The organism is Solibacillus merdavium (assembly GCF_014836935.1).
Taxonomy (GTDB): domain Bacteria; phylum Bacillota; class Bacilli; order Bacillales_A; family Planococcaceae; genus Solibacillus; species Solibacillus ferritrahens.
Genome location: NZ_JACSPW010000001.1, coordinates 57,672 through 115,342 on the forward strand (window position 1 = coordinate 57,672; position 57,671 = coordinate 115,342).

The 57,671-nt window shown below is 37.6% G+C and carries 51 protein-coding genes (2 of these 51 cut by a window edge); 47 read left to right on the forward strand and 4 right to left on the reverse strand.

The genetic code is table 11. The annotated features are described in order from the left end of the window. From flgL to H9632_RS00310, 24 genes are all read left to right on the forward strand, one after another. On the forward strand, nt 1-14 hold the 3' portion of the coding sequence (gene flgL / locus H9632_RS00195; protein WP_191702120.1) for a flagellar hook-associated protein FlgL. The gene continues 946 nt to the left of window position 1, outside the view; the window shows 14 of its 960 coding nt (coding positions 947-960); its start codon lies off the left edge, out of view; it ends in the stop codon at nt 12-14. A 161-nt stretch (nt 15-175) separates the two neighbouring features. Further along, nucleotides 176-742 (forward strand): DUF6470 family protein, encoded by a 567-nt coding sequence (locus H9632_RS00200; protein WP_191702121.1) that lies wholly within the window; start codon nt 176-178, stop codon nt 740-742. A 14-nt stretch (nt 743-756) separates the two neighbouring features. Next, nucleotides 757-1,200, forward strand: coding sequence for a flagellar assembly protein FliW (gene fliW, locus H9632_RS00205; protein WP_191702122.1), 444 nt, complete (start codon nt 757-759; stop codon nt 1,198-1,200). Then, nucleotides 1,201-1,422 carry a carbon storage regulator CsrA gene (gene csrA / locus H9632_RS00210; RefSeq protein WP_191702123.1) on the forward strand — a complete coding sequence of 74 codons (222 nt, stop codon included), beginning with the start codon at nt 1,201-1,203 and terminating at the stop codon, nt 1,420-1,422. Nucleotides 1,423-1,667: 245 nt separating this feature from the next. Beyond that, nucleotides 1,668-2,480: a flagellin N-terminal helical domain-containing protein gene (locus tag H9632_RS00215; protein ID WP_191702124.1), complete on the forward strand. Its 813-nt coding sequence runs from the start codon at nt 1,668-1,670 to the stop codon at nt 2,478-2,480. Between the two features lie 199 nt (nt 2,481-2,679). After that, nucleotides 2,680-4,356, forward strand: coding sequence for a motility associated factor glycosyltransferase family protein (locus H9632_RS00220; RefSeq protein WP_191702125.1), 1,677 nt, complete (start codon nt 2,680-2,682; stop codon nt 4,354-4,356). Further along, the gene (locus tag H9632_RS00225) at nt 4,353-4,703 is read left to right on the forward strand and encodes a hypothetical protein (RefSeq protein WP_191702126.1); all 351 of its coding nucleotides are present in this window, start codon (nt 4,353-4,355) and stop codon (nt 4,701-4,703) included. Before H9632_RS00220 ends, H9632_RS00225 begins: the two co-directional genes overlap by 4 nt. 13 nt (nt 4,704-4,716) lie before the next feature. Further along, nucleotides 4,717-5,679 (forward strand): UDP-N-acetylglucosamine 4,6-dehydratase (inverting), encoded by a 963-nt coding sequence (gene pseB, locus H9632_RS00230; protein WP_191702127.1) that lies wholly within the window; start codon nt 4,717-4,719, stop codon nt 5,677-5,679. Between the two features lie 45 nt (nt 5,680-5,724). After that, nucleotides 5,725-6,267, forward strand: coding sequence for a UDP-4-amino-4,6-dideoxy-N-acetyl-beta-L-altrosamine N-acetyltransferase (pseH, locus tag H9632_RS00235; RefSeq protein ID WP_191702128.1), 543 nt, complete (start codon nt 5,725-5,727; stop codon nt 6,265-6,267). 16 nt (nt 6,268-6,283) lie between these two features. Then, on the forward strand, nt 6,284-7,006 hold the full coding sequence (locus tag H9632_RS00240; protein ID WP_191702129.1) for a cytidylyltransferase domain-containing protein: 723 nt from the start codon (nt 6,284-6,286) through the stop codon (nt 7,004-7,006). A 2-nt stretch (nt 7,007-7,008) separates the two neighbouring features. After that, nucleotides 7,009-7,965, forward strand: a complete 957-nt coding sequence (pseG, locus tag H9632_RS00245; RefSeq protein ID WP_191702130.1) for a UDP-2,4-diacetamido-2,4,6-trideoxy-beta-L-altropyranose hydrolase — start codon at nt 7,009-7,011, stop codon at nt 7,963-7,965. Then, nucleotides 7,962-9,008, forward strand: a complete 1,047-nt coding sequence (gene pseI / locus H9632_RS00250) for a pseudaminic acid synthase (RefSeq protein ID WP_191702131.1) — start codon at nt 7,962-7,964, stop codon at nt 9,006-9,008. Before pseG ends, pseI begins: the two co-directional genes overlap by 4 nt. Before the next feature lie 321 nt (nt 9,009-9,329). Next, the gene (gene pseC, locus H9632_RS00255; protein WP_191702132.1) at nt 9,330-10,463 is read left to right on the forward strand and encodes a UDP-4-amino-4,6-dideoxy-N-acetyl-beta-L-altrosamine transaminase; all 1,134 of its coding nucleotides are present in this window, start codon (nt 9,330-9,332) and stop codon (nt 10,461-10,463) included. A gap of 417 nt (nt 10,464-10,880) precedes the next feature. After that, nucleotides 10,881-11,264, forward strand: coding sequence for a flagellar protein FlaG (locus H9632_RS00260; RefSeq protein WP_191702133.1), 384 nt, complete (start codon nt 10,881-10,883; stop codon nt 11,262-11,264). A 25-nt stretch (nt 11,265-11,289) separates the two neighbouring features. Then, nucleotides 11,290-13,821 carry a flagellar filament capping protein FliD gene (gene fliD / locus H9632_RS00265; protein ID WP_191702134.1) on the forward strand — a complete coding sequence of 844 codons (2,532 nt, stop codon included), beginning with the start codon at nt 11,290-11,292 and terminating at the stop codon, nt 13,819-13,821. A 20-nt stretch (nt 13,822-13,841) separates the two neighbouring features. After that, a complete protein-coding gene (locus H9632_RS00270; protein ID WP_191702135.1) occupies nt 13,842-14,201 on the forward strand; it encodes a flagellar protein FliT in 360 nt (119 codons plus the stop codon). 29 nt (nt 14,202-14,230) lie between these two features. Continuing rightward, entirely contained in the window at nt 14,231-14,635 is a 405-nt protein-coding gene (gene fliS / locus H9632_RS00275) for a flagellar export chaperone FliS (protein WP_191702136.1), read from the forward strand. Nucleotides 14,636-15,194: 559 nt separating this feature from the next. Next, a complete protein-coding gene (locus tag H9632_RS00280) occupies nt 15,195-15,740 on the forward strand; it encodes a competence protein ComK (RefSeq protein WP_191702137.1) in 546 nt (181 codons plus the stop codon). Nucleotides 15,741-15,780: 40 nt separating this feature from the next. Further along, nucleotides 15,781-16,047 carry a competence protein ComK gene (locus H9632_RS00285; RefSeq protein ID WP_191702138.1) on the forward strand — a complete coding sequence of 89 codons (267 nt, stop codon included), beginning with the start codon at nt 15,781-15,783 and terminating at the stop codon, nt 16,045-16,047. A gap of 195 nt (nt 16,048-16,242) precedes the next feature. Continuing rightward, nucleotides 16,243-16,620 carry a PilZ domain-containing protein gene (locus H9632_RS00290; RefSeq protein WP_191702139.1) on the forward strand — a complete coding sequence of 126 codons (378 nt, stop codon included), beginning with the start codon at nt 16,243-16,245 and terminating at the stop codon, nt 16,618-16,620. Between the two features lie 158 nt (nt 16,621-16,778). After that, nucleotides 16,779-17,336, forward strand: coding sequence for a ribosome hibernation-promoting factor, HPF/YfiA family (hpf, locus tag H9632_RS00295; protein ID WP_191702140.1), 558 nt, complete (start codon nt 16,779-16,781; stop codon nt 17,334-17,336). Nucleotides 17,337-17,611: 275 nt separating this feature from the next. Beyond that, nucleotides 17,612-20,122 carry a preprotein translocase subunit SecA gene (gene secA, locus H9632_RS00300; RefSeq protein ID WP_191702141.1) on the forward strand — a complete coding sequence of 837 codons (2,511 nt, stop codon included), beginning with the start codon at nt 17,612-17,614 and terminating at the stop codon, nt 20,120-20,122. A 371-nt stretch (nt 20,123-20,493) separates the two neighbouring features. Next, nucleotides 20,494-21,598, forward strand: a protein-coding gene (gene prfB / locus H9632_RS00305) for a peptide chain release factor 2 (protein ID WP_191702619.1) whose coding sequence is annotated in 2 segments (ribosomal slippage) — nt 20,494-20,565 and nt 20,567-21,598 — 1,104 coding nt in all. Because the reading frame shifts where the segments join, the coding sequence is not laid out codon by codon here. A 194-nt stretch (nt 21,599-21,792) separates the two neighbouring features. Beyond that, on the forward strand, nt 21,793-22,146 hold the full coding sequence (locus H9632_RS00310) for a hypothetical protein (RefSeq protein WP_191702142.1): 354 nt from the start codon (nt 21,793-21,795) through the stop codon (nt 22,144-22,146). Between the two features lie 3 nt (nt 22,147-22,149). On the opposite strand, the gene H9632_RS00315 is transcribed toward H9632_RS00310, so the two are convergent. Further along, nucleotides 22,150-22,641, reverse strand: a complete 492-nt coding sequence (locus H9632_RS00315; protein WP_191702143.1) for a competence protein ComK — start codon at nt 22,639-22,641, stop codon at nt 22,150-22,152. A gap of 186 nt (nt 22,642-22,827) precedes the next feature. Between H9632_RS00315 and H9632_RS00320 the strand changes: the two genes are divergently transcribed. The 17 genes from H9632_RS00320 (at nt 22,828) to H9632_RS00400 (ending at nt 49,233) form a co-directional block, all read left to right on the forward strand. Then, nucleotides 22,828-23,070 (forward strand): IDEAL domain-containing protein, encoded by a 243-nt coding sequence (locus H9632_RS00320; RefSeq protein WP_191702144.1) that lies wholly within the window; start codon nt 22,828-22,830, stop codon nt 23,068-23,070. 275 nt (nt 23,071-23,345) lie between these two features. Beyond that, nucleotides 23,346-25,328, forward strand: coding sequence for an excinuclease ABC subunit UvrB (uvrB, locus tag H9632_RS00325; RefSeq protein ID WP_191702145.1), 1,983 nt, complete (start codon nt 23,346-23,348; stop codon nt 25,326-25,328). Between the two features lie 5 nt (nt 25,329-25,333). Next, on the forward strand, nt 25,334-28,201 hold the full coding sequence (uvrA, locus tag H9632_RS00330; protein ID WP_191702146.1) for an excinuclease ABC subunit UvrA: 2,868 nt from the start codon (nt 25,334-25,336) through the stop codon (nt 28,199-28,201). A gap of 86 nt (nt 28,202-28,287) precedes the next feature. Beyond that, complete coding sequence (locus H9632_RS00335; protein WP_191702147.1) at nt 28,288-29,493, forward strand: DUF4097 family beta strand repeat-containing protein; 1,206 nt, start codon at nt 28,288-28,290, stop codon at nt 29,491-29,493. Between the two features lie 614 nt (nt 29,494-30,107). Then, nucleotides 30,108-30,794, forward strand: a complete 687-nt coding sequence (gene ftsE / locus H9632_RS00340) for a cell division ATP-binding protein FtsE (protein WP_191702148.1) — start codon at nt 30,108-30,110, stop codon at nt 30,792-30,794. Further along, nucleotides 30,784-31,680, forward strand: a complete 897-nt coding sequence (ftsX, locus tag H9632_RS00345) for a permease-like cell division protein FtsX (RefSeq protein WP_191702149.1) — start codon at nt 30,784-30,786, stop codon at nt 31,678-31,680. Before ftsE ends, ftsX begins: the two co-directional genes overlap by 11 nt. A 91-nt stretch (nt 31,681-31,771) precedes the next feature. Next, nucleotides 31,772-33,055 (forward strand): murein hydrolase activator EnvC family protein, encoded by a 1,284-nt coding sequence (locus H9632_RS00350; protein ID WP_191702150.1) that lies wholly within the window; start codon nt 31,772-31,774, stop codon nt 33,053-33,055. Between the two features lie 108 nt (nt 33,056-33,163). Continuing rightward, the gene (locus H9632_RS00355) at nt 33,164-33,736 is read left to right on the forward strand and encodes a peroxiredoxin family protein (RefSeq protein ID WP_191702151.1); all 573 of its coding nucleotides are present in this window, start codon (nt 33,164-33,166) and stop codon (nt 33,734-33,736) included. 74 nt (nt 33,737-33,810) lie between these two features. Beyond that, nucleotides 33,811-35,244, forward strand: coding sequence for a S41 family peptidase (locus H9632_RS00360; RefSeq protein WP_191702152.1), 1,434 nt, complete (start codon nt 33,811-33,813; stop codon nt 35,242-35,244). A gap of 141 nt (nt 35,245-35,385) precedes the next feature. Beyond that, nucleotides 35,386-36,555 (forward strand): PDZ domain-containing protein, encoded by a 1,170-nt coding sequence (locus H9632_RS00365; protein WP_191702153.1) that lies wholly within the window; start codon nt 35,386-35,388, stop codon nt 36,553-36,555. A 148-nt stretch (nt 36,556-36,703) separates the two neighbouring features. After that, nucleotides 36,704-37,327, forward strand: a complete 624-nt coding sequence (locus H9632_RS00370; protein WP_191702154.1) for a TVP38/TMEM64 family protein — start codon at nt 36,704-36,706, stop codon at nt 37,325-37,327. A gap of 129 nt (nt 37,328-37,456) precedes the next feature. Next, nucleotides 37,457-41,098: a helicase-exonuclease AddAB subunit AddB gene (gene addB / locus H9632_RS00375; protein WP_191702155.1), complete on the forward strand. Its 3,642-nt coding sequence runs from the start codon at nt 37,457-37,459 to the stop codon at nt 41,096-41,098. Beyond that, on the forward strand, nt 41,073-44,792 hold the full coding sequence (gene addA / locus H9632_RS00380; RefSeq protein WP_191702156.1) for a helicase-exonuclease AddAB subunit AddA: 3,720 nt from the start codon (nt 41,073-41,075) through the stop codon (nt 44,790-44,792). Before addB ends, addA begins: the two co-directional genes overlap by 26 nt. Before the next feature lie 11 nt (nt 44,793-44,803). After that, nucleotides 44,804-45,979, forward strand: a complete 1,176-nt coding sequence (locus H9632_RS00385; RefSeq protein WP_191702157.1) for a DUF418 domain-containing protein — start codon at nt 44,804-44,806, stop codon at nt 45,977-45,979. 130 nt (nt 45,980-46,109) lie between these two features. Then, nucleotides 46,110-47,012, forward strand: coding sequence for a fumarylacetoacetate hydrolase family protein (locus H9632_RS00390; protein WP_191702158.1), 903 nt, complete (start codon nt 46,110-46,112; stop codon nt 47,010-47,012). Between the two features lie 116 nt (nt 47,013-47,128). Continuing rightward, the gene (locus tag H9632_RS00395; RefSeq protein WP_191702159.1) at nt 47,129-47,497 is read left to right on the forward strand and encodes a YisL family protein; all 369 of its coding nucleotides are present in this window, start codon (nt 47,129-47,131) and stop codon (nt 47,495-47,497) included. 284 nt (nt 47,498-47,781) lie between these two features. Beyond that, on the forward strand, nt 47,782-49,233 hold the full coding sequence (locus H9632_RS00400) for an alpha-amylase family glycosyl hydrolase (RefSeq protein WP_191702160.1): 1,452 nt from the start codon (nt 47,782-47,784) through the stop codon (nt 49,231-49,233). Nucleotides 49,234-49,311: 78 nt separating this feature from the next. Here H9632_RS00400 and H9632_RS00405 read toward each other — a convergent pair whose 3' ends face one another. Further along, complete coding sequence (locus H9632_RS00405) at nt 49,312-50,118, reverse strand: Cof-type HAD-IIB family hydrolase (protein WP_191702161.1); 807 nt, start codon at nt 50,116-50,118, stop codon at nt 49,312-49,314. Nucleotides 50,119-50,228: 110 nt separating this feature from the next. On the opposite strand from H9632_RS00405, the gene H9632_RS00410 reads away from it, so the two are divergent. From H9632_RS00410 to H9632_RS00420, 3 genes are all read left to right on the forward strand, one after another. Then, a complete protein-coding gene (locus tag H9632_RS00410; RefSeq protein ID WP_191702162.1) occupies nt 50,229-50,984 on the forward strand; it encodes a prolyl oligopeptidase family serine peptidase in 756 nt (251 codons plus the stop codon). A 61-nt stretch (nt 50,985-51,045) separates the two neighbouring features. Then, entirely contained in the window at nt 51,046-51,354 is a 309-nt protein-coding gene (locus H9632_RS00415; protein WP_191702620.1) for a metal-sulfur cluster assembly factor, read from the forward strand. Nucleotides 51,355-51,709: 355 nt separating this feature from the next. Next, nucleotides 51,710-53,833, forward strand: a complete 2,124-nt coding sequence (locus tag H9632_RS00420) for an ATP-dependent Clp protease ATP-binding subunit (RefSeq protein ID WP_191702163.1) — start codon at nt 51,710-51,712, stop codon at nt 53,831-53,833. A 110-nt stretch (nt 53,834-53,943) separates the two neighbouring features. Here the strand turns inward: H9632_RS00420 and H9632_RS00425 are convergent, their stop codons facing one another. Then, the gene (locus H9632_RS00425; protein ID WP_191702164.1) at nt 53,944-54,141 is read right to left on the reverse strand and encodes a YjzD family protein; all 198 of its coding nucleotides are present in this window, start codon (nt 54,139-54,141) and stop codon (nt 53,944-53,946) included. Between the two features lie 290 nt (nt 54,142-54,431). Between H9632_RS00425 and H9632_RS00430 the strand changes: the two genes are divergently transcribed. From H9632_RS00430 to H9632_RS18755, 3 genes are all read left to right on the forward strand, one after another. Continuing rightward, nucleotides 54,432-55,367, forward strand: coding sequence for a beta-ketoacyl-ACP synthase III (locus H9632_RS00430; protein ID WP_191702165.1), 936 nt, complete (start codon nt 54,432-54,434; stop codon nt 55,365-55,367). Nucleotides 55,368-55,389: 22 nt separating this feature from the next. Further along, nucleotides 55,390-56,634, forward strand: coding sequence for a beta-ketoacyl-ACP synthase II (fabF, locus tag H9632_RS00435; RefSeq protein WP_191702166.1), 1,245 nt, complete (start codon nt 55,390-55,392; stop codon nt 56,632-56,634). 70 nt (nt 56,635-56,704) lie between these two features. Then, nucleotides 56,705-56,923: a hypothetical protein gene (locus H9632_RS18755; protein ID WP_225223607.1), complete on the forward strand. Its 219-nt coding sequence runs from the start codon at nt 56,705-56,707 to the stop codon at nt 56,921-56,923. On the opposite strand, the gene trpS is transcribed toward H9632_RS18755, so the two are convergent. Further along, nucleotides 56,877-57,671 carry the 3' portion of a tryptophan--tRNA ligase gene (gene trpS / locus H9632_RS00440; protein ID WP_191702167.1) on the reverse strand. 195 nt of this gene lie beyond the right edge of the window, so only the last 795 of its 990 coding nucleotides appear in the window; its start codon lies beyond the right edge, outside the window — the gene reads right to left on this strand; the stop codon is at nt 56,877-56,879. The two genes, H9632_RS18755 and trpS, sit on opposite strands and share 47 nt — an antisense overlap.

Genomic DNA, 57,671 nt, shown 5'->3' on the forward strand with positions numbered 1-57,671 from the left:
ATTTCATCCGTTAATGAAATCTACTAAAGTTCTGTGCCGAAAGCAAAGCGACAGGCACAAACGGTTTTAGATAAGAAAGTAGATTTTATCCGTTAAACGTTTTAACTCATATTACATTAAAAGCGTTTGGACATGCTCCAAGCGCTTTTATTGAACAGAAGGGAGACCTCAAAATATGCGATTCCCACAAATTCAAATTTCAACGACTGATATACAAATGGATTATAGAATAACAAAGCCATTTCAACAAATTCGACAGCGACCAGCAGATTTAAAAATTTCCCAACCTGCTGCAACGGTCCAAATTAATACAACAAACGCCAAGCTAGATATTAACATGGATCAAATGTGGCGAGATTTAGGGTCAAAGCCAGTTGGTGAGTTTATAAGAGAATATGCACAAATGGGAAGGCAAGAAATGTTGAAGGGAATGTCCAGACGAATGGGTGAAGGCCGTCAAATCATGATGAGTGCTGGAAAGAATCAAGGCCGTGCTACAATCCAAAATATCTCCAAGCAAAATCATGGACCAGAACGTCCAGGTCCTTACAATATTAAATTTATTCCGTCGATTGGCTCAGTGAAAGTAAATATTACACCGGGAACAACAAACGTAAATATCGAACGCAATGCACCGAAAATTGACGTAAAAGTGAACAAGCCACAAATTGACTTCACTTATGGAAAAGTAAGTGGCAAAATGATGGTTAGACCAGATGTGCAAATTGACGTTATCGGCTAAAAGGAGCGGAACCAATGAACATTCAAACAAAATTTTTAGGCGAAGTAGAAATAGAGCAATCAGAAATACTTACATTCGAACAAGGCTTACCTGGGTTTCAACAATATACGAAATACATCCTTTTAGGGTTAGATGCTGATTTACCTATTGCCTTATTACAATCGACTGAAGATGAGCAAATTGGTTTTGTTGTAGGGTATCCATTTGCCTTTAAATCCGATTATACCTTTGATTTAAGCGAGGAAGACAAAGAACAGTTACAGCTAATGGAAGAAAGTGAAGTCGCAACATATACGGTCATCACATTAAAAGAAAATTTCACGGATTCTACAATTAACTTACTTGCGCCAATTATCATCAATACGAAACAAAAGCTAGGCAAACAAATTGTCCTACAGGATAGCGAGAAATACCCATTACGTTATCAAATCGCCATTTCTGAAGGAAGTGAAAAATAAATGCTAGTCTTAACACGAAAAAAAGGCGAAACAATTATGATTGGCGACCAAATTGAAGTGAAAGTTATTTCTGTTGATGGAGACCAAGTAAAGTTGGGGATTGTGGCTCCAAAGTCTGTTAAGGTTCATCGTTCTGAAGTATTTGAAGCGATTCAGCAGCAAAATAAAGAGGCTATGGCTAGTTCAATTGATATGTTGAAGCAATTTAAAATGAAAAAGTAAATGTAGAAGTCTTATGGTGGAAAATGATATTTTTCTACGATGAGGCTTTTTTAATTTATATTTTTTCCATTTATAATTTTGTCCGAATGGTCATTTTAAAAAAAATATTAAATAATTTATTTAAAAACTATTAAACATTTCAAACTAGTTACGATATATATAATGTAAGGCAGAGGTACTAGCCAATGCCAAGCTTTCCCACAAGGATGTGGGTCATATAAAAACAATTCAAGGAGGAATTCCAAATGAGAATTCAACATAACATTTCAGCTTTAAACACACACCGTAACCTTTCTTTCAACAACACAGAGGCTTCTAAAAACTTAGAGAAGTTATCTTCAGGTTACAAAATCAACCGTGCTGGCGATGACGCTGCAGGTCTTTCAATCTCTGAAAAAATGCGTGGACAAATTCGCGGTCTTGATATGGCGACTAAAAACGCTCAAGATTCAATCTCTTTAATCCAAACTGCTGAGGGTGCGTTAAACGAAACTCACTCAATCTTACAACGTATGCGTGAATTAGCGGTACAATCTGCAAACGATACAAACGTTGATGCTGACCGTGGCGCATTACAAAAAGAAGTAACAGCACTTTTAAGTGAAGTTACTCGTATCGCAGAAGATACAGAGTTCAATACTCAAACATTATTAGCAGGTGCATTCACGGATAAAGTATTCCACATCGGTGCTAATGCTGATCAATCGATTGAATTAAGCATTGAGAGCATGAAAGCTGCTGACTTAGGCATTGATGGTGTTGATATTGCAACTCAAGCTGGTGCTAACACTGCGATTACAACGGTTAATAATGCATTATCTACAGTTTCAACTCAACGTTCTGCACTAGGTGCTGTTCAAAACCGTTTAGAGCACACTATCAACAACTTAGGTGCTACATCTGAAAACTTAACAGCTGCTGAGTCTCGTATCCGTGACACAGATATGGCTAAAGAAATGATGGGCTTCACTAAAAACAACATCTTAATGCAAGCAGCTCAATCTATGTTAGCTCAAGCTAACCAACAACCACAAGGCGTATTACAATTATTAGGTTAATTTTAATACCGTTAAACGGCCTCCTTTTTGGAGGCCGTTTTTCTTTTGCTTATAATAAGCAATGGATATACAAAAGAACCATATGGTATTCACACATCCTCCATATTTAAAAACTATAACCAGTATAGTTTGTTATCCTTTTAATAACAGTTAATTTACTATTCATTTTGTCGATACTATATATGAAAGAGGTGGCAACATGACTTTGGCAATTGAGAAAGAAATTTCGAAAGTTGGAACTGAAACTGTAAAAGTGAATGGATTTTACTTACATAGCAAATATAACCCTTTAAGAGAAGCAGAACAAATAGCAAAACAAGAATATAAACCACATCATTTACATATTGTTTTTGGTTATGGCTTAGGTTATATAGTGGATGCACTAATAAAAGAATTTCATTTTAATGAACCGATTTTATTAATCGATCCCTTAATGGACCATAATTATATAGATGTTTTTAATCCTACTTATAATAGATTTTATTCAGCAAAAGCGAATGATATAGCAAAAATCATTGATATGGTAGATAAATTATCTACTTATTCGACAAATGTCCATATCATTACTTCGATAAATTACGATAAATTATTTCCTCTAGAATTAAAAAATGTGCTGGAAATTGTGAAAAATAACCATTATAAACAAGGTTCAAATATTGCCACAGCTAAACATTTCGCAGTAGCATGGCAAAAAAACTTGTTGCTTAATACTAATAATATTTTAAGCGATTTTACTTTAGGAAAGTTAGAAAAAGAATATACAGCTCCAGTAGTAATTGCTGCAGGAGGCCCTTCTTTAACAAAGCAGTTAAGTTTATTAAAAGAATATCGAAATAAAATAATCTTAATTTGTGCGGGCTCGACAATTAATGCGTTAATAGCCAATAATATTATGCCCGATTATATCGTTTCCGTTGATGGTGGTGAACCGAATGCAAGACATTTTGAAAGCTTATCATTTAAAAAAGAAGTAAGTTTAATATATGGTCCAACAAATCATTATAAAGTAAGAGACTCTTTTGAAGGAAAGGGTTATGCTTTTATTCCTTCCGTAAAACCGAAGTATAAGGATTATTTCGAAAATCGTTTTTCTAAAAAGTTACCTTTAATACACGGTGGTGGTTCTGTTGCTCATTATGCTTTGTCAATTGCAAAATATATAACTACAGGCCCTATTGCTTTAATTGGGCAAGATTTAGCATTAACGAATGATCAATCCCATGCAACAGGAGTGAAATGCAATAAAAGTGCGAAGGATTTGCCTACAAGTAAAAAGGTTCTAGTAGAAGGGTATTATGGAGAAATGGTAACTACTACCCAAACCTTGAAAATCATGATGAACTCATTCAATGAGCCCCCTCTATTAGATACTGAAAGAAAAAATGTTTGGAATTGTACTGAAGGTGGAGCAAAAATTCATAGCATTGATCAATTACCTTTTGGAGAATTTTTAGAGAAATTTACGAATGAAGAGGCTCCTAAAATTGTTGGAGAAGTTCTAGATCAATCTACACATATAGAAGAAGAGTTTTTTAATACAGAAATTAATAATTATAATAAAATATTAAAATTATTAAAAGAAGGTAGTCAAGTAATCAATAATTCTATAGGATTAAAGCTAACAAGTTATGAGGTAAATAAAATTGGTAAAATAGAAAAAGAACTAAATAACCTATATAAGAAATATAGTTTAGAGACGTTACTTGAACCAATTTTTGATCGTTGTAGTCATGAATATTTACCAAAAGTCAATGAAACGAGCGTAGAGTCAAATCTTAGAGCCAAAAACTATGCACTAGATTTATATACATCTTGTTATCAACAAATTGAGTATTTTATAGAACAGCTCATGTCAAAGGAGAATAAAACAATATGACGGAAAACATTGAAATCGATGAACTAATTGAAGAGTTTAATCAATATATTAAACTGGTTGCAACAGGCTCTATGACGATAGCTGAGAGCTTTAGAAATAAACAAGTTCAAATTGCATTGAAAGAAGTAACAAATTTTGTTGAAGGAATGAATTGGTTAATTACGGCAAATAATTATTTCAAAACACAAAATGTGATTTCAATGTTTAATGAACAAAAAATTGTAAACTTTTTTGAAGAAATTAATGAAGGTTTAACTATGCAAGATTACTTTTTAGTTGCGGATTTATTTGAATATGAAATAGCGCAGTATTTTGCAGACATACCAGTTGTAACAGTAAAAAATTAAAAGAGGTATAGACATGAAAGATAAAGTTGTATTAGTTACAGGTGGCACAGGTTCTTTCGGGAAAAAGTTTACTAAAAAAGCTTTGGAGCTAGGTGTAAAGAAATTAATTATTTTTAGTCGAGATGAGTTAAAACAATATGAAATGAAACAGGAGTTCCAAGATGATAGAATTCGATTCTTCATTGGTGACGTTCGTGATAAAGAGCGTTTATACCGTGCATTTGATGGAGTAGATATTGTCATCCATGCTGCTGCAATGAAGCACGTAGATGCTTGTGAATATAATCCATTTGAAGCAATTAAAACTAATATACATGGAGCACAAAATATTGTAGAAGCAGCAATTGATCGTGGAGTAGAGAAGGTAATTGCATTATCTACTGATAAAGCATGTTCACCTGTAAACTTGTATGGTGCAACAAAATTAGCATCGGATAAGTTATTCGTAGCTGCCAACGCGTATGTTGGGGAAAAGAAAACACAGTTCTCGGTAGTTAGGTATGGTAACGTGGTGGGGAGTAGAGGTAGTGTAGTACCATTCTTCCAAAAAATTAAGCATACTGGTCGAGTGCCAATAACTGATGAGCGTATGACTCGCTTCTGGATTACGCTAGATCAAGGAGTTCAGTTTGTGCTCGATAATTTAGAACGTATGAAGGGTGGCGAAATTTTCGTCCCTAAAATTCCAAGTATGAATATTATGGATTTAGCAAAAGCTATTGCGCCTGAATGTGATATTGACTTTATTGGTATTCGTCCGGGTGAAAAATTACATGAGGCAATGATTATGGAAGATGATGCGCGTCATACGGTTGAATATGATACGTATTATGCAATTTTACCAGAGTTGTCTTGGTGGGAAGAAGAAAACAATGGTGAAGGTAAATCATTACCAGAAGGCTTTGCGTATACTAGTGATAATAATACGGAATGGCTAAAAGTTGATGAATTAAAGGAATTAGTTGGGGAAATGTAGTCTTTTGACTACATTTTTTTTAAATGAAAGAAAGAAGGCATTTATATGAAAAAAAATCTAATGAAGCTTATAGATGTAACTGATGAACATATAGAGTTAATTTATAATTGGAGAAACCAACCTAACATCCGTTCGGTTATGTACGATAGCGAACCTATAAATTGGGATAAGCATGTAGCTTGGTTTAACGCCGTTTTAAAAAACGATATGAAATATGTAAAAATATTTATCTATAATCAAGTACCGTATGGAGTGGGCAATTTCAGCCTTAAAGATAAAAAGAACGGTATCGGAGAGTGGGGCTTTTATATTGGAGAACAAAATGCCCCAAAAGGAATGGGAACAGCTTTAGCTTACAAAATGCTAGAATATATTTTTGAAGATTTAAATATTCGGAAATTATGTGCTGAAGTACTTGAATTTAATGAGAAAAGTATAAGATTCCATGAAAAAGTTGGTTTTCAAAAAGAGGGCATATTACGAGAGCATATATATCTAAACAATTGCTACTGTAATATACATTTATTTAGTTACTTTAAAAAAGACTGGAATAAATCAAAAGCTCAGCTAGAGAAATATTTTAATTAAGGAGGGAGGGGTCTTAATGGAAACTATTACGATTATCCAGGCGAGAATGGGCTCGACACGTTTGCCTGGAAAAATTTTAAAACCTCTTGGTGATGTCGATGTACTAAGCTATAACGTTGCACGTTGTCGAGCGATTAAAGGAGTGAGTGAAGTTATAGTTGCTACAAGTTGTCTATTACAAGATGATGAGATAGCAGGGTGGTGTGAAAAAAACGGAGTAAAATACTTTAGAGGTTCGGAAGATGACGTTTTAGAACGCTATGTGCAGTGTGCACAAGTATATAACCCGGATTATATTATGCGAGTTACATCTGACTGTCCATTTGTTGATTACGAGATGGCTAGTGAAATTGTTGAATTGATGGAACGTGAACGTAAAGATGTAGTAATTCTTGAAGGTGAATTACCTCGAGGATTGGCGGTTGAGCTTATTTCATATGAAGCGCTACTTCGAATAAACGAGCAAGGTAAAGAATCGAGGCATAGAGAACATGTTACTTATTATGCATATGAATTTAAAGAGCAATTTGAAACAGCAATTTATAAAACACCTTTAAATCGCCGTTCTCCGGAGCTTCGTATAACGCTTGATACAGAAGAAGATTATGACTTGCTAGTTGAAGTAGCGAACCATTTTAATGACCCACTCATTTCAAGTGCTGAAGTAATCTATTTTTTAAAAAATACACCAAAAGTGGCTAGTATCAATGCCCATATAGAGCAAAAGCCGGTGGTATAATGATGAATATTATTATTCGAACAGATGCTTCAATTGAAATTGGTAGTGGACATGTAATGCGTTGTTTGACAATCGCAAAAAAATTACGTGAAAAAGGATGTTGTGTAAAGTTCTGGATGAAACCATTAGTAGGTAACTTAATTGATTATGTTATGCAAGAAGGTTTTGAGAACTTGGAAGAAGCAATGTTTGCTGATATGTATATTATAGACCATTATGAGTTAGGGATAGAATGGGAGCAAAATATACGACCATTTACAAAAAAATTAATCGTTATTGACGATTTAGCAAGAACGCATGATTGTGATTTATTACTTGATCAAAATATCGTACCTAATTACGAAACACGTTACGACGGTAAAGTTCCTTCCCATTGTGTAAAGCTATTAGGTCCAAAATATTTAATTATGCGAGACGAATTTATTGAGGCCCGAGCAAAATTACGAACACGTTTAAGTGATGTAAGACGATTACTTATATTTATGGGAGGTTCTGATCCGACAAATGAAACATCAAAAGTATTAGAAGCATTGCGAACAATTCAATTCGAATGCATTGATGTAGTAGTAGGAAACAGTAATCCTATGAAAGATACCATTCGTGAAATTTGCTGGGAACGTGGATATTCGTATCATTGTCAAATAGATTATATGGCAAAACTTATGCAATTGGCAGATTTTGCTGTCGGTGCCGGTGGAGGAACAACTTGGGAACGTTGTTATGTAGGTCTCCCTTCAAGTGCGACAATTGTAGCCGATAATCAAAGAGAGACGACAGCTTATGCTGCGAGCTTGGGTGTTGTAAAAAATATAGGATGGCATGAGCAAGTAACGGTAGATACATATAAACAATTATTAGGAAATTTACTCATTGATAATATGAGTGAAAAAGGGATTGAATTAACCGCTACTAAAAGGTCGAATGCATGGATATATGAAATATTGGAGTTGAAAACATGATTAAAATTGGACATAAAGAAATAGGTAGTCATACTAAGCCGTTTATTATTGCGGAAATGTCAGGAAATCACAATCAATCGCTTGATCGTGCACTACGTTTAGTAGAGTTAGCTGCTAAAGCAGGCGTCGATGCTTTAAAATTACAAACTTATACACCAGATACAATTACATTAGATGTTCACTCAGGTGAATTTTTTATCGAAGATGATCAAAATCTTTGGAAAGGTAATTCTCTTTATAATTTATATAAAGAAGCTCACACTCCATGGGAATGGCATAAAGCTATTTTTGATAAAGCTACAGAACTAGGATTACTAGCATTTAGTTCTCCTTTTGATGAAACAGCTGTAGATTTTTTAGAAACATTAAATGTTCCTGCATATAAAATTGCCTCATTTGAAAATGTTGATATACCACTTATTCGGAAAGTGGCACGAACTGGTAAACCTACAATTATTTCAACTGGAATGGCAACTGTAGCCGAACTTGATGAAGCTGTTAAAACTTTCCGAAAAGAAGGTAATAACCAGCTCATTCTTTTAAAATGTACAAGTACTTATCCAGCTACACCTTTAAACTCTAACTTAGCAACTATCCCACATATGCGTGAATTATTCGGTACGGAAATTGGTTTATCAGATCATACAATGGGCGTTGGTGTTTCGGTCGCAGCTGTTACACTAGGTGCTACAGTAATAGAAAAGCACTTTACTACAGCACGTGCAGATGGTGGGGTAGACTCAGCATTCTCAATGGAACCACATGAACTAAAAATGCTTGTAGAGGAAACAGAGCGAGCTTGGCAAAGTTTAGGACATATTCAATATGGTCCGACAGATGCAGAAAAAGACTCTATTAAGTTCCGTCGTTCATTATATATTGGGGATGATTTAAAAGCAGGTGACATTTTAACAAAGGATAATTTACGAAATGTTCGGCCTGGATTAGGTTTACCTACAAAATATTATGATCTAGTGTTAGGTAAGGAGATTAAACATGATGTGAAAAAAGGGACTCCCCTCAGTTGGGAACTTTTAATATAAAAGTATTTAAGCTAATCGTGGCGGCGGATTAAAATCTACTGTAAGTAATGAATCAATGGGTAATGTTGATCTATATCCGACATATTAGATTTACCTTTAACCTTGAAAAAGTGAAGTAGAAGGTAAATGCTTAAAAGACTTTGGGGGCAAGGCAGATCTTATACAATAACTGAAACTTAACAACCTAATCAAGCATACCTACTGAATATTCTTTAGAAACAACGGTTCAATCAAAAAGAAATGAAAAAGAAAAAACAAAATATTTTGAATTGGATAACTGAGAATAGATTATATTTACAATTATAGTTTGGAGCGAATTAAATGACTATCCAAAATTTTATTTCGTATGGAAAACAGAATATAGATGAGGAAGACATCCAAGCAGTAATTGATACTCTTCGTTCACCTTATTTAACACAAGGCCCTAAAATCGCGGAATTTGAACGTGCTATTGCAGAATATGTTGGCACAAAATATGCGGTTGCTTTTACAAACGGCACTGCAGCACTGCATGGGGCGTGCTATGCAGCAGGTATTGGAGTAGGAGATGAAGTAATTACTTCCCCTATAACTTTTGCAGCGAGTGCAAACTGTGTACGATACGTAGGAGGATCGGTTGTTTTTGCTGATATCGATCAATATACGTATAACATTAACCCGGAAGAAATTCGAAAAAAAATAACTTCTAAAACGAAAGCAATTATTCCGGTAGACTTCACAGGTCAACCAGTTGATATAGATGAAATTATGCAAATTGCTAAAGAGCATAATTTAGTAGTAATTGAAGACGGTGCTCATTCTTTAGGGGCTACATATAAAGAGCGAAAAGTTGGTCAAACAGCAGATATGACAATGTTTAGTTTTCATCCTGTAAAGCCAGTAACAACAGCAGAAGGTGGAATGATTGTTACAAATAATGAAGAATTCTACAAAAAATTAATGCAATTTAGAAGCCATGGTATTGAAGCGACACAGTATGCCTCAGAACAAGGGGCTTGGTATTATGAAATGACAGACTTAGGTTATAATTATCGCATGACAGACATGCAAGCTGCTTTAGGCTTATCACAAATTAAGAAGCTGGATTCATTCATAGAACGCCGTCAAGAAATTGCAAAAAAATATAATTTAGAATTCCAAAAAAATTCTCGTGTAACTACACCAAAGCTATTAGTTGAAACAAGCTCTGGCTGGCATCTATATATACTTCAATTAAAGGGTTTAAATAGAAAAGAAGTTTTTGATTTAATGCGTGCGGCAAATATAGGAGTACATGTCCATTATATTCCTGTTTACTGGCATCCCTATTATCGAAACATTGGGTATGAAAAAGGTTTATGTCCAGTTGCAGAAGCTTGGTATGAAAAAGCGTTAACGCTTCCTATTCACCCTAGTTTAACGGATGAGCAAATCAATTATATTGTAGATACATTAAAAAGTATTTTAAAGAAATAATCAGGAGGACTTCGGTATAAAATACTGAAGTTCTCTCTTTTTTGCCGATATTATATATACAAATAAGCATAAAAAATGGTAATACATCGAAGAATATTTATTATTTTGATGATAGGCATAAACCCATAAGTTTTTTCGATGTTGAATTTCTTTTATGAAGATTCAATCCATTTCAAAGTGATTTTAACAATCGGCATTTACATATTCATGAACCATTTAGCAGAGAACGTAGTTACGTAATTAAACATTACTCAAAGGTAAAAAATACTAAATACGTATTGGCTGGCTAGTGAGGTAAAACTAAACTTTCCTTATTAAAATTCATATCAGTCTATACAAAAACTGAAATTCTCTTATTATTGTCCGATATAAATAACAATAATAACGGTTGCATTGAATTGAAGGAGGATGAATAACATGCGTATTTCAGGAATTTCAAATTTAGAAGTTACGAATCAAATAACCTTAGCAAATAATACTACAAAAGAATCAGTAGAAAAATCAGGAAGCGACATTACTACCAGAAAAGATACAGTTGCAATCGAGCCGATGATGCTACTAAAAAATGGCGATGAAACGAAGGCAAAAGTCCAAGAGGCTGTTAATAAGATGAATGAGATGCTAGATGTAAATAACAGTACTTCTAAATTTATGTTCCACGAAGGACTGGAACGCTATTATGTGACGGTTGTGAATCGTGATACGGAGGAAGTTGTGAAGGAAATTCCTCCGAAAAAATTACTAGACGCTTTTTATGAAATGCAAAAAATGCTTGGTATGGTTGTTGACGAAAAAATTTAATTAGTAAACTGAGGGGGAAATTATTATGGTTATGCGAGTTGGTGGATTAGCATCAGGTATGGATATCGATGCTTTAGTAGAAAAATTAATGAATGCTGAACGGGCACCTTTAAATAAATTGACACAAAAGAAACAAACATATGAATGGCAACGCGATGCTTATCGTGGTGTAAATACAAAATTAAAAACTTTTGATACGTATATTGCAGATAATTTAGTATTAAAATCCTTAAATTCTAAAACGGCTTCGACTTCAAATTCTAATCTTGTTAGTGCGACAGCAACAGGTTCAGCAACAGGTTCACTTTCGATTGAAGGGGTTTCACAATTAGCAACTTCAGCACGGGCTGTAGGAAATCAAGTAAGTGCAGTTGGGTCTACAAAAATGAGCGACTTAATTGGTGCTGGAACTAAAACAATCGAATTGAAAGCAATTAAAGCTGATGGGACAATGCCTTCTGAAGCAACGAAAATTGAAATTACTGATGGAATGACGGTTAATCAATTTGTGAGTAAGGTAAATGCGAGTAATGCGGGAGTATCAGCTGTATTTGAAAATGGTCGTTTCTCATTTACAGCTAAAAATTCCGGGGATAACAAAGCCGGAGAAGAAATTGAAGTTGCGAGTGGGAAAGATATTTTTACAAGTTTAGGTTTTTTCCAGCAAAAGGATGAATTAGGTAATGTAATCGATAAATTTCAAACAACAGCTGGAAAAAATGCGATTTTCCAAGTAAACGGCATAGCGACAGAGCGATCTTCTAATACCTTTAATCTTTCAGGATATAACGTTACATTAAAAGAGACGTTCAATTCCACTCAAACAATTGCAGACAAATATAAATCGGCACAAAAGGAAATGCAATTAGCGACAGAAAATGAAGCAAACAAAGCTATAGCTCTCGCAAATGCGCTTTCTGCCTATTATGGAAATGGTACAAGTGATACACCAAACTATACGAACTCACATAACAATATATACAATGCAGCATTTGGAAATACGTTATCATTAACAGAACAAGCAGAATATCGTAAACTAACTACTTCAGACTGGAAAAATATGACGGCTGAAGAATTTGAAACAATCAAATTGGCAAGCTCCAATAGTAAAGAAGATGTTATTGCTGCGATAGATGCAAGTAGCTTATCAGATGAATCGAAAACAAAATTAAAAGCGTTGTCTGCAGAAAAAATGTCAACAGTCTACAATACTTCGGAAAATGAATTTAGTCATTTTAAAGTACAGGCAAATTATGTTTCATTTGGTGGCTCAAAATTAAAGGATTTATCGGGTGATGCTATTACTGCTTTAAAAGGTTTAACAATCGATGAAACAACCGAATTAAGTGCAATTCGTACATCTATAGATGAAAATGAATTTTTCTCTGATGATCTAAAGTCAGCTTTAAAGGCATTGGATAAAGAAACGCTAACGTCCTTACAAAACTTAGATGCGACTACTTTGAATGAATATGCTGAAAAAGCGCAGTCCGATGAATTAAAGTCTAACTACAGTAAATTAGGGGATGCAAAAATTTTAGAAGTGTTTGCAGATCCTTCAAAAGTTTCTTCCTTAACAGATGAACAACAAACAATTTGGAATGGCTTATCTGCAACTGAGCAAACAGCATTTAAAAATTTAGCAGACCAAAATCAATTACGTTCTGCTTATAATACTGCCAAAGCTGAAGATGTTGCGGCAGATGCACGATTGGTAAATGCAGAAAGTTCTTTAAACACGGCAAAAGCAGATGCTCAAAACGAAGGATTACTTAATGGGGACGGTACGGTTAATGATGATTTAGTTAATGCAGCGCCATCAGCTCAGTCGGTATCCTTGTCATCGACTACAAACGTAGACGATATGATGAACAAAATTAAAGAATTCGTTGCGACTTACAATAGTCTAATTAAAGATTTAAATGATCAAACAAAAGAAACAAAATATCGTGATTATGCGCCACTTACAGCCGAGCAGAAAAAAGATATGGATGAAAATGAAATTAAGCTATGGGAAGAAAAAGCAAAAAGTGGCTTACTTCGTAATGATCAATTAATACGTAACGGCTTATCAAATATGCGTTCTTTAATTTACCAGTCTAATCCTGGATTAGAGGGCTCTAAATACAACACATTATTTAATGTAGGAATTACTACATCTAAGAGCTATAATGACGGTGGAACACTTGAAATTGATGAAGCGAAGTTAAGAAAAGCAATTGAGGAAGATTCAGATGCAGTAGAGCGATTATTTAAAAATAGTGGTGGGCAAAAGTCGGATCCTGCTCATGGCGGTTCAGATACTCGTGGCTATCTTGAAAAACTACGTGAATCAATGAAATCATTAGAAGTCAATATCGATAAAAAAGCGGGTCGATCTACAATGACAGACGTGCAATATGCGATCGGTAAAAGCTTAATTGATAACGAGAAGCGAATCGATACTTGGCAAAATAAATTGAAAAATATCGAAGCCCGCTACTGGAAGCAATTCACAGCGATGGAGACAGCCATTAACAAAGCAAACCAGCAATCGTCTATGTTCATGCAAGGATAATATTTTTCAGGTGGCGTAAAATGGATAACATACAGCAGCTTTTACAAGTTTCAGCAAAATTATATCAGCATTTAGCAAGTTTGCCGGAAGAAGAAAAACGAGACGAATATATTGAGAAGATTAACAGTTTATTAGATGAGCGTGGTCTAATTATGGAACACTTGCTACTTAATCACTTTGTACTGGATATTAATAACAAATCGCACGCCATGCTTGCCGAGTTAGATAAAGGCATACGCGAACGTTTAAACAAAGTAATGAAAGTAATTCAAAATGACTTAAAGGGCTTACAAAATGCAAAAAAGCATGAGCAACAATATATGAATCCATATGCGAATGTCCAAGTGATGGACGGTCGTTATTATGATAAAAAGAATTAAGACGAATAGCAGTAAAAGGAGTGTCAACATTGACAACACAAACAAATGCTTTCAACGCATACAAACAAAACAGTGTGACAACTGCTTCCCCTGGTGAACTAACATTAATGTTATATAACGGGTGCTTAAAGTTTTTAAATAAAGCGAAGCAGGCGATTGCTGATAAAAATATAGAAGCGCGTAACTATAATATTCAGCGTTCGCAAGCAATTATAGGGGAATTTATGTCTACACTTAACATGGACATCGAAATTTCAAAACAAATGCTACCACTCTATGAATATATGAATCGTCGCTTAACGGAAGCAAACGTTCAAAACGATCCAGTAATTATCGAAGAAGTAGAGGGTTTAGTAACAGAATTCCGCGACACGTGGAAAGAAGTTATCAAAATTAATCGCCAACAGCAATACGGCAGTGTAGGACAAATTTAATTATCAGATTTTCTTAATAACAGAAACCACTATTAAAAGACATGATGCTTTTAATAGTGGTTTTTTATGTGCTTATTTATGTGCCATTTTAGTAAGTCTAAAATTACATAATATTCAAATAAATCTTGAAATTATTAGGTAATTATGTCTATAATGTAAATGATTAGGGGTTAATATTGCCGAATCATTTGGATGCTAACTTACTAAGGAAACCCTTCCATACAACTCCACGATACTCTTAATCCAAAACTTCAAAAATACATCTAATAGAAAGTGTTCATGGATTCTGTAGGATAATATTGAACCCCAACACCCCAAAAACATCCCATAAAAAAATTTTAATACTGAATTTATATTGCTGTGAATTATGTAATAGAAAGGCATTTTGCTTTACGGTAAAGGAGGTGGTGAATCATGTGAAAAGAGGAATTTAAAAACCCCAAGTGAAGATCCTGCAAAGACGTCACTTGAGGCTCAGGCTGCTGGAGTATACCAGCTTAATGTTAGTATACTCCTTTTCTCTTCAATTGATAACTATAAATTGGAAGGAGTATAAAAAATGTATAAAAATTATCTATTAAATGCTTGTGTTTTAGTACCTAAATTTGATGATTTTAACAACCCTTATACAATTATTGTTACTTCAAATGGATATGAACGAGTCAATTTGACACCTAGCCAATTAATCGATACAGATTTGAAAGAAAACGGTTCAAGTTTAAAAGGCGCGAAAGAAGCAGCAAAAGCTATGCTAGGGACAGCTTCAGTTCCCCCTATTTTAATACCGAGATTACCATTTTCCCATGTTTGGTTTTCAACTGAATCAACACGCAATAAAACGTGTCACTATTTTGCCTTACATCATGTTGTGGACGCAAAAGAAAAAACATTCTTGCCTGGCGAAACTATAGTATTTCTTCGTAATGGGCGCAATATTGAAGTTCCAGTATCACGTAGTAAATTTATGCAACGATGGAACAAAGCAAGTAGCTATTTTCTCAAGGATTTTTTTAAGCAGTATATTAGTCAGCCACGTTACTTGAAAGCAGAAGAAAAACTATTGTTGAAATGTGCAGAAGTAAATGAAAACTACTTAGTCGACTAAATCATATTAATATTGAAATTTGTATGTAAAGGAGGACTATATGCGGATTTTAAATTTTTATCTAGTGAACCATAATACAGTAAGTATGGTACCAATAGTTGCGGAAAACGGGAACCTGTATACAGTTGTTTTTGAGCGAGAGCATATGGCAGTTGTAGGGAAATCTCCTTCTACGTTAATACAGGAAAGCAAGCAATTTTATCGTAAGCCGCCAACAGGACATTTACTGACACGTAAATGGGGAAGCATCGGTAACGTGAATGACAAACAGGTACAGGCAAACTTTCAATTTACGAAAAAATTATAAATTTCCATTCTTTTCACTCATCATTTGGTGGGTGTTTTTTTATTAAAGCAAATTTAATCTATTAGTTAATTCGTAATGATTTGGATGAGAAAACTATATTAAAAAATATCAATTTAGCTCATAGACAATTCCTGGTATCTTGCATGATAATGTGGGTATAGCATTAGTAGTCACGAAGGCAAGGGGGGAAGGTAGATGGGATTTAAAAGAACTGAAGGATTTCGCTTTACTTTTGGCGCGCCGATTGCAGCGAAATATACAGTATTAATCGACGGTAAACAAGAAGTCTTAGAAGCGGCAAAACATACTTGTGAAATTATAGATGTGAGTCCGCATGGCATGAAAATGTTTTCTTATTATGAAATTGGTGAAAATACTAATCATCTGGTGCAACTGGAACTTGAATTTATTTTAGACGAAGTATTGATAAAGGCAATTGGGGAAATTGTATGGAAAAAGAAATACGGTGAAAAATATCAGTATGGTCTCATATTTGAGAATCAGCCAGGCATTGAAGAATTAATCGTTAGTGAGTTGAAAATTCGCCGTAAAAAAGAGGTTGGCCGCAAGTAATCATTTTGTGACAAATATTTAAATGTCCCCATAATATGTCTATTCTTATCGATATTTAAAGCTACATGTCGAAAAATGAAAAAAGTTTTCCGAAGCAACAGGATTTTTTTAAAGTATGTAGAATTAGTAAGTATAGCCGTAATGAAGGAGGAGTTCACATGCTAAACTTTAACATTCGTGGTGAAAATATTGAGGTAACTCCAGCGATTCGAGATTATGTGGAGACAAAAATTGAAAAGGTAGAACGTTATTTTAATGAAGATTTAAATGCAAATGCTAACGTCAATTTAAAAGTGTATAACGATAAACAAACAAAAGTAGAAGTAACGATCCCAATGAAGAATTTAACGCTTCGAGCAGAGGAACGTCATAATGATATGTACGCAGCTGTTGATTTAATCGTCGACAAGCTGGAGCGTCAAATTCGTAAACATAAAACGAAAGTAAACCGTAAATTCCGCGATCGTGAAGGTACAGGACTATACTTCGCTAATGTTACATCGCAAATGGAAGCGAACTCGGATTCTTCGGATGAAGAATATACAATTGTTCGTACAAAGCAATTTGATCTAAAGCCAATGGATCAAGAAGAAGCGGTTTTACAGATGAATATGCTTGGTCATGATTTCTTTATTTACACAGATGCGGAATCGGACGGCACACATATCGTCTACAAGCGTAAAGATGGAAAGTACGGCTTAATCGAAACAAACTAAAAGAAATTTTACACAACGGATTGCCTGTAATGGGCAGTCCGTTTTTATATGGAACTGTAAATAAAGTTATTAACCACTTTGCCAAAATTACTTCGATATTAGACATACTTACACTCAAAGTAGTCAAGTTAAAATGGATATTAGACAATCAAATATTTTTAAAACCTTCCTAATTGATCTATTATATACTCAAATTTCCATCAGTGCATTTGCACCACCCCTATGTATAGTGCTAAAATATAATTTGAGACTATTATTGGGAAGTGACCAATTCGATGGCAAACATATTAAATAAATTATTTGATTTCAATAAAAAAGAAGTAAAGCGTTTAGAAAAGACTGCAGATAAAGTAGAAGCATTGGCAGGGCAGTTTGAAAGCCTTTCTGATGATGCATTAAAAGCGAAAACAGAAGAGTTCAAAAAACGTTACCAAAACGGCGAAACAGTGAATGACTTATTACCAGAGGCATTTGCGACAATTCGTGAAGCGTCACGTCGTGTACTTGGTATGTATCCGTTCCGTGTGCAAATTATGGGGGCGGCTGCATTAAATGAAGGAAATATTGCCGAAATGAAAACGGGTGAAGGTAAAACGTTAACTTCGACAATGTCTGTTTATTTAAATGCGCTAACTGGTAAAGGTGTACATGTTGTCACAGTCAATGAATATTTAGCTAGCCGTGACGCGACGGAAATGGGTGAGCTGTATAATTGGTTAGGCTTAACAGTAGGCTTGAACTTAAACAGCCTATCAAAAGAACAAAAGCGTGAAGCATATGCAGCCGATATTACATACTCGACAAACAATGAGCTCGGCTTTGACTATTTGCGCGACAATATGGTCCTTTATAAAGAAGACCGTGTACAGCGACCGTTATATTATGCGGTAATCGATGAGGTTGACTCGATTTTAATCGATGAAGCCCGTACACCGTTAATCATTTCGGGGCAGGCAGGAAAATCTGCACAGCTTTATGTACAATCAAATGCCTTTGTCCGTATGCTAAAGCAAGAAGAAGACTATAACTATGAAGAATCGACAAAAGGTGTAACGCTGACAGAGCAAGGGATTGAAAAGGCTGAACGTGCATTTGGAATCGATAACTTATTCGATTTAGCTCACGTGCGCCTAAACCATGCAATTAACCAAAGTTTAAAAGCACATGCGTCCATGCATAAAGATTTCGACTATGTTGTACAGGAAGGCGAAGTTGTAATCGTTGATGGCTTTACAGGTCGTTTAATGAAGGGACGTCGCTATTCAGACGGTCTTCACCAGGCGATTGAAGCAAAAGAAGGTTTGGATATTCAAAATGAATCGATGACAATGGCGACGGTTACGTTCCAAAACTATTTCCGTATGTATGAAAAACTGTCGGGTATGACAGGTACAGCGAAAACAGAGGAAGAGGAATTCCGTAATATTTATAATATGAATGTTGTGGCGATTCCAACGAATAAACCAATTGCCCGTGACGACCGTCCTGACTTGATCTTTGCAACTATGGAAGGCAAGTTCAAAGCGGTTGCAGAAGATATTGCAGAGCGTCATCGTGCAGGCCAGCCGGTATTGGTTGGTACAGTAGCGATTGAAACATCAGAAATTATCTCAAAATATTTAACGAAATTTAAAATTCCACATAATGTATTGAACGCGAAAAACCATGAGCGTGAAGCTGAAATTATTTTAAATGCCGGTCAAAAAGGTGCCGTAACAATTGCGACGAACATGGCAGGTCGTGGTACGGACATTAAACCAGGTGAAGGCGTATTAGAAGTAGGCGGTTTAGCGGTAATTGGTACAGAGCGCCATGAATCACGCCGTATTGATAATCAGCTTCGTGGTCGTTCTGGTCGTCAAGGTAACCCAGGGGTAACACAATTCTATCTTTCACTTGAAGACGAGTTAATGCGTCGCTTTGGTTCGGATAAAATGAAGTCAATGATGACAAGACTTGGTATGGACGATACACAGCCGATTCAGTCGGGAATGGTTTCAAAAGCGGTTGAATCAGCGCAAAAACGTGTTGAAGGGAATAACTTCGATGCGCGTAAACGTCTATTGCAATATGATGATGTACTGCGTCAGCAACGTGAAGTAATTTACAAAGAGCGTGAAGAAGTACTTGATTCGGAAAATATGCGTGCATTAGTTGAATCAATGATTTCTCAGGCGGTAGAAAATGCCGTGGCACTTCATACGCAAGGTGAAAAAGAAGCATGGACAATGGATGCTTTAGTGGACTATATTGCTGCAAACCTTTTAGATGAGGGAGATATTACAAGAGAGCAGCTGGAAAACAAATCACCGGAAGAAATGATTGCATTTATTTCTGAAAAAGTAACGGAACGCTATAATGAAAAAGAAGAAGCGATGACGCCGGAGCGTATGCGCGAATTCGAAAAAGTTATATTACTGCGTTCAATCGATACGAAATGGATTGACCATATTGATGCGATGGATCAGTTACGTCAAGGGATTCACCTACGTGCATACGGTCAAAACGATCCACTACGTGAATACCAACAAGAAGGTTTCGCAATGTTCGAGGAAATGGTCGCAGCGGTCCGTGAAGATGTAGCAAAATATGCATTGAAAGCAGAGATTCGCAGCAACCTGCAACGTGAAGAAGTAGCAAAAGGCCAAGCAGTAAACCCGAAAGAAGAGGGCGCTGCCAAACCAAAAAAATTACCAGCACGTAAAGCCGAAAACATCGGACGTAACGACCCATGCCCATGCGGTAGCGGCAAAAAGTACAAATCTTGCCACGGCGTAGGACAATAAAAAGCAATAAAACCGAGGTCATTGAAACTATGCTCAATGACCCGGTTTGTTTTTTCATAAAGTTTGTTTACAAAATTATGTTGTAAGTAAATATTTGTACCTAGTGTTAAGCAAGTTGATTGAAGTGGAGGGCGAGGAGTGCAGCTGTCGGCTCCGCCTTTCGCTGCAGAGCGAAGCGGGGGCAAAGAAGTAACTCAAAGCTTCCTGCGGGAACAGCAAAATTTATTTTGCGACGAAAGCGTAGCGGCAGGAGCACCGACGCTCGAGACTACAGGCTCGAGCCGTGCCCGCGGAAAGCATTCGCCCGTAACGGAAAACAACGGTATATCAAGATGACATTTGTACACTTTAACTACGGAGGAAAATATATGATGGAATTAGCAGATGTGCGCAATGCACTCGAAAATACAGCTACAAAACTAGCGGACTTCAGGGGGTCTCTTTGACTTAGAAAACAAAGAGGCACGTATTCAGGAATTGGACGAAATGATGCTTGAGCCAAACTTTTGGAATGACCAAAACGGCGCACAGGCAATCATTAACGAAAGCAACGGTATTAAAGCAGTTGTCAACGAATTTAAAGACTTAGTTGATATACAAGAAAATCTGGAAATGACACTTGAACTTTTACGCGAAGAGCCAGATGCAGAATTACAAGAAGAACTAGGCAAAGAATTAGGCGAATTCCAATCAAAAATGGCAGACTTTGAACTTCAAATGCTATTATCAGAACCATACGATAAAAACAACGCCATTTTAGAGCTGCACCCAGGTGCTGGGGGTACGGAGTCACAGGACTGGGGTTCAATGCTATTGCGTATGTATACACGCTGGGCAGAGAAGCGCGGTTTTAAAGTAACAACAATCGACTATTTACCAGGTGATGAAGCAGGTATTAAATCGGTCACTTTACAAATTACCGGTCATAATGCTTACGGTTATTTAAAAGCGGAAAAAGGGGTACACCGTTTAGTGCGTATTTCTCCGTTTGATTCATCGGGTCGCCGTCATACATCATTCGTATCATGTGACATCATGCCGGAATTTAATGATGAAATTGAGATTGATATCCGTACAGAAGATTTGAAAGTCGATACGTACCGTGCGACAGGTGCGGGTGGTCAGCATATTAATACGACGGACTCTGCTGTTCGTATTACCCACTTGCCGTCAGGTGTTGTTGTTCAATGTCAATCCGAGCGTTCACAAATTAAAAACCGTGATGCTGCGATGAAAATGTTAAAGTCGAAGCTGTATCAATTAGAAATTGAAAAGCAGCAGGCTCAGCTGGATGAAATACGCGGTGAGCAAAAAGAAATCGGTTGGGGCTCACAAATTCGCTCATACGTTTTCCATCCATATTCAATGGTAAAAGATCACCGTACAAGTGCAGAAACAGGAAATGTCGGTGCTGTAATGGATGGGGACTTGGATTTATTCATTACTGCATATTTACGTTCGAAAATCTCTTATTAATATGCCCCTCCCTTGCAACGAGCAGGAGCCATATTACTTTACGTAGAAAGGCTGTGTTAAAAGTCAATTTGACCTTTAACACAGCCTTTTCATTATAATGAAAATATAAGCTGAGTAAATTTTCCACTTGTCAAATATAAAAAAATATGTGAAAATAAATACGAACAAACGTTCCTATAAATGGAGGTTTTCGTATGGTACAAATTCCTTCTAAAACGATTCCGTATTATGAAGCAGGAATTTATTTGCCGTTGTTGTTAATAATTCTTGAGAAGGATTATTCAATTGTAGAACAAAGTGCGTTTAAATTTAAGAATCCATATTTACATTTAATCAATGCTGTTCGTATCAAGGTAAAAAACGACCTAAAGGAAACGAAGGACTATTTTAAACTTCATCATATGCGTCTAATAAGAGGCAAAACAGATGATTTATTTACCGAGTATCAATTTTATTTTAATGGAGTCATGGAGTGTAGGAGATATTCGAATATTCGCCTTCGCAATCAAAGCGAGCTGCTTCTTGCTGAATATTTTGCAAAAAACTGATGGTTACAGCGTGGCATGGCGATGTAGAATTATGTGTTTATAGAACATGGCAGCGCGTACGTATTGTTGGTTGAAGGATTTCATATGGATAGCAAAATGAACTTCTGTTCCGTCGATAAAAGTTACGCGCGTTCTATCACCCGCATCACTAATATTTATGACGGGGTTTAGCGCAATCCAAATATTATGAGGGGAATGCGGTGAAAAGAGTGGAAACAAAATACAAGGCTCCCCAAAATCGTATGCCACCATAACCGGAAGTTTGTGTTTATTCTCTCCGAAAAACCGCCTTGCCTGATATTTACTTGCTTCATAGGAACTGCCGTGTAACCTGCAAGTGTTGCGAACGAGCTTTAAGGGCTTATAAGGAGCGGTTACTTTTCCGTATTTGTCCAATATGATCGTATGGATTTTATCTCGATATTGATAGGAACTTAAACAAAAAGTAGAATTAGAAATAATGTAATTTGAATTTTGTGGTATATTACTAGTCATATTAGATCCCCTTTCTTTAACATTCCCTACCCGCTTAAATTTTCATTATACAGTTAAAATAATACATAAAATGGAAAAAATCAACACCGTATTCTGAAAATTTGGTTATATGATAATTTTTCAGAATATATTGCAAATTAAATGGGTTTTACTTTATAATGGAAAAAAGAGGTCGAGGTGAAATCGATGGATAAATATTATTCGTATACAGACTTTTTAAAAGCGGTAGGTCAGCAGTCCACTGAAAATCAAGCAGAGAAGTTATTGAATGAAATTTATTTAGATTTATTTATTAGTCGATTACAGCGTATGCAACGTATCGAACAACTAAAATTACTTATCGATACATCGCTAGATCAAAAGAACGAGCAGGCATTTGAATGCTACACAACAGAACTGAACGACTTATTGGCAATCACTGTTTCATAACAAGAAAGTCACCTTATGATAGGTGGCTTTTTTTGTGTGTTTAAACATGGTTGCATTCAAAAACAGGATTTAAGAATCTAATAAAATACAAAAATTTTCTAATAAATAGGATATTTTTTCTGATAATTGTGCAAGACTTTCGAAAAACCCTTTAGAAAGTTTAAATAAGTCATCATAATTCATTTTGAGAATATATGTTCGTAATTTTATCGTAAATTAAAAACGGGTATGTTAAAATAGAGAATAAGAAAAGCGAAGGAAAGGACAAGCTGAAAATGACAGAAACTTATAAAATACAGTCCGCCTACAAGCCTGCTGGTGACCAGCCGGAAGCGATAAAACAGCTTGTACGGGGCATTAAAGAAGGAAAGCGCCATCAGACATTACTGGGGGCAACCGGTACAGGTAAAACCTTTACAATTTCAAATGTAATTAAAGAAGTGAATAAGCCAACGCTCGTGATGGCACACAATAAAACACTTGCAGGTCAATTATATAGTGAGTTCAAGGAGTTTTTTCCGGACAATGCAGTTGAATATTTCGTAAGTTATTATGACTATTTCCAACCGGAAGCGTATGTACCGCAAACAGATACGTATATCGAAAAGGATTCAAGTATTAATGAAGAAATCGATAAGCTGCGTCACTCGGCAACAACAGCTTTATTTGAACGGGATGATGTCATTATAATTGCTTCGGTATCCTGTATATATGGTCTCGGTAATCCTGAAGAATATCGGGAAATGGTCGTATCCATTCGTACAGAGATGGAACTCGAGCGTAATCAACTATTGCGCAAGCTAGTTGACATTCAATATGAACGAAATGATATTAATTTTACACGCGGTTCGTTTAGAGTACGTGGGGATGTTGTGGAAATTTTCCCGGCATCAAGAGACGAGCATTGTATTCGCGTAGAGTTTTTCGGAGATGAAGTTGATCGGATTCGGGAAGTTGATGCATTGACGGGGGAAATTTTGGGAGATCGTCAGCATGTAGCAATTTTCCCAGCATCCCACTTCGTTACCCGTGAAGAAAAGATGAAAGTAGCCATTGAAAACATTGAAAAAGAATTGGAGGAGCGCCTTGCAATTTTGCGCTCGGAAGACCGTTTACTGGAAGCGCAGCGTTTAGAGCAGCGTACTAATTACGATTTGGAAATGATGAAGGAAATGGGCTTCTGCTCAGGCATCGAAAATTATTCGCGCCATTTGACTTTGCGAGAAGCGGGGGCCACACCATATACATTACTAGATTATTTCCCTAAGGATTTTTTGCTTGTTGTTGATGAAAGCCATGTTACATTGCCACAAGTACGTGGTATGTATAATGGAGACCAGGCTCGTAAAGGTGTATTAGTTGAACACGGCTTCCGTTTGCCGTCCGCACTTGATAATCGTCCATTAATGTTTGATGAGTTTCAGTCAAAAGTCAGCCAGGCAATTTATGTATCCGCAACACCTGGTCCATATGAATTGGAGCATACACCGGAAATGGTGGAGCAAATTATTCGTCCGACCGGGCTACTCGATCCAACAATCGATGTGCGCCCAATTGAAGGACAAATTGATGATTTAATCGATGAAATTCAGGAACGTATTCGCCGCAATGAAAGGACATTAATCACAACATTAACAAAGAAAATGTCTGAGGATTTATCGAGTTATTTAAAAGAAATGGGCTTAAAAGTAGAATACTTACATTCGGAAATAAAGACCTTGGAACGGATCGAAATTATCCGGGAGCTTCGTAAAGGGACATATGATGTGCTAATCGGCATTAACTTATTGCGGGAAGGTCTTGATATTCCGGAAGTTTCCCTTGTGGCGATTTTAGATGCGGACAAGGAAGGTTTCCTTCGCTCAGAGCGATCATTAATTCAAACAATTGGACGTGCTGCACGTAACTCGAATGGTCATGTTATTCTATATGCCAATAATATGACGGATTCGATGACAAAGGCCATCAGTGAAACGAAGCGACGTCGTGAAATACAAAAGGCTTACAACGAAGCACATGGTATTACACCACAGACAATTATTAAAAAGATTCCTGATATTATTCGAGCAACTCAAGCTGCGGAACAGGAAGAAACATACATTACAAAAGTGACAGGCGGCAAAAAGCTTACAAAAAAAGAGCTGGAGAAGCTTGTTGCAACTTTGCAAGTTGAAATGAAAGAAGCCGCAAAAGGATTGGACTTTGAACGTGCGGCAGAATTACGTGACATGATATTTGAATTAAAGGCAGAAGGGTGAACAATGTGAAAAATACAGAAATTGTCGTACAAGGTGCACGCGCGCATAATTTAAAAAATATTGATGTCACAATTCCCCGCGATAAAATTGTCGTAGTGACAGGTCTTTCAGGCTCCGGGAAATCCTCTTTAGCATTCGATACGATTTATGCTGAAGGGCAACGTCGTTATGTGGAATCATTGTCTGCCTATGCACGACAATTTTTAGGGCAAATGGACAAGCCGGATGTCGATACGATTGAAGGGCTTTCCCCGGCCATTTCCATTGATCAGAAAACAACGAGCCGTAACCCGCGCTCTACTGTTGGGACGGTTACGGAAATTTATGATTATTTACGATTACTTTTTGCACGGATCGGTAAACCGTATTGCCCGACACATGGTATAGAAATTACTTCCCAGACAATCGAGCAAATGGTCGACCGTTTACTGGAATATCCAGAGCGTACTAAAATGCAGTTACTTGCCCCTGTAATTGAAGGGAAAAAGGGCACACATGTAAAGCTGTTGGAAGACCTAAAAAAGCAAGGCTATGTGCGTATTCGATTAAATGGAGAACTACGGGATTTAGATGATAATATAGAGCTCGATAAAAATAAAAAACATACAATTGAAGTAGTAGTCGACAGAATCGTTTTAAAAGAGGGCATTGAATCCCGATTAAGCGATTCCCTTGAAGCGGCTCTGAAAATTGCAGACGGACGGGTACTCGTTGATGTAATGGAACATGAGGAGCTGTTATTCAGTGAACATCATGCATGTCCACAGTGTGGCTTTTCAATTGGTGAGCTTGAGCCGCGCATGTTTTCGTTTAACAGTCCGTTCGGTGCATGCCCAACATGTGATGGGTTAGGCAGCAGGGCTAAGGCAGATATCGATTTGGTCATCCATAATTGGGATTTGACATTGAATGAAAATGCGATTGCCCCATGGGAATCCGTTTCTTCCAACTATTATCCGCAGCTTTTAGCATCTGTATGCAAACATTTCGATATTCCAATGGATGTACCGGTAAAAGATATTCCAAAGGAAAAAATGGACAAAATTCTCTACGGCTCAGGGAAAGAGAAAATCCTTTTTGAATATACGAATGATTATGGCAGAATGCATAAAAAAAATATGGAGTTTGAGGGGGTAATCGGCAATATTGAACGCCGTTTTACAGATTCCTCTTCAGACTATGTACGCGAATCCATGCAAAAATATATGACGGAGCAACCTTGTGCTACATGTAAAGGACATCGTCTGAAAAAGGAAACACTAGCAGTAAAAATTAAAGATCAAAATATTTCTGAAGCGACGCGTCACTCGATTCAGGAAATGTATGATTTCTTTAGTTCGGTGGAGCTGACAGAAAAAGAACGTCAAATTGCGAAATTAATTATTCGTGAAGTAATTGAGCGATTGAAGTTCCTATTGGATGTAGGGTTAAACTATTTAACGCTTGCTCGTTCGGCAGGAACCTTATCGGGCGGAGAAGCACAGCGCATTCGGTTGGCAACCCAGATTGGTTCGCGCTTGTCAGGGGTCCTCTACATTTTAGACGAGCCATCGATTGGTCTGCACCAGAGGGATAATGACAGATTGATTCATACACTGCAAAATATGCGTGATTTGGGTAATACATTGATTATCGTTGAACATGATGAAGATACAATGATGGCAGCGGATCATTTAATAGATATCGGACCAGGTGCAGGTGTACATGGTGGACAAATCATTGCACAAGGTACTCCGAAGCAAGTAATGAAAAATAAAGATTCGATTACCGGTCAATATTTAAGCGGAAAGAAATTTATTCCACTGCCACTTGAACGTCGACAATCGGATGGTCGAAAAATAACAATAAAAGGCGCTTCGGAAAATAACCTGAAGAACGTCAATGTCGATATTCCATTAGGCCAGTTTATCGCCGTTACCGGTGTGTCCGGCTCGGGTAAATCCACATTAGTGAACGAAATATTATATAAAGCACTCGCATCAAAATTAAATCGCGCTAAAGTAAAGCCAGGCAAACACAAATCAATCGAAGGGCTGGAGCAACTGGAAAAGGTCATAGATGTGGACCAATCTCCAATCGGACGTACACCACGTTCAAATCCAGCAACATATATTGGTGTGTTTGATGATATACGTGATGTATTTGCCATGACAAATGAAGCGAAAATCCGCGGCTATAAAAAAGGACGATTTTCTTTCAATGTAAAAGGCGGTCGTTGTGAAGCTTGTCGCGGGGATGGCATTATTAAAATCGAGATGCACTTCTTACCTGATGTTTATGTACCGTGTGAAATATGCCACGGAAAGCGCTACAATCGTGAAACGTTGGAAGTAAAATATAAAGATAAAAACATTTCCGATATTTTAGAAATGACAGTTGAGGATGCGTTGGAGTTTTTCGGAAACATACCGAAAATTCAACGGAAATTGCAAACGATTGTCGATGTCGGACTTGGCTATGTGAAGCTGGGGCAGCCTGCGACTACATTATCGGGCGGGGAAGCGCAACGTGTAAAATTGGCTTCTGAATTGCATCGTCGTTCAAACGGAAAGTCGTTTTATATTTTGGATGAGCCAACGACAGGATTACATGCAGATGATATTTCCCGTCTGCTTATCGTACTGCAGCGTTTAGTGGAGAGTGGAGAGTCGGTGCTTGTCATTGAGCATAATTTAGATGTAATTAAGACAGCAGACTATATAATTGACCTAGGTCCTGAAGGTGGAGAAGGCGGAGGTACAATTTTAGCAACCGGCACGCCGGAGGAAATTTCGGAAGTGAAGGAAAGCTATACGGGGCGCTATTTAAAACCTATTTTAGAGCGTGACCGCGAGCGAATGTCTTCGAAAATTAAGGCAGCAAAAAGTAAATAGATTAAAAAACTAAGAGCGCAAACGAAACTTTTTATCCTCCCTCCTCGTATAATAACTATATACGAAGTAGAGGGAGGAATTTTTTTATGCAAGAAGAACGTAAACGTATTTTACAATTAGTTGAAAACGGTACAATTTCAGCAGAAGAGGCGATTGTATTACTAGAAAAGCTATCGTCCCAAAAGGAATCCACTCCACCGCCAGTAGTGCCGCCTTTAGCTGAAGAAAAGCATAAGGAAGAACCGCATACGGCTGAACCAATTTTTGAAGAACAAAAACAAAAGCGTAAGACAACAGGATTTGAAGATATTTTCGGCAAATCATTCAATGATAAAGAATTCAACAAAAAGATGGACGAGTTTATGGGAGATATTAAGCAGGACTTATCACAATTCAGTACACGCATGACTGGATTGGTTGGTGCAGCTTTATCAAAATTCAAGGATCTTGATATTGAAACGCCTTTTGGTGAAAAAGTAGAATTTACAAAAACATTTGCATATCCTGTCTCTGATATTAAAAGCATTGAGTTAGAGGTCGCAAATGGTAAAGTGGATGTAGTAAGAGCAACTGATGAATTGGTGACAGTGAATATTTTCGGGAAGACACCACAAAAAGGTACTCAGGAAGAAACAATTACGCAAGTCACTGAAAATTTATCGACATTGACGAATGAAAAATTATTTATTCAGTCTGCAAATAAATTTACACAGTTAAATGTGCAACTTGCTATTCCAGAAAAACATTACGATGTATTTATCGCTCGATTATTAACAGGCAGTATATCGATTGAACAGATGGATGCAAAGTTAATTAAAGCGCGTACTTATAACGGTATAGTTCGACTTGAAAACGCGACTTTCGATCATGCAGAATTGCAAACGAGCAACGGTGCGGTAGAAGCTCGTCATGTGAAAGGCGACGATTTAGAAGCGGAAACAGCAAATGGACGCATCTACATCGACGGTGAATTAAAGGAAGTAGAGGCGGAATCTGTAAATGGACATGTGGTCGTTACAACAACGAGCCCAGAGGCGCATAAAATTAAAGCCCGTGCTTTAGCAGGTTCAGTAGAAATCTACGTACCAAAAACTGTCGCACTGGATGGACAAATTTTCACAAACTTCGGGAAAGCAGATGTTGGCTTAAGCGATGTGAAGCTTTCTGAAGAAGAGGAGCAATTCCTTTCAAAATCGCTGCGCTTCACAAAAGAATTAGAAGGCGCAAAACTACTGAAACTAGTAGGAGAATCACGTACGGGTACAGTATTAGTACGCTATACACTGCAATAATATGAAGAGCTGAGGGTGCTTACTTTTAAGTAAGTGCCTTTTTGTATGAATTGATGATTTTGTTGGAGTATTAAACAAAAAATAGACGGAGAAATTCCGTCTATCACACCAGAAGATACCTAAATAAGATGATTAGATATCCATAGTCGGAAAAACTCCCCAATATTCACCTTTAATACTAGAGCCATTACGCAAATAACAAGGAAAACTTCGACTTATTTGGGCTCCAGAAAATGATAAGAAAGTTAAACCCCTATCACTAAAAAATCTCAAATATAAAATAATCTCACTTTTCACTTCAAAAAAACAAAATTCATCAATATATGTAAAGGAATTCCAATTTATATGTCGAATTATTTAAATAATAGGAACCTTATGTTATATTAATAAAATTTCGTAGTTTAACAAATACATTACGAAAATATAAAAATAGTGTACATTGAACTCGAAAGCACTAATTATTTGATGATATGAAGGCTGCAGCGTCGACATTATGCTTTAATTGATTATGCTAGCCTACATTGAAAAGAAAATGTAATAAATTTATAGATTGAAAGTGCTATAATAGATTAGACTATAATTTAATTAAGACAAAGACTTAGGTGGTTTCGTTAATGATTCAAATGAACAATGTAGTTAAAAAGTATCCTAATGGGGTCGTTGCGGCGAACGGGATTACAGTTCAAATAAAAAAAGGTGAGTTTGTTTATGTAGTAGGACCGAGTGGAGCAGGAAAATCGACATTTATAAAGTTGATGTACCGCGAGGAAAAGCCAACTTCAGGTGATGTAGTAATTAACGGGATTAACTTAAGAACGTTAAAAAATAACCGTGTGCCACATTTGCGTCGTCAGCTCGGTGTAGTGTTTCAAGACTTTAAATTATTGCCGCGCTTAACGGTATACGAAAATGTAGCGTTTGCCATGGAAGTAATTGAAGAACAGCCCAAAGTGATTCGCAAGAGAGTAATGGAAGTGCTTGAACTAGTTGGTTTAAAGCATAAAGTACGTATGTTGCCAAATGAGCTTTCTGGTGGGGAGCAGCAACGTGTAGCAATTGCCCGTTCAATCGTAAACCGTCCGAAAGTGATGATTGCCGATGAGCCGACAGGGAATCTCGATCCAGAAACATCATGGGAGATAATGAATATTTTTGAGGAAATTAATCGCCAAGGTACGACGATTGTAATGGCAACACATAACCGAGAAATTGTTAATACAGTGCGTAGACGTGTTATTGCAATAGAAGGCGGAATGATCGTCCGTGATGAGTACGGAGGTGATTACGGCTATGAAAACTAGAACAATAGCTCGTCATTTTCGTGAGAGTTTAAAATCATTGGGAAGAAATAGTTGGATGACAATCGCCTCTATCAGTGCTGTAACGGTAACTTTATTATTGGTAGGCGTATTTGCAACTATTATGATGAATTTAAACAAAGTGGCCTCGGATTTAGAAAATGATGTTGAAATTCGTGTTTTGATTGAAATAATTCCTGATGAGGCAGAGGCTAAGCTAGCAGAAGATCAGTTAGTTGATGAGATTCATAATCTACCGGATGTTGAAGAAGTTACATATTCTTCGAAGGAAGAAGAGTTAAGTAAGTTAATTAAAGATTTTGGTGATGAATTAAGTTTATTTGAACAAAACAATCCATTATATAATGTGCTATACGTAAAAGCGGTGGATCCATTAAAAACTGCTGAAGTAGCAAAGAAGATTGAAAGCTTTGAAAGCACATATGAAGTAAAATATGGTGAAGGTAAAGTAGAAAAACTATTTAACTTCTTAGAAATTGCACGTAATGTAGGTCTTGTGTTAATCTTAGGTTTGCTGTTTACAGCGATGTTCCTAATTTCCAACACGATTCGCATTACGATTACTGCACGTAGAGATGAAATTGAAATTATGAAGCTAGTAGGGGCTACAAATTCTTTTGTCCGCATTCCATTTGTATTAGAGGGGATGTGGCTAGGAATAATTGGATCAATCATTCCGATAACAGCCGTTACGATTGCTTATTACAATATTTATGAATTGCTTGCACCAAGATTAAAAGGCGAGCTATTCCAATTATTAGAGGTTGCACCACTTATGCTGCAGGTGAATGGACTAATTTTATTCATCGGCATGTTCATCGGTATATGGGGCAGCTTTATGTCAGTGCGTAAGTTTTTAAAAGTGTAATAGAACATAAATTGCATCATGCTCTTTGAACATTCAATAAAAGAGAGACGAACGAGCGACTACTATTCATGCATTTAGGGGGAAACAGGTTTTGAAGAAGCTAACAACGCGTTCATTTAAAATCATGGCTGTACTACTAGCGCTTATTTTATTTATTCAAATGCCGGCAGCTTATGCAGCATCATTAAGTGAACTAAAAAAAGAGCGCAGCCAACTTGAAGCTGAGAAAAAGATGCTCAACAAATCACTCGAACAAAAAACAAATGAAATCCAAACAAATCAAAATCGTCAGCAAAAAATTATTTCTCAATTAGAGCAAATTGGGGCAAAAATTAATGCAACGAATCAAGAAATAGAAGTTGTCGAATTGGATATTGAAATTGCGAATGAAGAAATTTCGATATTGGAAAACGACATTGAAGAATTGCAAACTAAAATTAAGAAACGTGATGAGCTATTGCGTGAACGCGCTCGTGCTATTCAATCAAGCGGTACGGTTAGCTACCTGGATGTGCTTTTAGGTGCCAATAGTTTTGTTGATTTTATCGACCGTTTCTCTGCAGTAAGCACGCTAATGGATGCTGACCGTCAAATTATGCGTGAGCAAAAGGAAGACCAGGAAAAGCTGGAAGTCCAAAAAGCAGAGCTACTGAAGAAAAAAGAGAGTTTAGAAGCGAATAAAGCAAAACTGCAAAAATTGATGGCGTCATTAAAGCAACAAAAGAAAGAAAAGAATCAATTAGTGGACGAGCTTGAAAAAGAAGAAGCAAAATTACGTGCTCAAAAAACAAGCTTAAAAGAAGAGTACGATGATAAAGTAGAGTTAAGTAAAGAAGTAGAAGAGAAATTTCTTAAAGAACAGCGTCGATTAGCTGAAGTTGCACGTCAAAAAGCTTTGGAAGCTGCAAGAAATAAAAAGAAAAACAATGTTTCAAGCTCTGGAAATTTACCGACAGTTGCGGCAGGTACTTGGACAAGACCAGCAGCGGGAAGATTTACTTCAGGGCACGGACCACGTAATATCGGTCCTATTGGAAGTAAATATCATTTGGGTATTGATATTGCAAACTCAATTGGGACTCCAGTTGTTTCAGCAGCAGATGGTGTGGTTTCCTATGCAGGAACTATGAATGGCTATGGCAATGTAGTGATGGTTACACACTCAATCGAGGGACAAATCTTTACGACGACATATGCCCATTTAAGTGGCTTTGATGCTAGCGTAGGGGATGCTGTTTCAAAAGGTCAGCAGATTGCTAGAATGGGGAATACAGGAAATTCAACAGGACCCCATCTGCATTTTGAAATTCATGTTGGCGAGTGGAATGGAAGTCGTTCTAATGCAGTAAATCCATTACGATATATATCCTTATAATAATAAAAAGGCAAAACTTTATTTGTTAAAGTTTTGCCTTTTAATTTTGAATAAATTCCATAAAGGTATGATATTGTACTAATAGGAATAAATAGTGAGGTGAGGTTGATGAAAAAGAATATAGGCATCGTTGTAATTTTAGTTCTCGTCGTTACGATGTTAAGTACATATATAAAAAAGGAACTCGATCAGAGTGTAGCAATCAGCAGTGATGAATTAGGAACTGAACTTGAATTAGGTGAGGAAATCGGACTTGAAAAAGGACAATTTGCACCTGATTTTACTTTATATAATATACAGGGAGAACCAGTGACTCTTTCAGACTTACGTGGAAAACGGGTTGTATTGAATTTCTGGGCAACATGGTGTCCGCCCTGTGAGGCAGAAATGCCACATATGCAAAAGTACTATGAAAAATACCGTGAAACAGACAATGTTGAAATTATCGGAATCAATGTAACGTATCACAGGGAAAAAATTGAACGTGTTGAGCAGTTTTTGAAAAGCTATGATATAACCTTTCCAATTGTTTTGGAATTGGAGGAATCAGTCTCTCGCCAATATGAAATTATAACACTTCCATCAACCTTTATGATTGACGTAGAGGGGAAAATTCAAAAGACAATTATAGGTCCGCTTGATTTAGATACATTACGAGAAAATGTGACACAATTAAATTAATTCATGTTCTATCCGTCTTTATAAGTATGAATCTTTCTTTCACTTCATAAATTTTATGGAACGGAGGAGAATTTGTGCGGAAAAGTCGGATTTTTTTATTAATTATTTTATTGCTATGTATAGGAGCAGGTGTTTATTGGGCTATGACAATGCAGGCACAGCCAAAAGCTAAACAAGCTGATTTCGCTGTGGTGAATGAACTACATCAACTAATAACGAAAGAGTCAGTTTATGATGTTGATTCCGAAAAAATAGTAGAAGGCGCACTTCGAGGAATGGCTAATGCAATTAATGACCCATATAGTACGTATTATTCGGAGCAAGAGGCGGCCTTACATAAACAGACGCTCGCTAGTGAACGGATTGGAATCGGTCTGGAACTATCTGAAGCGAATGGTAAGTTTATCGTAGTGGCACCAATTAAATCATCACCGGCAGAAAAAGCAGGTATCAGGCCATTGGATGAGCTTGTACAAATCAATGAGGAACGGCTTGAAGGGAAAACGATGGGGGAAGTTCGTAAGCTCATGCATGGTAAGGAAGGGGAAAGTGTGGAGCTCGTATTGTTTCGACCGGAGCTCGAGCAACATGTAAAGCTAAGTATAAAAAGGGAACGCCTGAAAAATGATACTGTGCAGGGCGATGTAATTGAAGTAGAAGGAACGAAAATTGGATACATGACCATCTCAATGTTTGGCGAAAAAACTGCCGAGGAATGGCAAAAATCTCTTGATGCATTAATGGAGCAGGATGTAGAAGGATTAATCATTGACGTGCGTGACAATCCAGGTGGCTATTTACATAGTGTTGCACAGATGATGAGCATGTTTGAGCAAAAGGAAACTGTATTTGCTTATATGCAAAATCATGATGGTGTAACAGAGCCACTAAAAACAAAAAAAATCGAACAATTTAAGCCATATGCAAAATGGCTGCGTGCAATACCCGTCACAGTTTTACAAAATGAAGGAAGTGCCTCGGCAAGTGAGGTGTTTGCAGGTGCGCTGCAAGATTGGAAACGCGCCGTCATTATTGGTGTCACTAGTTTTGGGAAAGGTACTGTTCAGCAAACATGGGATCTTCAAAATGGTGGAGAGTTGAAACTATCGACTAATAAATGGCTAACACCATCTAAACGTTGGGTACATGACGTAGGTATCAATCCTGATGTAGAAGTGACGCAACACCCGCTATATCGTGTAGAAAGAAAAGTTTTAGAAGGTCGTTATGAAGTCGGCGAGTATAGTGAAGAAGTCGCCTATAGTCAGAGAATTTTAAGTGAATTAGGTTTTACTATAAGTCGTACCGATGGATTTTACGATATGGATACAGCACAGGAAGTAGCAAGCTTTAGGCGGCAACAGGATTTACCTGAGGGACAGCATATGGATGAAATTTTCTTCGCGGAGCTAACGAAACAGCTTGAAACATTTAAACAATCAAAAGTAAATGATATGCAATTACAGATGGGAATTAGTTATTTAATGCATCAGTTGGGTGAAGGATAAACTATTAATTTCATCTTCCTAAGTAAAAGAAAAGGCGATCTCGAATTTTTTTCGAGGTCGCCTTTATTTTATTATCGGTACAAATGGGACTACGCATAATCAATAGGATTTGATACAATTAATCGTACGGTAGGTGAGAAAATGGATGAAACAATTTTAATTGAAATTTTGAAAGGGATTGGCCGATTTTTTTTAAATCCTTTGTTGTATGTCGCCATACTATCTGCAATTTATTTAGGTTATCGCAGGGTGAAGCGTGAACGGCGATTCTTCAATAGGCGTATATTAGGTGGCTGGTCCGAGTTGAAAAATATGCTTGTAATGGGGTTTGTACTATCCGTCATTATTTCAGTTTTTAGTCTTGTCATTGGCTTAACGGTCTCACTCGAGTTATTAACTGTTGTTTTTGTAGTAAGTCTCTTAGGACTAATCATTTATACTTATCATTTATTGTCACCCGCTATTGTTATGGCGATTGCTTTTTGTATGATCGTTATTATGCAATGGCAAAATTGGACATACTCTATCGGTCCGCTTGAACTGACAGGCACGAATGCGGTAAAAGAGCTTGCCATGACAGTACCGATTTTGACAGGTCTTTTATTAATGGCGGAAGGAATTTTGATTCGCCGTTATGGAGGGCGTTTTGCCTCGCCAATTATGGAGACGACTAAGCGTGGATTAAATGGAATCGGTTATTATAGTAAACAGCTTTGGGTATTGCCTGTATTTACAATAATACCAGGCGATGGGATTCAAAATATTGCTCCTTTTTGGCCGCAATTTACAGTCGGTGCAGAGCAATTTTCACTCATTGTCTTCCCGTTTATTATTGGTTTCCAGCAAATGGTTCGCCAAAAGCTGCCGATGAATGTTTACCCTCAAATGGGCCGTACGATTGTCATGATTGGACAGTTCGTACTGATTGTCGGTTTAGCTGCCTATTTTTCACCAGTATTGGGTGCAGCAGCTTTGGCATTAGGGGCAATTTCCCGTACGATTATAGGCATTTATTATAGCCGCTCAGAAGATCGCAACAGCTATGCGGTAATGCGCAGTGATAGAGGTGTTATGATTGCAGGGATTTTACCGAATTCTCCGGCGGAAAAAATGGGCTTATTGGCAGGAGAAGTAATAAAACGTGTGAATGGACAAGATGTTTATACGGAAGAAGATTTATATAAAGCACTGCAAATTAATGCAGCCCATTGTCGTCTGGAAGTGCTGGATCATGCCGGTGAGCTGCGTTTAACCCAACATGTTGTACATCGGGATGATAATTATAAAATTGGGCTTTTAGTAGTGAACTAGATTATAGAACGTAAAAGAATCCTGTGAAAAACAGGGTTCTTTTTTTAAGGTTACATAGAATAATTTATGTTACTATAAAAGTGAAAAAGATCAAAATTAAAATTTTGAATGCTTCCAGGATTTCATGTTTGTGGCAGGAGTGAAGGTTATGTTGGATTGGATGACTATCGACAATGTGGAAATTGTTGTAGAAAAATATAAATTATTAGGTCCTTTTTTCAGTGTATTTTTAACTTTTTTGGAATCATTTATACCGGTATTGCCGTTATTTATCATTGTAATTGCCAATGCTGCTGCCTACGGACTGTTTTGGGGTTTCTTACTGTCATGGCTAGGAACGGTTGCAGGTTCTTATCTGTTTTTCCTGATGATTCGAAAGTTTGGAGAGTATCGTATCTTCCGTCGCATAAAGGAACAAACCCAAGTGAAAAAACTGATACATTGGGTAGATATAAGAGGCTTTACGCCATTATTTGTATTACTATGCCTGCCGTTTACACCAGTTGTTGTTGTGAACAGCGTGGCTGGTCTCTCAAATATTAAGAAAAAGTATTATTTTTTAACACTGTTTATTTCAAAGCCGATCATGATTTTTTTGATTAGTTATTTAGGTAGCGATTTAAGACAAGTTTTAACATCACCGTTGAAAATTATTGTATCGATTGTGGTTGTATTGGTCATCTGGGGTATCGGTAAATTTATCGAACGGATTTTAAACAAGCGGGTAGAGCGCGACTTGCGCGAAATTGAAAAGCTCAGAAGAAATAAATAATATGTAATGATGAAACCTTGTTTTTTACAGTTGCGTAAAAGGACAAGGTTTTGTTTTATGAACACCATTAATGTACGAACATGTATTCTTATATTATAATAGATTAATAAAGATAAATGAGGTGAAATTATGACATTACGAGTCATTTCGGGTCGGGCAGGTACTGGGAAAACAGCTTTTATTCACCGTGAGATTGTGGAGGATTTAAAAACAAATTTGTTTGCCAATCCAATTTTTATTTTAGTGCCTGACCAAATGTCATTTACAACTGAGTATGAACTGACGACGAATTATGACATAGAAGGCATGATGCGGGCGCAAGTTATGACATTTAAGCGGTTGGCATGGTTTGTACTGCAAAATGAAGGCGGTATTGCACGTGAGCGTATTGATGGCACAGGGTACCGCATGTTATTACGCCGTATTTTGGAAGAACACCAAGAAGAATTTTTATTATTTAAACGAGCGGCAGGTAAGCGTGGTTTTACGAAGGAAGTCGAACAAATTCTAAAAGAATTTAGTCAGTACCATATTGATGTGGAGACAATTGAGCCACTAATTAATTCACTTAGGGAAAATGGAGCGAGCGAAGTACTACTCCATAAAATGCATGATTTACACATTATATTAAAGCAGCTACATGAGCGCATTGGGACGGAATATATTGACGGAGACGGCTACTTTCCAATGTTAATTGAACGCATTCCGAAGATGGAAAGCTTGCGGGATACCCATGTGTATTTAGATGGGTTCGTTTCATTCAATGGACAGGAAATGTCGATATTAAAAGAGCTTTTAATTTATGCAAAGCGTGTCACAATTGTTCTGCCATTGGAGGACCCTCAGGCTGATATGCTCGAAGGATCCGTATTTTACAGGGCCGCCATGACATATGACAAAATAAAGCATGAACTGCAAAAGCTGCGTTTTGAACGGGGAATCGACATTGAAGAGGAGCCAAGAGTTCATCTCGAAGTAAATTACCGTGCAAAAAATCAAGACTTGCTGCAAATTGAACTAAGCTTTGACAAAGTTATAGACGCTCCGATTGAATCGACAGGACATGCGCAAATACTGGAAGGTGTAAATCCGCGAGCTGAAGTGCAAGGAATTGCCCAGGAAATAAAGCAACTCGTCTTAAAAAAAGGGTTGCGCTATAAAGATATCGGGATTATGTACCGCCAGGCAGATGTATATGACGCTATTATCGGTACGACATTTATGCAATACGAAATACCTTTTTTCTCAAATGAGAAGCGGGCTATGCTGTATCATCCGCTTATTGAATTTAGTCGATCTGTGTTGGAAATTATTACGACTAACTGGAAATACGAGCCGATATTCAGGAGTGTTAAAACGGATCTGTTCTTTCCGTATGGGGCCAACTTAATGGTAATGCGGGACCGAGCTGATATTCTTGAAAATTTTGTCATTGCAAAAGGTATTGTCCATGATCGTTGGATGAACGAAGAGGTTTGGCATTACCGTCGTTTTAAATCTTTAGAAAAAGTAAATGCGATACAAACAGAAGATGAATTGGAGCATGAACAGCTCTTAAAATCAGTCCGGGATTTAATCCGCGAACCAGTCTTGGCATTGCAAAATCGTTTAAAAGGCAAAAGGACAGGCCGTGAAATTGTAGTGGCATTGTATGAGTTTATGGAGCAGCTGGATATCTACAAGAAGCTTGTAAAAATGCAGGAACAGGAAGAACTGAGTAATGCACTTCATCAATCACTGGAACATGAGCAGGCTTGGAATGGCTGGGTGCATATTTTAGAGCAATTCGATCTAATGTTCGGCGACAAAATCATGCCGTTAGAAGAAGTTGCACAAATTCTCGATGAAGGCTTTGAGACACTGCAATTTTCAAGTGTGCCCCCAACATTGGATGAGGTGACAGTTTCAACAGTTGAGTTTGCACGCTTTGATAATAAAAAGGCGATTTTTGTAATCGGGGTCAACGATGGCGTTTATCCGATGCGTATGGATGCAGGGGGGTTATTATCGGATGATGAGCGGGAAGCCTTTGAAAAAATAGATGTTGAATTGGCGCCAGGTATAAAAAGTAGGCTGCTTCAGGAGAGCTTTTTATTTTATCGTGCCATTTCCTCGTCGACACAATATTTATATATTACGTATGCAAATGCAGATGAGGAAAGTAAAGGCAAGCTTCCGTCGCTCTATGTTAATCGATTGCATAAAATGTTCGAGATTGTGGAAAATCAGGGGATGGAACAGGATAAAACGATTCGTACATTGCCGCATCGACAAATAGCGATGGATCCATTGGATGAACAGCAAAAAGCTAATGTACTCCACTATATCCAGCACCCATCTCCATCGATTGGCTTTTTAATGACACAGCTGAAACAGGCGCAAATTGAGCGACGTCCGCTCACAGAGGAATGGGCTGCCTTGAAAGCATTTTATGAACGGGATTCCCAATGGAAGAATGTGCTGAATATCGTAGGAAAACCATTGTATTCAACAAATGAAGCGGAACCTTTGACAGAAGAGGTCGCTACAGCATTATATGGAGAAAACTTCCTGGCAAGCGTATCGCGTATTGAACGTTTTTACAGCTGTCCTTATTCGCATTTTGCTTCATACGGCCTAAAATTGCAGGAACGTACAGAATTTAAGTTAGAGACATTTGCGATGGGTGATCTGTTCCATGAGGCAATACGGACAATATTATCGGAAAAAGAGCCGACAATTGCATTGAATACGTATGTAAATTGCTATAAAAAGGCGAATGATACCATAACGAAGCTCGTCGATTATTTCTCATATAGCATTTTAAAAAGTAGCCATCGCTTTGAATATATTAAAACAAAGCTTGTGAAAATAGTAGCCCGTACCGTTTATGCCCTTATGAACCAAAGCGAGCTATCCAAGTTTAAAGCAATTGCCCATGAAAAGCCTTTCGGAAAGCGCGATGACAAAAATACTGAACAAGATGACCGCAATCCATTGGAAGCACTTGAAATTGAATTGGATCATAACCGTAAAATGTATGTACGTGGTCAAATTGACCGTATTGATGCATACAAGGACGCGGAAAACTTATATTTGCGTGTCATTGATTACAAATCAAGTGGCCGCAAGCTTGATTTTACTGAAGTATATAACGGAATTTCCTTGCAGCTGTTAACATATTTGGATGTCGCGATGAAAAACATACCAATTATTGCACGCGAAGGTAAATTCATTCAGGACTTATCGGATCTTGAAAATATCATTGTTCAAGCGGCAGGTATGTTTTATTTACATGTACACAATCCGCTTATTCCTACTGAAGATTATGAAGAATACGACCGAGTGGAAAATATGCGTCAGGAGAAATTCAAATTAAGCGGTTATATGTTAAAGGATGTAGAAATCGCACAATTAATGGATCAGTCACTCGAACCGAACAAATCGTCAATTATCGTTCCGGCAGCATTTAAAAGCGGTGAAGACCCTGAATTTAATAACCGCTCGTCGAAAGTGATTGAACAGGATCAAATGGAAAATCTACAGCAGTTTGTTCATTATAAATTCCGTCAGGCAGGAAATAAAATTTATGAAGGCAATACAGAAATTAAACCGTACAGTCTAGGCAACCAAAAGGCCTGTACATTTTGCAGCTATAAAGCGGTTTGCCAATTTGATCAGGCAGAGACTGGCAATAGCTTCAATGAAATAAAGAAACAGCCGGAGCAGGAAGTATTTAAAAATATTGAAAAGGTGGTGTGTGTTCATGACGATTCCAGCGAAGCCGAATAACGTTCAATGGACGGATGTACAGTGGAAAGCCATCTATGCAGCTGGCCATGATATTTTAGTATCTGCGGCAGCGGGTTCAGGGAAAACGGCTGTTTTAATCGAGCGGCTTATTCAAAAAATAGTAGCCCCAGAAGAAAAACGCATTGATGTTGATGAACTGCTGGTCGTAACCTTTACGAATGCATCAGCTGCAGAAATGCGGAATCGAATGGCAGAAGCACTCGAAAAAGCACTTACTGAAAATCCAAGCAACCTTTTCCTGCGTAGACAATTAAGTTTATTGAACAAAGCGCAAATTTCTACACTACATTCGTTTTGTCTATCGATTTGCCGCGAATATGCATACACGATTGATTTAGACCCTGGGTTTCGCCTGGCAAGTACGGAGGAAGCATCATTATTGCAAGATGATGTGTTGATGGACGTGCTTGAAAAGGCGTATCGTGGTGATATGGAGACGCTCTTTACGAAAGATGAGCTTTATACATTGATCGATAGCTTTGCGTCAGACCGAAGTGACCAGGCAATCGAGCTATTGCTTCAGGAGATGTACAAAGTTTCACGGGTACAACCAAATCCGTATGAATGGCTGCAAACATTGCCGGAAAAATACGATATTGATCCGAAAAGTCCCATTGACAATTTAGCTATTGCACAGGAAGTTCGCCCGTTTATTATTGCCACCTTGAAGGAGATTACAGCACGTCTTGAAAAAGGCTTGCAAATTGTAACGGTCGTGCCCGCTTTGGAAAAAAATAAGCCATTGTTTGAAGCGGAATATGCAGGGGTGAAAAATGTATTAAATGCAATGGAAAATAGTTCGTGGGAGCAAGCCTATGGGCTAATTCCTGCCATTGAATTCGGACGCATTAAACCGCTGACGAAAAAAGATACAGAAGAAGACAAAGAATTGTATGCGGTGGCCAAAAATCACCGTGACACAGCTAAAGAAATGCTGAATTCATTAAAAGATACATTTTTTGCTCGTCATCCAAAGCTTTATGTACAGGAAATGGCGGCGACAAAGCCCATTTTAGAAACGCTTGTAAAGCTGACAATTGAATATAGTGAAGCATTTAAATTAGCCAAACAAGAGCGCGGCTTACTTGATTTCTCGGATTTAGAGCATTATGCACTGGAAATATTAACAGATCCACAGAGTGATTCCAAACGAACACAGCCATCCGATGTGGCACGCACTTTTCAAAAACGTTTCAAAGAAGTGCTTGTCGACGAGTATCAAGATGTGAATTTTTTACAGGAGACGATTTTACAACTAGTGAAAAGTGGCGGAGAGCAGGACGGGAATATGTTCATGGTTGGTGATGTGAAGCAAAGCATATACGCGTTTCGACTTGCAGAGCCGCGCCTATTTCTTGAAAAATATAAGCGCTTTGAGGAGAATCCAGCCGATACAGGAATGAAGATTGATTTAAATGCTAATTTCCGCAGTCGCTCGGAAGTGCTGGAAGGTACGAACTATGTATTTGAGCAAATTATGGACGAGGAAGTCGGAGAAATTGCGTATGATGAGCAAGCCAAATTGAAGTTTGGTGCGAGCTATGATGCGCAGCAAGTACCGATTGAGCTTGTGTTGCTTGAAGGTGACTCGAAGGCGCAAAACGTGCCCGGTCAAGATGACGGAGCTGAAGAAGAAAGCATTAACACAGCCCAACAGGAGGCGCGCTACATTATTCAACGCATTCGCGATTTAGTTGACAATGGTGGACAGGTTTACAATCCGAAAATGAAGTCGATGCGTCCAGTTAGCTACCGGGATATCGTTGTATTAATGCGTTCACGTACATGGTATACGACTTTTGCGGAGGAATTTAAATTAGCAGGTCTTCCACTTTATGCTGAAACAGATGGCGGCTATTTTGAATCGTTGGAAGTAATGATTATGATTAACACGCTAAAAGTAATCGACAATCCCTATCAGGATATTCCGCTTGCCTCTGTTCTGCGGGCGCCATTCATTGGGCTGACAGAAAATGAATTGGCGAAAATAAGGTTAGTAAATGGTAAAGTACCATTCTACGAAGCGTTAAAGCAGTATAAAGAAGAAGCGATGGGCGAAATGCCGATTGAAACAGAAGCTAAGCTGGACAGATTTTTCGCATTGCATGACAAATGGCGTAATTTCAGCCGTCACGGGGCGCTCGCTGATTTAGTATGGCAAGTATATTTGGATACAAATTACTTCGAAATGGTCGGTGCGATGGCCAACGGGAAGCAACGTCAGGCAAATTTACGTGCGCTTCATGACCGTGCATTGAGCTATGAAAAAACATCGTTCCGCGGCTTGTTCCGATTTTTACGTTTTATCGACCGCATGAACTCTCGCGGAGATGATTTAGGTGTTGCCAAGTCCACAAGTGAAACAGATGATGTAGTAACCTTGCTTACAATCCATAAATCAAAGGGGCTTGAATACCCAGTTGTATTCGTAGCAGGCATGAGCCGAACATTTAATACGAAAGATTTGGGCAATCGCTATATATTTGATCAGGATTTTGGATTAGCGATTAAATCCGTAAATCCCGACCTAAATATTATTTCAACTTCTCTTCCGCATTTGTATGTGAAGGAAAAGAAATTGGCAAAAATGAAAGCCGAGGAAATGCGTGTATTGTATGTGGCGATGACCCGTGCAAAAGAGCGGCTTATTTTAGTCGGCTCGATAAAAGATTGGGAAAAGCAGAAGGAAGAATGGGCATTTTACCAGGAGTTGAAAGACACAGTGCTCCCGGCATATATCCGTTCAAAGGCGAATAGTTATTTAAGCTGGGTTGGACCTGCTGTTGCTCGTCATCAAGACTTTCTATTTGTGAACTACGGGTATTCGAACAAAGCTACTACTACACCACAGTGGTCGATTACGGTTATACCCAATCGTGACTATTTAACAACAACTGAAATAAAAGAAACGGAAGAGGTAGTAGAGCAGGAAGTTGTAAATGAAGATATGGTTCAGCTACTGACAGAACGCTTTACGACACCCTATTCTTACACGAATGCTGTAACAAAAAAATCAAAAACCTCGGTTTCAGAGCTAAAACGTATGGAAAGCCTGCAGCAAATGGAAGAAGAGCATTTATATAATTCAGAAGCAAAACGTTATGTAAAGACAGAAGTACCAAGCTTTATGTTAAAAGAGAAGAAAAAAAGAAAACTGTCCGCTACTGAAGTTGGTACAGCAGTGCATGCCGTTATGCAGCATATACCGCAGCATGGCTTTGCTACAATTGAAGAAACGAAACACTTTATACAATTCCTTGTCGAACGCCAATTACTTCAACAACTGGAGGCGGACGCTGTGTCGGCTGAAAAGGTGTATGCCTTTTTCGGAACAGAGGTAGGGCAGCGCTTTAAAACGGCGAAGGAAATTTTAAGGGAAGTACCTTTTACTATGAGCTTGAAGGATAAAGACGGTGATGCGCAAATTATACAAGGGGTCATTGACTGTATATTTGAAGATGAAGAAGGTAAATGGGTACTCCTGGACTATAAAACCGATTATATTGAACAGATGATTTTAGACGATTTAGAGAAAATTAAACGAAAAATGACAAAATCCTACCAAATTCAATTAAACTATTATCAGCATGCTGTACAATCCATTAAGCGTATCGAAATAAGCGAACGTATATTGTATTTATATAGCATAGGACTAGAAGTGAAAATAGATTAGGGGGATAAAAAGTGGATTTTCGCCCAGTAGGTACGAATGAGCGTATAGCAACGCTTGATATTTTACGAGGATTTAGTTTGCTCGGCATTCTATTAGTAAATATGTTTGGCTTTTATTTACCGATGCCACATATTGCGGATTTAGGCAGCTGGTTTAGTGAAGTGCAGGATATTGTGCTTCACCAGCTTTTGGATATATATGTTCAAAGTAGTTTTTATCCGTTATTTTCTATGCTTTTCGGGTATGGTTTAGCAATGCAGTATGTAAAAGCAAAAGAAAGGGGCATTAACTTCTATCAATTTGCCCCGAAACGTCTCTTGCTAATCTTCTGTATGGGAATGTTCCATGCCATTCTTATTTGGTGGGGCGATATTTTAGCAATGTATGCATTTTGTGGTGTGTTTTTAATTGCACTTATCCGTCTGCCGGCAATTTGGCTTTTACTAGTAGCAATTGCTATAAATGCTTTGTATCATGGATTTAATTTAAGCTTGTATGCACTGGCAGGTTTTTTTACGACATCAACAGATTCAATATCTGTGAATTTTGATGCGATTCAAAGTGCAGTGACAGCTTATGGGATTGGCAGTTGGACAGACGCATTTATGCAGCGTCTTGATGATCTGGCAATTCAAATGAGTATATTTATGTGGATATCCTCATTATTTACGATTTTGCCTTATATGTTATTCGGTGCGGCCATTGCAAAATGGCGTCTTATCGAACGGGCAAAGGAAAAAGTTATTTTATGGATTATTTTAGCGATAATTGGTATTGCTGGCGGACTGTATGTGAAAAGCCTGCCGATTGCCGGAGCTCAAACGATTGGTAATGAGTATTTACAAGTCTATATTGGCGGTCCTATTTTAGCAGTCGGCTATATAGCGGTTGTGACATTGTTAACGCAGCTACCGTTCGTTGTTAAACTTCTGTCTCCAATCGCCACAGCGGGACGTATGTCGTTGACTCTTTACATTATGCAATCTGTTATTTGTACGGTGCTGTTTTATAAATGGGGCTTCGGTCTTTACGGAAAAGTGGATGTGCAAATGGGTATTTATATGGCAATTGGAATCTTCGTCATTCAAGTATTATTTGCAGAACTTTATTTTTCAAAATTTAAACAAGGACCACTGGAAGCATTACTGAAAAAAATTACTTATGGCCAGTTTGCTTCTCGGAAATAAAAACTATTATTATGTAAATTTATAGAAAGAAAGCTTAGTTTTACAGAATAATATTATTTTGTCAGAAAAGTAAGGTAATTATTTTATTTTTAATGTATGATGTAAAAAAACAGAAGGAGTGCTCCACGTTATGAAATTGTTATCATTTAAAGTAAACGAACAAGTAAAGTTTGGCCCTAAAGTGAAAAAAGAAGAGGCAGTATGGGATGTTGTCGAAATTCAAAAACAACTCAATGTACTAAAAGACTTTCCAGAAACAATTATCGACGGGATAGCACACGGCTATGAATTTGTAGAGCAAGTTCGTAAATTAGTAGAGGCAGCACAAAAGCATGAAGATGGTGCTAAATTCAAATTAGCATATTCTAATATAGAATGGTTGTCGCCGGTTCCTCGTACACCGAAAAATATAATGTGTGTCGGCAAAAATTATAATGACCATGCGGTTGAAATGGGTGCAGAGAAAGCGCCGGAAGATATGGTAGTATTCACTAAATCCCCAACTGCGATTGCGTCGGATGAATCGACATTATCCGCTCATGCAGAATTTACGGATTCTCTTGATTATGAAGGAGAATTGGCGGTTGTAATCGGTAAGCAAGGCAAAAATATTCCTAAAGCAATGGCGTACGATTACGTATTTGGCTATACAATTGCGAATGATATTACAGCGCGTGATTTACAAGAAAAACATAAACAATATTTCCTAGGAAAAAGCTTGGATGGCAGCTGTCCTATGGGTCCATATTTAGTTACAAAAGATGAAATTCCAGATCCGCATACATTAACAATTGTAACGAAGGTTAATGGGGAAGTTCGTCAAAACGGTTCGACAAAAGATATGATGTTTACCGTCTCGGATATTATTTCAATTATTTCAAAATATGTAACGCTGGAGCCAGGCGATGTTATTTTAACAGGCACGCCAGCAGGAGTTGGAAAAGCAATGAATCCACCTAAATTTTTAAAAGCCGGTGATGAGGTGAAAGTTTCGATTGAAGGCATTGGGACTCTGGCAAACCGATTTGTTTAATATAATTCATTTATTATGACCTTTTCTTTTGTTACTTGGACGAATCCATTGAATTTATACATGCTAGCATGGTAGGATATTTCCTGTAGATAATAAATAGAAGAGGTGGAAAATTCATGGATTTCTTATCAAGTTCAACACACTTGCACATTACAGCATGGGCAATCACATTAATCCTATTTTTTGTAGCTGCATTAGCAGGCAAAAAATTAACAGCTGTACACATGACTTTACGTGTAATGTATATTTTAGTTATCATTACTGGTTTGGCTTTATTCTTAGAATGGCGCGATAAAATCACTGAAAGCGGCATGAACTATGATATGAAAGTGTTATTTGGTATTTTAGTAATTGCATTCATGGAAATGGTATTAGTGCGTAAAAACAAAGGCAAATCTGTTAATATGTTCTGGGTACTATTCGGTATCGTTTTACTAGTAACATTATACTTAGGCTTAAGCATGGGTATCGGTATAAACTTCTAATAAAAGCATTGTGTGCAAAAAGTGAAATCAACTTTTTGCACACTTTTTAATTTAAAAAACTATATATATTACATCAGGCTTTCATTTCGCATTTCCCTCTATTTGATTTATCAGATGCATAAATTATTTCCATATACATATATGATTTGCTATTCTTTAAATCTATACACATTTTTGTCACGTATTTGTTGGATTTCCTACAAATAACTTTTGTAATCATAGCTACGTGTATAGGTTTTTTGGTAAAATGACGTTGGATTGTATGTGAAAGAGAGGGAAATAAATTGAGATTTAATAAATGGCTTAGTGCACTTACTGCAGGTGTAGTACTTTCAACTTCATTGTCATTTGCATCATTAGCAAATGCTGAAGAAAATCGTACAATTGCAGATGAAAGTATATATGACATTTTAGTGGACCGCTTCTTTAATGGAACAGGCAAAAATGATGATGATACAGTAAATGCCCAAGACCCGACAATGTTTGCGGGTGGAGACTTTGATGGTGTCTTAAAGAAAATTGATTATGTTACCAATATGGGCTATACAATACTTTCAGTAGGCTCAGTTTTTGCAACAGAAAAATATGACGGTTCGATGCCGACAAGCTATACACTATTAGACCCTCGTTTTGGTACAGCTAATGAATTCAAGAAAATGGTAAATTCATATCAAAAGCGTGAAATGAAAATAATGGCTGATTTTCCTATTACGAATGTTAGTCCAAACCATGAACTTGCAGCAAAGCAAGGATTTGTGGCAAGTACAAATGATGGGAAAATACAGTGGGATTTAACAAACGAAGAAGTACAAAATGTAATAATCGACAGTGCCGTACAATTTGTGGATACATACGGACTGGATGGCGTGCGTCTAACGAATATTGAGCAAGCAGATACAGCATTTTTAAACCGCATGATTGAGCAATTAAAAGCTACTGGTGCTTACGTTATTGCAAATGCGGAAAGCGATGCTAATTTTGATGCAAAATTCTATAATGATATGGCTTCCCAATATACAAATTCCTTTAAAAATGTTGATTTGGATACGACAGTGTTGGAGCCGTATATTGAAGAAACATTATCCGATACACCTGTGTTGACAATGACCGATACAATTTGGTCAGACCGTTTTACTTTAGCTGCAACGGCTGAAGGGATGTATCCTCCGACACGTAGTAAAATTTCGATTGCAAGTACACTATTATTGCCGGGTGTGCCAGTCGTTCAATACGGATCTGAAATTGCAATGAATGGTACTGCCGGTGAAGAGGCGCATCAATACTATAATTTTAAGACAGATTCAGAACTGGCGGATTATGTTGGAAAGCTTCAATCTTTACGAAATGATTCAGATACATTACGTAATGGTGAATTTAAATGGCTTGAAAATGAAGATGGCTATATCGTATTTGAGCGGAAATCTGACACGGAAACATGGATTGTTGTTATTAACAATAGCAGTAAAACAAAACGTGTCCATATCCCTGTAGCAGAGCTGGGGGAAGGAAAAGAAATCCGTGGGATGTTCAATAGTGAAATCATTCGTGAAAATAAAGATAACAACTATACAATCATTTTAGACCGTGAAATGGTTGAGGTGTATCAGGTCATCGATGCGCGAGGAATTAATACTTCCTATATTGTGGCACTTGGACTAGTTGTTGTACTTTATACGGCATTCATGATTGTCATTATGAAACGTGGAAAACAACGCCGCGCCAATTCAGCAAAATAAAATGAAATAGCCCAGAAAAGTGAATACCTCGCTTTTCCGGGCTATTTTTAATAATTGGACTCAATTCAGTAACGTGTCCTATAGTTTTAATCGGTCATGCAAAAATTTTGCAATACCATCTTCATTATTGGATAACGTAATTTCGTTGGCGATATTTTTTAAATCATCAATTCCATTACTCATTGCTACACCAATTCCGGCATAATCAATCATTTCAAAATCATTGTCCTCGTCGCCAAATGCAATGATCCGCTCACGTGGAATACCCATTTCTTTTGAAATGAAGTCAATACCAATTGCTTTACTTAACCCTTTATGCACAATTTCAATAATTGGGAAAGGTGCACCCCAGCGTCGATGCTCGATCAGCTCAGCGTGTACATCGTGCAAATGTTTGCGGATAATTGGCGTATTTACATCATCTGCCTGAATCAATAAACTCGTCGGATTTTCCTTTAATGTCCTTTTGAGATCACCCATTAAAATATTAGGACTACCCATATTAAACATTTCGTGTACTTTTTCATCCTCACGATGGAGATATACATCGTCCATTACTTCGGCGATTAAATTATCATATTCATATTTATGGACTGATTCAACAACATCGTGGACTACACTTAAATCCACAGGTGTATGGATTGTTTTCCACATTGGGTTTTTTGGGTGGTGAATAAGCGCCCCGTTAAAATTGACAATTGGTGTCGTTAACTCCAATTCTTTATAATAGGGAAGACTAGCCCGGAAAGGACGTCCTGTCGCGATCATTACTTGATGCCCCGCTTGCTTTGCCTTAAATAATGTTTCCTTTGTAAGGGAGGAAATCTTCTTATCATCCGTCAATAATGTTCCGTCTAAATCCAATACTATTAAATGTTCGTTCATGAGAATAAGCCTCCTTTAGCATGGGTATTATTGTAACGTGAAAAATTAACATTCGTCAAAGTTTTGAAACAATCGCGGAGTTTTGATAAGGTAAGGACGAGGTGAAAAAAATGATTGTAGAGCAAGAGTTATGGAAGTCGATTCCGTTATTGCATGTGTATGATGAAACGATGGACGAACATACACCCGTCGTTATTTTTTTACATGGGTTCTTAAGTGCTAAGGAACATAATCTTCATTATGCGTATCAGTTTGTGCAAAAAGGTATCCGAGTTATTCTACCTGATGCGATCATGCATGGAGAACGGTCAGATTATTTAACGGATGAACAGATGAATTATAACTTTTGGAAAATTGTCTTAAAGTCGATCGGAGAAGTACATACTCTTTATGAAGAAATGAAGCTGAAAAAATTGGCAGGCGGCAAAATTGGTATTGCCGGAACGTCAATGGGCGGCATTGTAACATCGGGCTGCTTAACTGTTTATCCATGGATTCAGGCTGCGGGTATTTGCATGGGAACAACGAGCTACACGAAGGTCGCACTTCATCAAGTTGAGGAACTGAAGCAAAAAGGTGTTCAACTTCCGATATCTGATGAACAGCAAAGTGCTTTGTTCAATATGCTCGGCAAATATGATATGGAACAACATGGATCATTGTGGGCAAATAAACCAATAATATTTTGGCATGGTGAAAAAGATACGGTCGTTCCATTTAGTATGAGCAGACCTTTTTATGAACAACTTGAAAAAGAAGGAAAGGCAGCGAATATTCAATATATCGCAGAGCCAAAAGCAGGACATGCCGTTTCAAGAAATGGTATTTTACAAGTGACAGATTTCATTGCACAACGTTTGGCATAAAGCATTCGTTCTGCTATGATAGACGATAACACTATGTCGAAAGGGGAAACAAAAAATGGCGATTGATCAAGATATGAAAGACAGCATGCTCGGAGCTTTAGAAAATGTAATCGACCCTGAGCTAGGCATCGATATTGTCAACTTAGGTTTAGTATATGAAGTGGATTTAACAGAAGAGGGCTTAGCGATTGTTACAATGACATTAACATCAATGGGTTGCCCGCTTGCACCAGTAATCGTGGATCAAGTAACAACAGCATTAAATGAATTACCGGAAGTAAAAGAGGTAAAAGTAGATATCGTATGGCAGCCGGCATGGTCTAAAGACAATATGTCACGCTACGCAAAAATGGCTTTAGGTATCCGTTAATAAAAAATATTAAATCGATTATTTTGCAGAAGCAAAATAATCGATTTTTATTTTAGATAAATATCACGGTCTAAGTCATAGAGTCGTAAAGGATTTTTTATGTTTTCCAGTTGAATCCAGTTTAAATATGCGGTTAACATCAAATAATTATTAGTGAAATGCTTTTCTAAAATATTAAGGATAAAGTTCTATTTGTTCCACATATACTAATGATTATTTCTTTTTACTTTATTTATCGTATATTCAAAAATATAATACCGTACCTAAAAGGGAGTGTAAAAATTTGTGAGTTGACTAATTTTGACCTATAATAAAATTAGTCAGTAAAGGTCAAACTATTTGGAGGGTGCAATATATGCAATTTAACCAAACACAAGACAATCGACCACCTTTAGAACAATTTGGTCGTAATTTAATTGAACAAGTAAAGAATGGCAAGATGGACCCGGTTATTGGACGTGATGAGGAAATTCGCAATGTCATCCGAATCTTATCGCGTAAAACAAAAAACAACCCTGTATTGATTGGCGAACCAGGTGTTGGTAAAACGGCTATTGTGGAAGGATTGGCTCAACGCATCGTTCGACAGGATGTGCCGGAAGGATTAAAGGATGCACAGTTATATGAGCTAGACATGAGTGCACTCATCGCCGGCGCTTCTTACCGTGGTCAATTTGAAGAGCGTTTGAAATCCGTATTAAAGCAAGTGAAAGATTCAGAAGGAAGTATCATTTTATTTATTGATGAAATTCATACAATTGTAGGTGCTGGGAAATCAGATGGAGCCATGGACGCAGGAAATATGCTCAAACCAATGCTTGCGCGCGGGGAGCTGCATTGTATCGGTGCGACGACATTGGATGAATATCGTATGTATATTGAAAAGGATCCGGCTTTGGAACGTCGATTCCAGCAAGTTTTAGTACGTGAGCCTTCCATTGAGGACACGGTGTCCATTCTACGTGGGATTAAAGACCGCTTTGAAGAGCATCACCGCGGAGTTCGTATTCATGATCGTGCCATTATTGCAGCGGCCCAGTTAGCGAATCGCTATATTACAGACCGTTTTTTACCTGATAAAGCAATAGATTTAGTTGATGAGGCATGTGCAATGATTCGGATTGAAATTGACTCAATGCCGCAGGAACTCGATCAATTAACACGCCGTCTCACTCAGCTTAAAATTGAACAACAAGCATTGAAGAAAGAGAAGGACGATGCAAGTAAGAAACGACTGGATATCCTTACGAATGAAATCGATACTTTGGAAGCTTCCATGAAATCAATGAAAGAGCAATGGGAGCTTGAGAAAAACGGTTTGCAAATTGTACGCGATAAAAAAGACAAATTGAAAAAATATGAAGCAGAGCGGGATCAATTATTCGTGTCTGGCAATAATTTAGCGCGGGCAAGTGAACTGCAGTATAGTATAATTCCTCAACTTGAAAAAGAACTTGGTGAAATGGAAAAACAGCTAAAAGATTCGGAAGGCAATCGTATGCTGCGTGAAGAAGTAACAGAAGACGAAATCGCAAAAATTATATCTCGCTGGACAGGTATTCCAGTTACGAAGCTTGTCGAAGGGGAACGTGAAAAGTTATTGCGTTTAAAAGATACATTACATGAACGTGTTGTTGGACAGGATGATGCGGTCACATACGTAGCAGAGGCAGTGTGGCGTGCCCGTTCAGGCATTAAGGATCCTAATAAGCCAATTGGAAGCTTCCTGTTCCTAGGTCCAACAGGTGTCGGTAAAACGGAGTTGGCAAAAGCACTAGCTGAGCAATTATTTGATTCAGAAGATCACTTCATCCGCATCGATATGAGTGAATACATGGAGAAGCATTCTGTATCTCGACTTGTCGGAGCACCACCTGGTTATATCGGTTATGAGGAAGGTGGGCAATTAACAGAAGCAGTACGTCGTAATCCATACTCGGTTGTACTTTTAGATGAAATTGAAAAGGCTCATCCGGATGTAGCGAATATTTTACTGCAATTGTTGGATGATGGTCGAATTACCGATAGCCAAGGCCGAGTGGTAAACTTTACGAATACGGTTGTTATTTTAACGTCTAATATTGGGTCGCAATTTTTACTTGAGGCGTCTGATGATTCAGAGAAGCTTGTACAGACGGCTTTGCGTCAGCACTTTAAGCCGGAGTTATTAAATCGAATGGATGATATTATCATTTTCCATGCATTGTCGGAAGAACACTTCCATGCAATTGCTTGGAAATATGTTAAGCAGCTACAGGAAAGAGTTGGAGAACAGGAAATTACGTTGCATGTACGTAAGGATGTAGTGGATTGGATCGTAGAACATGGTATTGATCCCCAATATGGTGCACGTCCATTGAAACGTTTCGTACAGCGCCATCTGGAAACACTTGTTGCGCGGGAGTTATTAAAAGGAGTAGTAACAGCGGGTGGTGTGCTGGAAATTACGCTAGAAAATGATGAACTGGTGATTTCCTAGAAGTAGAAGGTGCAAAAAATGGAGTTTTTCTAATATAAATCTGCAATACGAAATTAAATTAAATGACAAGGGGCTGTCCAGTTTTATACCGGACAGCCCCTTGTCATCTATTAATGTTGCTCTGCTTCTATTTCTGGAGTTGATTCGTTTGGAATGATTGCAGCGATAATAATAACTAAAACGCTGAATACTAAAGATACGATTACGCCATTCATGAAATTAAAGTTTACACCTAATACAGAACTTACTACATAGTTTGTCATTGTTACTAATAGGAATGACCAAAAGAAAGTAATAATATATTGCATCAATTTCACCTCATTGAACTTATTTATATCGTTATTTTGAAATTACATCTTCAATATCATACCACAAGCCTTCATGAAAATAAAAGGGGGAAAACAACTTTTCGCTAAGATGTCATAAAGTGAAAATTCAACACCATAAAAACATGTCAATTGTGTTTTCCATAAATTTTAATTGTTTTCAAAATAATTATACTTTATAATTAGTACCAGATACTAATATTTAGTGATTATTTAATGTTATTCAGCAGAAGATTTGGGTTGGAGATGTTTGAAAACAAGGGGGATAATATATGAATGCTGGTATAGTTGGCATAGGCAAGTACATTCCGGAGAAAGCTTTATCGAATTCGGAAATAGAACAAATTTTAGATACATCGGATGAATGGATTCGTTCTCGGACTGGTATTGGAAATCGATATATCGCAGAGAATGAGGAAACATCGGATTTAGCTTATAAAGCTGCACAACAAGCTATTCAAAATGCCGGTATTACAGCTGAAGAAGTGGGATTAATCATTGTTGCAACAGTTACACAAGATCAAAACTTTCCAAGTGTAGCCTGCCAAATACAAGAACGTCTTGGCATCTCGGGTTGTGGTGCAATGGACATTTCCGCTGCATGTTCTGGCTTTATTTATGGGACGGCTATAGCAAAACAATTTATTGAGAGTAATAGTTATGAATATATATTAGTAGTAGGTGTTGAAAAATTATCTAAAATAACCGATTGGAATGACCGCAACACCGCTGTTTTATTTGGTGATGGCGCAAGTGCAGCAGTAATTGGAAAAGTTTCTGAAGGCCGTGGCATATTGGCATTTGAACTTGGTGCTGATGGGACAGGCGGAAAACATTTGTATTTAAATCCTGAAAACCACATTTCGATGAATGGTCGTGAAGTATTTAAGTTTGCGGTTCGTCAAATGGGTGAATCTGCAATCAGTGTACTGGAAAAGGCTGGATTAACAAAGGGAGATGTGGATTATTTAGTACCGCACCAGGCGAATATCCGCATTATGGAAGCTGCTAGAGAGCGTCTAGGGCTACCGGAAGAAAAAATGTCGAAAACGATTCATAAGTACGGCAATACATCGGCTGCATCTATTGGTATCTCAATTGTCGATGATTTAGCTGAGGGGAAAATTAAAGATGATGATATCGTAGTTTTAGTTGGATTCGGTGGAGGGCTTACTTGGGGAGCACTCGCGTTAAAATGGGGAAAATAACGAAAGAGAAGGGTGTTAAATAATGGAGAAAAGAAGAGTTGTTGTAACAGGAATCGGAGCAGTAACGCCAGTAGGAAACAATGCAGAGCAATCATGGGAAAATGTAGTAGCGGGTAAATCTGGAATCGGACCACTAACGCGAGTGGATACAAGTAAATTTACGGTGTCTGTAGCAGCGGAAGTGAAAGATTTTAATATAGAAGATTACATTGAGAAAAAAGAAGCACGTAAAATGGATCGCTTTACTCATTATGCTCTAGCTGCTTCAATGATGGCCGCAAAAGATGCAAACCTTACGATTACAGAAGAAATGGCACCTCGTGTAGGTGTATGGATTGGCTCTGGAATAGGTGGAATGGAAACGCATGAACAACAATTTTTGACTTTCCAAGAGCGCGGTGTTCGCCGTGTAAGTCCATTTTTCGTACCAATGATGATTCCGGATATGGCTTCTGGCCAAGTATCCATTTATTTAGGAGCAAAGGGAGTCAACTCATGCTCCGTAACGGCCTGTGCTTCAGGAACGAATTCAATAGGAGATGCTTTCAAAGTAATTGAACGTGGTGATGCGGATGTAATGATTACAGGAGGAACAGAAGCGCCTATCGTAACAATGGCGGTTGCGGGCTTTAGTGCAAACACTGCATTATCATTAAATCCCGATATTACGACAGCATCTCGTCCATTTGATAAAAATCGTGATGGATTCGTTATTGGTGAAGGGGCAGGGATTTTAATTTTGGAAGAATATGAACATGCAAAAGCTCGTGGTGCGAAAATTTATGGAGAAGTAGTTGGCTACGGTTCAACTGGAGATGCCCATCATATTACAGCGCCAGCTCCAAATGGTGAAGGTGCTGCACGTGCAATGAAAATGGCGTTAGATGATGCGAATGTCTCTCCAGAGCAAGTAGGATATATTAATGCACACGGTACGAGTACGCCGTACAACGACTTATTTGAGACACAAGCGGTTAAAACAGTATTTGGCGAGCATGCATACAAGCTGGCAATGAGCTCGACAAAAAGTATGACTGGTCATTTATTAGGAGCAGCGGGTGGTATTGAAGCAATATTTACAGTACTTGCCCTAAAAGAGGGGATTTTACCACCGACGATGAATTTACAGGATCCTGATCCGGAGTGTGACTTGGATTATGTTGCAAATGCAGCACGAAAAGCGGATGTAGAATATGGATTAAGCAATTCATTAGGCTTTGGTGGGCATAACGCTTGTTTATTGTTTAAGAAATACACAGAACAATAGGATATAAAAAACGAACGGACGAATTCTATCGTCCGTTCGTTTTTCGTATAGTTGTACAAAGGATGGTGTTTTGACACGTTTCGTACTATTTTTGTTTTTCTATGGGCTTTGTGTAATGTCGATTAGTAATATGATATTATACTTAAACTATCGTACACTGGGCTATTCATGGCATGCAGTGCTACTGTACATCCTTCATGGTGCAGAACTGTACTTGCTTCTAGTTGCGGTAATCGGAATGGTTAGCGTCGTTTACGGCCTAATCCCATCGCGTTCTCCATTTTCTTAAGCGTTTTGGCTGCGATAGCATCCGCTTTAGCAGCTCCTTCATCTAAAATAAGATCTAGTTCCGGAGAGTCGATTAATGCATAATAGCGCTCTTGAATAGGTGTAATATGGTCTATAACAGCTTGCGCCACACCTGCTTTAAAATCGCCGTAGCCTTTGCCTTCGTACTTTTCTTCTAAATCCCTAATTGAAACTCCTGATAATGCAGATTCAATGATGAGTAAATTGGATACGCCTGGCTTATTTTCAACGTCGAATTTTACAATACCTTCAGAATCCGTTACAGCAGATTTAATTTTCTTCTCAATATCTTTTGGTGTATCTAATAATCGGATTGTCGCTTTCGTATTTGTATCCGATTTTGACATTTTTTTCGTCGGTTCCTGCAATGATTTTATGCGGGCGCCTTCTTTTGGTAATTGGATATCAGGAATCGTTAGAACATCATTGTAACGCTTATTAAAACGTTCCGCTAAATCGCGTGTCAGCTCGATATGCTGTTTTTGATCTTCTCCTACAGGAACGATGTCTGTATTGTATAAAAGAATATCAGCTGCCATCAGTGGTGGGTATGTTAATAATGCGGCAGAAACCGATTCTTTTCCAGTTGATTTATCTTTAAACTGGGTCATGCGCTCTAATTCACCGATGGACGCGACACATTGTAGCATCCAGCCAGCCTGTGCGTGAGCGGGTACTTCAGATTGGATAAATAAAATGGATTTTTCCGGATCAATACCACAGGCAAT

Bases quoted from the DNA above. Each gene is read 5' to 3' on its own strand.
- H9632_RS00200 (WP_191702121.1), top strand. From the start codon at position 176: ATGCGATTCCCACAAATTCAAATTTCAACGACTGATATACAAATGGAT.
- fliW (WP_191702122.1), top strand. From the start codon at position 757: ATGAACATTCAAACAAAATTTTTAGGCGAAGTAGAAATAGAGCAATCA.
- csrA (WP_191702123.1), top strand. From the start codon at position 1,201: ATGCTAGTCTTAACACGAAAAAAAGGCGAAACAATTATGATTGGCGAC.
- H9632_RS00215 (WP_191702124.1), top strand. From the start codon at position 1,668: ATGAGAATTCAACATAACATTTCAGCTTTAAACACACACCGTAACCTT.
- H9632_RS00220 (WP_191702125.1), top strand. From the start codon at position 2,680: ATGACTTTGGCAATTGAGAAAGAAATTTCGAAAGTTGGAACTGAAACT.
- H9632_RS00225 (WP_191702126.1), top strand. From the start codon at position 4,353: ATGACGGAAAACATTGAAATCGATGAACTAATTGAAGAGTTTAATCAA.
- pseB (WP_191702127.1), top strand. From the start codon at position 4,717: ATGAAAGATAAAGTTGTATTAGTTACAGGTGGCACAGGTTCTTTCGGG.
- pseH (WP_191702128.1), top strand. From the start codon at position 5,725: ATGAAAAAAAATCTAATGAAGCTTATAGATGTAACTGATGAACATATA.
- H9632_RS00240 (WP_191702129.1), top strand. From the start codon at position 6,284: ATGGAAACTATTACGATTATCCAGGCGAGAATGGGCTCGACACGTTTG.
- pseG (WP_191702130.1), top strand. From the start codon at position 7,009: ATGAATATTATTATTCGAACAGATGCTTCAATTGAAATTGGTAGTGGA.
- pseI (WP_191702131.1), top strand. From the start codon at position 7,962: ATGATTAAAATTGGACATAAAGAAATAGGTAGTCATACTAAGCCGTTT.
- pseC (WP_191702132.1), top strand. From the start codon at position 9,330: ATGACTATCCAAAATTTTATTTCGTATGGAAAACAGAATATAGATGAG.
- H9632_RS00260 (WP_191702133.1), top strand. From the start codon at position 10,881: ATGCGTATTTCAGGAATTTCAAATTTAGAAGTTACGAATCAAATAACC.
- fliD (WP_191702134.1), top strand. From the start codon at position 11,290: ATGGTTATGCGAGTTGGTGGATTAGCATCAGGTATGGATATCGATGCT.
- H9632_RS00270 (WP_191702135.1), top strand. From the start codon at position 13,842: ATGGATAACATACAGCAGCTTTTACAAGTTTCAGCAAAATTATATCAG.
- H9632_RS00280 (WP_191702137.1), top strand. From the start codon at position 15,195: ATGTATAAAAATTATCTATTAAATGCTTGTGTTTTAGTACCTAAATTT.
- H9632_RS00285 (WP_191702138.1), top strand. From the start codon at position 15,781: ATGCGGATTTTAAATTTTTATCTAGTGAACCATAATACAGTAAGTATG.
- H9632_RS00290 (WP_191702139.1), top strand. From the start codon at position 16,243: ATGGGATTTAAAAGAACTGAAGGATTTCGCTTTACTTTTGGCGCGCCG.
- hpf (WP_191702140.1), top strand. From the start codon at position 16,779: ATGCTAAACTTTAACATTCGTGGTGAAAATATTGAGGTAACTCCAGCG.
- secA (WP_191702141.1), top strand. From the start codon at position 17,612: ATGGCAAACATATTAAATAAATTATTTGATTTCAATAAAAAAGAAGTA.
- H9632_RS00310 (WP_191702142.1), top strand. From the start codon at position 21,793: ATGGTACAAATTCCTTCTAAAACGATTCCGTATTATGAAGCAGGAATT.
- H9632_RS00315 (WP_191702143.1), bottom strand. From the start codon at position 22,641: ATGACTAGTAATATACCACAAAATTCAAATTACATTATTTCTAATTCT.
- H9632_RS00320 (WP_191702144.1), top strand. From the start codon at position 22,828: ATGGATAAATATTATTCGTATACAGACTTTTTAAAAGCGGTAGGTCAG.
- uvrB (WP_191702145.1), top strand. From the start codon at position 23,346: ATGACAGAAACTTATAAAATACAGTCCGCCTACAAGCCTGCTGGTGAC.
- H9632_RS00335 (WP_191702147.1), top strand. From the start codon at position 28,288: ATGCAAGAAGAACGTAAACGTATTTTACAATTAGTTGAAAACGGTACA.
- ftsE (WP_191702148.1), top strand. From the start codon at position 30,108: ATGATTCAAATGAACAATGTAGTTAAAAAGTATCCTAATGGGGTCGTT.
- ftsX (WP_191702149.1), top strand. From the start codon at position 30,784: ATGAAAACTAGAACAATAGCTCGTCATTTTCGTGAGAGTTTAAAATCA.
- H9632_RS00355 (WP_191702151.1), top strand. From the start codon at position 33,164: ATGAAAAAGAATATAGGCATCGTTGTAATTTTAGTTCTCGTCGTTACG.
- H9632_RS00365 (WP_191702153.1), top strand. From the start codon at position 35,386: ATGGATGAAACAATTTTAATTGAAATTTTGAAAGGGATTGGCCGATTT.
- H9632_RS00370 (WP_191702154.1), top strand. From the start codon at position 36,704: ATGTTGGATTGGATGACTATCGACAATGTGGAAATTGTTGTAGAAAAA.
- addB (WP_191702155.1), top strand. From the start codon at position 37,457: ATGACATTACGAGTCATTTCGGGTCGGGCAGGTACTGGGAAAACAGCT.
- addA (WP_191702156.1), top strand. From the start codon at position 41,073: ATGACGATTCCAGCGAAGCCGAATAACGTTCAATGGACGGATGTACAG.
- H9632_RS00390 (WP_191702158.1), top strand. From the start codon at position 46,110: ATGAAATTGTTATCATTTAAAGTAAACGAACAAGTAAAGTTTGGCCCT.
- H9632_RS00395 (WP_191702159.1), top strand. From the start codon at position 47,129: ATGGATTTCTTATCAAGTTCAACACACTTGCACATTACAGCATGGGCA.
- H9632_RS00405 (WP_191702161.1), bottom strand. From the start codon at position 50,118: ATGAACGAACATTTAATAGTATTGGATTTAGACGGAACATTATTGACG.
- H9632_RS00410 (WP_191702162.1), top strand. From the start codon at position 50,229: ATGATTGTAGAGCAAGAGTTATGGAAGTCGATTCCGTTATTGCATGTG.
- H9632_RS00420 (WP_191702163.1), top strand. From the start codon at position 51,710: ATGCAATTTAACCAAACACAAGACAATCGACCACCTTTAGAACAATTT.
- H9632_RS00425 (WP_191702164.1), bottom strand. From the start codon at position 54,141: ATGCAATATATTATTACTTTCTTTTGGTCATTCCTATTAGTAACAATG.
- H9632_RS00430 (WP_191702165.1), top strand. From the start codon at position 54,432: ATGAATGCTGGTATAGTTGGCATAGGCAAGTACATTCCGGAGAAAGCT.
- fabF (WP_191702166.1), top strand. From the start codon at position 55,390: ATGGAGAAAAGAAGAGTTGTTGTAACAGGAATCGGAGCAGTAACGCCA.